Origin of the sequence: Komagataeibacter oboediens, from assembly GCF_003207815.1 — a bacterium.
Classification (GTDB): Bacteria; Pseudomonadota; Alphaproteobacteria; order Acetobacterales; family Acetobacteraceae; genus Komagataeibacter; species Komagataeibacter oboediens.
Map to the genome: position 1 here is coordinate 1 of NZ_NKTX01000006.1, position 57,671 is coordinate 57,671.

General features: G+C 63.2%; 48 protein-coding genes and 1 other RNA gene (1 of these 49 running past the window's edge). 12 read left to right on the top strand and 37 right to left on the bottom strand.

Annotated features, from left to right (window positions below):
- On the top strand, positions 1–287 hold a 287-nt coding region (locus CFR80_RS05255; protein WP_181418166.1), incomplete at its 5' end, for an ATP-binding protein.
- A 100-nt stretch (positions 288–387) separates the two neighbouring features.
- On the opposite strand, the gene CFR80_RS05260 is transcribed toward CFR80_RS05255, so the two are convergent.
- From CFR80_RS05260 to aroA, 5 genes are all read right to left on the bottom strand, one after another.
- Positions 388–2,532 (bottom strand): tetratricopeptide repeat protein, encoded by a 2,145-nt coding sequence (locus tag CFR80_RS05260; RefSeq protein ID WP_258367733.1) that lies wholly within the window; start codon positions 2,530–2,532, stop codon positions 388–390.
- A 15-nt stretch (positions 2,533–2,547) separates the two neighbouring features.
- Positions 2,548–6,993 carry a UDP-forming cellulose synthase catalytic subunit gene (gene bcsA, locus CFR80_RS05265; protein WP_258367734.1) on the bottom strand — a complete coding sequence of 1,482 codons (4,446 nt, stop codon included), beginning with the start codon at positions 6,991–6,993 and terminating at the stop codon, positions 2,548–2,550.
- 598 nt (positions 6,994–7,591) lie between these two features.
- Positions 7,592–9,307 carry a 30S ribosomal protein S1 gene (gene rpsA / locus CFR80_RS05270; RefSeq protein ID WP_010513132.1) on the bottom strand — a complete coding sequence of 572 codons (1,716 nt, stop codon included), beginning with the start codon at positions 9,305–9,307 and terminating at the stop codon, positions 7,592–7,594.
- A 275-nt stretch (positions 9,308–9,582) separates the two neighbouring features.
- Positions 9,583–10,224, bottom strand: a complete 642-nt coding sequence (gene cmk / locus CFR80_RS05275) for a (d)CMP kinase (protein ID WP_010513133.1) — start codon at positions 10,222–10,224, stop codon at positions 9,583–9,585.
- Positions 10,221–11,573: a 3-phosphoshikimate 1-carboxyvinyltransferase gene (aroA, locus tag CFR80_RS05280; RefSeq protein ID WP_010513134.1), complete on the bottom strand. Its 1,353-nt coding sequence runs from the start codon at positions 11,571–11,573 to the stop codon at positions 10,221–10,223. Before aroA ends, cmk begins: the two co-directional genes overlap by 4 nt.
- Positions 11,574–11,751: 178 nt before the next feature.
- Here aroA and CFR80_RS05285 point away from each other — a divergent pair, with 178 nt between their 5' ends.
- Positions 11,752–12,090, top strand: a complete 339-nt coding sequence (locus CFR80_RS05285; protein ID WP_029329244.1) for a TIGR02300 family protein — start codon at positions 11,752–11,754, stop codon at positions 12,088–12,090.
- A 42-nt stretch (positions 12,091–12,132) separates the two neighbouring features.
- Here CFR80_RS05285 and folB read toward each other — a convergent pair whose 3' ends face one another.
- The 9 genes from folB to CFR80_RS05330 all read right to left on the bottom strand — a co-directional run bounded on the left by folB (position 12,133) and on the right by CFR80_RS05330 (position 20,472).
- On the bottom strand, positions 12,133–12,534 hold the full coding sequence (folB, locus tag CFR80_RS05290) for a dihydroneopterin aldolase (protein ID WP_010513137.1): 402 nt from the start codon (positions 12,532–12,534) through the stop codon (positions 12,133–12,135).
- Between the two features lie 24 nt (positions 12,535–12,558).
- Complete coding sequence (locus CFR80_RS05295; RefSeq protein WP_110507142.1) at positions 12,559–13,344, bottom strand: SDR family oxidoreductase; 786 nt, start codon at positions 13,342–13,344, stop codon at positions 12,559–12,561.
- A complete protein-coding gene (gene recR / locus CFR80_RS05300) occupies positions 13,341–13,937 on the bottom strand; it encodes a recombination mediator RecR (protein WP_010513139.1) in 597 nt (198 codons plus the stop codon). Before recR ends, CFR80_RS05295 begins: the two co-directional genes overlap by 4 nt.
- Before the next feature lie 22 nt (positions 13,938–13,959).
- Entirely contained in the window at positions 13,960–14,283 is a 324-nt protein-coding gene (locus tag CFR80_RS05305; protein WP_010506817.1) for a YbaB/EbfC family nucleoid-associated protein, read from the bottom strand.
- A gap of 15 nt (positions 14,284–14,298) precedes the next feature.
- Positions 14,299–16,314, bottom strand: coding sequence for a DNA polymerase III subunit gamma/tau (locus CFR80_RS05310; RefSeq protein ID WP_010513140.1), 2,016 nt, complete (start codon positions 16,312–16,314; stop codon positions 14,299–14,301).
- A 66-nt stretch (positions 16,315–16,380) separates the two neighbouring features.
- Positions 16,381–16,475, bottom strand: an RNA gene (gene ffs / locus CFR80_RS05315) — signal recognition particle sRNA small type.
- 70 nt (positions 16,476–16,545) lie between these two features.
- On the bottom strand, positions 16,546–18,321 hold the full coding sequence (gene ggt / locus CFR80_RS05320) for a gamma-glutamyltransferase (protein WP_010513141.1): 1,776 nt from the start codon (positions 18,319–18,321) through the stop codon (positions 16,546–16,548).
- Between the two features lie 73 nt (positions 18,322–18,394).
- On the bottom strand, positions 18,395–19,201 hold the full coding sequence (map, locus tag CFR80_RS05325; protein ID WP_010513142.1) for a type I methionyl aminopeptidase: 807 nt from the start codon (positions 19,199–19,201) through the stop codon (positions 18,395–18,397).
- Between the two features lie 137 nt (positions 19,202–19,338).
- On the bottom strand, positions 19,339–20,472 hold the full coding sequence (locus CFR80_RS05330; RefSeq protein WP_010513143.1) for a D-alanyl-D-alanine carboxypeptidase family protein: 1,134 nt from the start codon (positions 20,470–20,472) through the stop codon (positions 19,339–19,341).
- Between the two features lie 312 nt (positions 20,473–20,784).
- On the opposite strand from CFR80_RS05330, the gene clpS reads away from it, so the two are divergent.
- The 3 genes from clpS to CFR80_RS05345 all read left to right on the top strand — a co-directional run bounded on the left by clpS (position 20,785) and on the right by CFR80_RS05345 (position 24,071).
- Positions 20,785–21,165, top strand: a complete 381-nt coding sequence (gene clpS, locus CFR80_RS05335; protein ID WP_026019524.1) for an ATP-dependent Clp protease adapter ClpS — start codon at positions 20,785–20,787, stop codon at positions 21,163–21,165.
- 161 nt (positions 21,166–21,326) lie between these two features.
- Positions 21,327–23,657: an ATP-dependent Clp protease ATP-binding subunit ClpA gene (gene clpA, locus CFR80_RS05340; protein ID WP_010513146.1), complete on the top strand. Its 2,331-nt coding sequence runs from the start codon at positions 21,327–21,329 to the stop codon at positions 23,655–23,657.
- Between the two features lie 90 nt (positions 23,658–23,747).
- The gene (locus CFR80_RS05345; RefSeq protein ID WP_010513147.1) at positions 23,748–24,071 is read left to right on the top strand and encodes a YnfA family protein; all 324 of its coding nucleotides are present in this window, start codon (positions 23,748–23,750) and stop codon (positions 24,069–24,071) included.
- A 94-nt stretch (positions 24,072–24,165) separates the two neighbouring features.
- Here CFR80_RS05345 and CFR80_RS05350 read toward each other — a convergent pair whose 3' ends face one another.
- The 3 genes from CFR80_RS05350 to CFR80_RS05360 are packed head-to-tail and all read right to left on the bottom strand — an operon-like array spanning position 24,166 to position 26,481.
- Positions 24,166–24,735, bottom strand: coding sequence for a DUF3465 domain-containing protein (locus CFR80_RS05350; RefSeq protein ID WP_010513148.1), 570 nt, complete (start codon positions 24,733–24,735; stop codon positions 24,166–24,168).
- Positions 24,736–24,790: 55 nt separating this feature from the next.
- Positions 24,791–25,720, bottom strand: coding sequence for a polyphosphate kinase 2 family protein (locus CFR80_RS05355; protein WP_010513149.1), 930 nt, complete (start codon positions 25,718–25,720; stop codon positions 24,791–24,793).
- 2 nt (positions 25,721–25,722) lie between these two features.
- Positions 25,723–26,481 carry an SDR family NAD(P)-dependent oxidoreductase gene (locus tag CFR80_RS05360; RefSeq protein WP_010513150.1) on the bottom strand — a complete coding sequence of 253 codons (759 nt, stop codon included), beginning with the start codon at positions 26,479–26,481 and terminating at the stop codon, positions 25,723–25,725.
- Positions 26,482–26,610: 129 nt separating this feature from the next.
- Between CFR80_RS05360 and CFR80_RS05365 the strand changes: the two genes are divergently transcribed.
- Entirely contained in the window at positions 26,611–27,195 is a 585-nt protein-coding gene (locus CFR80_RS05365; RefSeq protein ID WP_010513151.1) for a YqgE/AlgH family protein, read from the top strand.
- Between the two features lie 16 nt (positions 27,196–27,211).
- Here CFR80_RS05365 and CFR80_RS05370 read toward each other — a convergent pair whose 3' ends face one another.
- The 6 genes from CFR80_RS05370 to CFR80_RS05395 all read right to left on the bottom strand — a co-directional run bounded on the left by CFR80_RS05370 (position 27,212) and on the right by CFR80_RS05395 (position 34,322).
- Positions 27,212–28,087 carry a TIGR01459 family HAD-type hydrolase gene (locus CFR80_RS05370; protein ID WP_010513153.1) on the bottom strand — a complete coding sequence of 292 codons (876 nt, stop codon included), beginning with the start codon at positions 28,085–28,087 and terminating at the stop codon, positions 27,212–27,214.
- Positions 28,084–29,160: a quinone-dependent dihydroorotate dehydrogenase gene (locus CFR80_RS05375; RefSeq protein WP_010513154.1), complete on the bottom strand. Its 1,077-nt coding sequence runs from the start codon at positions 29,158–29,160 to the stop codon at positions 28,084–28,086. Before CFR80_RS05375 ends, CFR80_RS05370 begins: the two co-directional genes overlap by 4 nt.
- Before the next feature lie 44 nt (positions 29,161–29,204).
- Complete coding sequence (locus CFR80_RS05380; protein ID WP_010513156.1) at positions 29,205–30,413, bottom strand: L-dopachrome tautomerase-related protein; 1,209 nt, start codon at positions 30,411–30,413, stop codon at positions 29,205–29,207.
- An 86-nt stretch (positions 30,414–30,499) separates the two neighbouring features.
- Positions 30,500–31,837, bottom strand: coding sequence for a cytochrome c (locus CFR80_RS05385; RefSeq protein ID WP_010513157.1), 1,338 nt, complete (start codon positions 31,835–31,837; stop codon positions 30,500–30,502).
- A 5-nt stretch (positions 31,838–31,842) separates the two neighbouring features.
- Positions 31,843–33,630: a GMC family oxidoreductase gene (locus tag CFR80_RS05390; protein WP_010513158.1), complete on the bottom strand. Its 1,788-nt coding sequence runs from the start codon at positions 33,628–33,630 to the stop codon at positions 31,843–31,845.
- The gene (locus tag CFR80_RS05395; protein ID WP_010513159.1) at positions 33,627–34,322 is read right to left on the bottom strand and encodes a gluconate 2-dehydrogenase subunit 3 family protein; all 696 of its coding nucleotides are present in this window, start codon (positions 34,320–34,322) and stop codon (positions 33,627–33,629) included. Before CFR80_RS05395 ends, CFR80_RS05390 begins: the two co-directional genes overlap by 4 nt.
- Before the next feature lie 370 nt (positions 34,323–34,692).
- Between CFR80_RS05395 and cbiB the strand changes: the two genes are divergently transcribed.
- Positions 34,693–35,712: an adenosylcobinamide-phosphate synthase CbiB gene (gene cbiB, locus CFR80_RS05400; RefSeq protein WP_110507155.1), complete on the top strand. Its 1,020-nt coding sequence runs from the start codon at positions 34,693–34,695 to the stop codon at positions 35,710–35,712.
- Between the two features lie 94 nt (positions 35,713–35,806).
- Here the strand turns inward: cbiB and CFR80_RS05405 are convergent, their stop codons facing one another.
- The 3 genes from CFR80_RS05405 to cobU are packed head-to-tail and all read right to left on the bottom strand — an operon-like array spanning position 35,807 to position 38,504.
- The gene (locus CFR80_RS05405) at positions 35,807–37,306 is read right to left on the bottom strand and encodes a cobyric acid synthase (protein ID WP_010513161.1); all 1,500 of its coding nucleotides are present in this window, start codon (positions 37,304–37,306) and stop codon (positions 35,807–35,809) included.
- Entirely contained in the window at positions 37,306–37,914 is a 609-nt protein-coding gene (cobO, locus tag CFR80_RS05410) for a cob(I)yrinic acid a,c-diamide adenosyltransferase (protein WP_010513162.1), read from the bottom strand. Before cobO ends, CFR80_RS05405 begins: the two co-directional genes overlap by 1 nt.
- A complete protein-coding gene (gene cobU / locus CFR80_RS05415) occupies positions 37,911–38,504 on the bottom strand; it encodes a bifunctional adenosylcobinamide kinase/adenosylcobinamide-phosphate guanylyltransferase (RefSeq protein WP_010513163.1) in 594 nt (197 codons plus the stop codon). The genes cobO and cobU overlap by 4 nt, the downstream gene beginning before the upstream one ends.
- On the opposite strand from cobU, the gene cobT reads away from it, so the two are divergent.
- Together cobT and cobS are read left to right on the top strand one after the other, a co-directional pair.
- Positions 38,503–39,531: a nicotinate-nucleotide--dimethylbenzimidazole phosphoribosyltransferase gene (gene cobT, locus CFR80_RS05420; RefSeq protein ID WP_010513165.1), complete on the top strand. Its 1,029-nt coding sequence runs from the start codon at positions 38,503–38,505 to the stop codon at positions 39,529–39,531. The genes cobU and cobT overlap by 2 nt on opposite strands.
- Positions 39,528–40,280 carry an adenosylcobinamide-GDP ribazoletransferase gene (cobS, locus tag CFR80_RS05425; RefSeq protein ID WP_010513166.1) on the top strand — a complete coding sequence of 251 codons (753 nt, stop codon included), beginning with the start codon at positions 39,528–39,530 and terminating at the stop codon, positions 40,278–40,280. The genes cobT and cobS overlap by 4 nt, the downstream gene beginning before the upstream one ends.
- Here cobS and CFR80_RS05430 read toward each other — a convergent pair.
- A complete protein-coding gene (locus CFR80_RS05430; RefSeq protein ID WP_110507144.1) occupies positions 40,177–40,833 on the bottom strand; it encodes a histidine phosphatase family protein in 657 nt (218 codons plus the stop codon). The two genes, cobS and CFR80_RS05430, sit on opposite strands and share 104 nt — an antisense overlap.
- A gap of 276 nt (positions 40,834–41,109) precedes the next feature.
- Here CFR80_RS05430 and CFR80_RS05435 point away from each other — a divergent pair, with 276 nt between their 5' ends.
- Positions 41,110–42,384, top strand: coding sequence for a restriction endonuclease (locus tag CFR80_RS05435; RefSeq protein WP_110507145.1), 1,275 nt, complete (start codon positions 41,110–41,112; stop codon positions 42,382–42,384).
- 7 nt (positions 42,385–42,391) lie between these two features.
- Here CFR80_RS05435 and CFR80_RS05440 read toward each other — a convergent pair whose 3' ends face one another.
- Entirely contained in the window at positions 42,392–43,285 is an 894-nt protein-coding gene (locus CFR80_RS05440) for a hypothetical protein (RefSeq protein ID WP_010513169.1), read from the bottom strand.
- 351 nt (positions 43,286–43,636) lie between these two features.
- Between CFR80_RS05440 and CFR80_RS05445 the strand changes: the two genes are divergently transcribed.
- Together CFR80_RS05445 and CFR80_RS05450 are read left to right on the top strand one after the other, a co-directional pair.
- A complete protein-coding gene (locus CFR80_RS05445; protein WP_010513170.1) occupies positions 43,637–45,088 on the top strand; it encodes an amino acid permease in 1,452 nt (483 codons plus the stop codon).
- A 193-nt stretch (positions 45,089–45,281) separates the two neighbouring features.
- Positions 45,282–46,424 (top strand): hypothetical protein, encoded by a 1,143-nt coding sequence (locus CFR80_RS05450; RefSeq protein ID WP_029329245.1) that lies wholly within the window; start codon positions 45,282–45,284, stop codon positions 46,422–46,424.
- A gap of 122 nt (positions 46,425–46,546) precedes the next feature.
- Here CFR80_RS05450 and CFR80_RS05455 read toward each other — a convergent pair whose 3' ends face one another.
- From CFR80_RS05455 to ppdK, 9 genes are all read right to left on the bottom strand, one after another.
- Positions 46,547–47,551: an asparaginase gene (locus tag CFR80_RS05455; RefSeq protein ID WP_010513172.1), complete on the bottom strand. Its 1,005-nt coding sequence runs from the start codon at positions 47,549–47,551 to the stop codon at positions 46,547–46,549.
- A 78-nt stretch (positions 47,552–47,629) separates the two neighbouring features.
- On the bottom strand, positions 47,630–48,904 hold the full coding sequence (locus CFR80_RS05460; protein WP_010513173.1) for an acyl-CoA dehydrogenase family protein: 1,275 nt from the start codon (positions 48,902–48,904) through the stop codon (positions 47,630–47,632).
- 46 nt (positions 48,905–48,950) lie between these two features.
- Complete coding sequence (locus CFR80_RS05465) at positions 48,951–50,177, bottom strand: MFS transporter (protein ID WP_110507146.1); 1,227 nt, start codon at positions 50,175–50,177, stop codon at positions 48,951–48,953.
- A 235-nt stretch (positions 50,178–50,412) separates the two neighbouring features.
- The gene (locus CFR80_RS05470; RefSeq protein ID WP_373636461.1) at positions 50,413–50,961 is read right to left on the bottom strand and encodes a hypothetical protein; all 549 of its coding nucleotides are present in this window, start codon (positions 50,959–50,961) and stop codon (positions 50,413–50,415) included.
- 164 nt (positions 50,962–51,125) lie between these two features.
- A complete protein-coding gene (locus tag CFR80_RS19750; protein WP_010513177.1) occupies positions 51,126–51,257 on the bottom strand; it encodes a hypothetical protein in 132 nt (43 codons plus the stop codon).
- Between the two features lie 471 nt (positions 51,258–51,728).
- Positions 51,729–53,405, bottom strand: coding sequence for an alpha-keto acid decarboxylase family protein (locus CFR80_RS05475; protein ID WP_010513178.1), 1,677 nt, complete (start codon positions 53,403–53,405; stop codon positions 51,729–51,731).
- Positions 53,406–53,457: 52 nt separating this feature from the next.
- Entirely contained in the window at positions 53,458–54,798 is a 1,341-nt protein-coding gene (locus CFR80_RS05480) for a B12-binding domain-containing radical SAM protein (RefSeq protein WP_010513179.1), read from the bottom strand.
- A gap of 600 nt (positions 54,799–55,398) precedes the next feature.
- Positions 55,399–56,271 carry a pyruvate, water dikinase regulatory protein gene (locus tag CFR80_RS05485; protein WP_029329248.1) on the bottom strand — a complete coding sequence of 291 codons (873 nt, stop codon included), beginning with the start codon at positions 56,269–56,271 and terminating at the stop codon, positions 55,399–55,401.
- Positions 56,272–56,346: 75 nt separating this feature from the next.
- Positions 56,347–57,671, bottom strand: the end of a protein-coding gene (gene ppdK, locus CFR80_RS05490) for a pyruvate, phosphate dikinase (protein ID WP_110507147.1). Its footprint extends 1,351 nt past the window's final position; 1,325 of the gene's 2,676 nt are visible here — the last part of the coding sequence; its start codon lies beyond the right edge, outside the window — the gene reads right to left on this strand; it ends in the stop codon at positions 56,347–56,349.

Below are 57,671 nucleotides of genomic sequence, written 5' to 3' on the forward strand. Positions count from 1 at the left end.
CAAGGGCGGGTCGGCTGGCCGAACAACTCGGCCGACTGGACTTTGTCATCCTCGACGAACTGGGATACCTGCCCTTTGCCCAGTCTGGCGGACAGTTGCTGTTCCATATGATCAGCCGCCTTTATGAACAGACCTCGGTCATTGTCACCACGAACCTGTCCTTCGGTGAATGGGCCAGTGTATTCGCCGACGCCAAGATGACCACGGCACTGCTCGACCGTCTGACCCATCACTGCGACATCATCGAGACAGGGAACGAAAGCTGGCGGTTCAGGAACCGTAACTGAACCTCTCTCCAGATCCATACCTGCCCCGGCCTGTCTCCTTACGCCTACGGCTTCAGGAGACAGGCCGGGCCTTCAACAGGGGGTTAATATTGCATGCCGATCAGGGGTTATTTTTGAGTGCCGATTGACAGACAATGCTTTCTCGTATCTGCTTGCGGGCGTCACGCTGCTGCGGTGTCAGATCCAGACCTTCTGCATCCAGTCGGTCCATGACACGCTGCGCGGCAGAAGGATCACCCAGTTGCACGAACGTTCCGCCATACGCCAGCGCCTGATCCACCTCCAGCGTACCGCCCGCCTGCGTCATGGCCCGGTCCAGCACAGCAATGGCCTGGGCATTCGACGCATGGCGGCGCAGCATGGCATCCACGACCATCTGTCCACGCATGCCGTCGGGATCGGGGGCGACCGGCATGTCCTGCAGCATCGCCACGGCCTGTGCATCACTGGCAGGCAGCGCCTGAAGCCGTTTCCACAATGTCACCAGCGCCACGCCACGCGCCATATCGGGGGTTATGGCGGCTGGTGGCATATGCGCCAGCAGCGCTGCGGCCCCGGACATGTCATGTGTCTGCATGGCGAACGCGAAACAGGCCTGAAGCGCATCCGTGCGTCGAGACGCAGTATCACAGAAATGCTGCATCAATGTCTGGGCGCGATCCGTCTGGCCCAGCGCCACCAGCGCCTGGGCCAGATGCAGGTGATCCCAGCCGTTATCCGGCAACTGCCGCAACGCCTGTTCCAGCAGGGCCGCGCGCAGGCGCGGGTCGGTTGTCGCCTGTGCGCGGGCCTGCAGCAGCAGTCCCTCCAGCACGGGCAGGCCCGCGTAATGCACGGCGCGCAGCCTGTTGATCTGCCGTGCCGCTTCCCCCAGCCTGCCTTCACGGATCAGGATGCCCGCAAGCCCGGCTTCGGCCGAAGGGTTGCCCGGCGAGAGGCGCAACAGGTCCGTCCAGGCCACTTTTGCGGCCGGCCAGTCGTGCCGCGCTTCCAGTATGATGGCGCGGACCTGAACGGTATCGGCAATCCGGCCGTGCCTTTTTTCAATTTCTTGCAACAGGGCCCATGCACGGTCGTATTCACGGTGCGACACCAGTTGCCACATCTGCGGCAGCGCCGGGTCATTTTCCGGGGCGTCAAGGGCCACAAGCGCACTGTGGATTTCGACATTGGCCGGATCCAGCGCCACGGCCTGCGTCAGCAGCGCCCGGGCCTTTGTCATGTCTCCACGCCGTTGCGCGACAAGGCCCAGCCCCTCGGTCGCGGCAGCGCGGACGGATGGCTCATCCACACAGTCCTGAAACGCGGCTTCCGCCTGGTCCAGATCGTTATGCGCCAGCGCCGTAAACCCCGTATTGACCCGCTGCATGCGCTCAATCTGCTGCATGCGCTGGCTGATCACCGTGTCATCGGGGTGAATGTCCAGCCATGCCCGGTAATAGGGCGCGGCCTGCGGGTCCACCCCCATCCAGTCCAGCGTCCTGCGCCATACCTGAACCGCTTCATCACGGATCCTGGACGACGTATCGGGCGATGTCGCAAGCGCACGCATGTCGGCAAGTGCTTCAGGGCGGGAAACGGGCCGGTATCCCAGCGACTGATCCAGGGCGATGCGGGCTTCCATGTCGTGTGGCCCGATTGACAGCAGGGTTCTCAGCCGCCGAACGGCATCGTCATATCCCAGTGGCGCCCCCGACAGGACGCGGTCATATTCCACCTCCAGCGCGGGGGGCAGCAAAGGCTGAGGAAACAGGGCACGATACTGGAACATCGCCTGCGTAGCGTGCCCGGCGTCCGCCGTGGCGCGCGCATGCGCAAGGGCTGCCCTGTCGACCGGTGGCTGCGCGATCCACTGCCGCAGGGCCGCGATCTGTTCGGTGGACCCATGCGCGTTTTCAAGCCTGAGCAGGGTCTGGCGCGCGGCTGCGGGGTCGCCCTGATGCGCCTGTACCGCACCCAGCATCAGCAGGGCCTCGATATTGTCCGACTGGATCTGCAACGCACGCTGCAGGGCATGCAGGGCGTGCGTGTCCTCGTCATGGTTGATCCAGAAATACCCTTCCTCGATCTGCTGGTTGACGATCCCCTCGGCATAGCTGACTGACGGAGGCACAGCGGCCCGTGCCGCCCCCACCGTCCCCAGCATGCCAATCGCGCCCGCCAGCATGATGCGCCTGCACGCCGCCACAAGGCTGGTGCCAGAAGAAAGAAACTGCCGGTACGGCACGGATGGGTCAGGGTGCATTGATCGATTTTTCTGTTACAGATTGCCGGTCAGGTCATCATTGAGAACCCGCCTACGGCTGCGCGCGCGCAGCACGGACATGGCGCAGGACGTACCCGCGACGCTGCCGATGACACCCAGCAGGTACAAAAGGAACGGATGTCCACCCAGATACCAGTCGGGCCACATCCACGCCGGCATGTACCCCTCCGTATAGGCGCTGGAGGTGCGGTAATTATCCAGCCGCGCCCCGTGCCGCACCACCATGTCCCCCTGGAAACGTTCGCCCTGGGCCGGGTCGCGCAGGTCCCTCGCCATGGCCGACAGCGCATCGGGTGTCGCACCCAGCAGCGCCACGACCGAGTGGTGCGGCGCGAATGGCGACTGCGCTGCGACCAGCGCCCCTTCATCCAGACTGCCCGGCGGATTGGCCGCCCCCATCCCGACCAGATGGCGCACCCATTGCCCTGTCTTCACGCTCCATGTCCCGCCGGTACGGTAACCGGCCCGCGCCAGCGCCTGCGCCGCCGCGCCAAGCTGGTCAAAGGGCGAGATGACCAGCAGGTCCCCGGCCTGTTTTCCCCCTGCGTGCATGTCCGTCGTATCGACATGCAGGCCGGTGACCGGATACTGGTCCACAGCCCCAAGGAAGCCCATGAGGTCCAGAAAGGCACCCTGCGTTGCGGGTGCCGGGTCCGGCGGCAGCAGGACGGTCGTCTGCGACAGATCCGCCATGCGCGAAAACGGAAAGCCCGACATGGCGAACAGCTTCACACTGGGCAGGACCGCCAGATGCCGCGATGCCGACAGGTCGATTGTCGAGGACGGATCAAGCCCGACCTCACTGACGGCAGGCCCCTCTCCCCCGCCGTTCCGGGCGCGGACATTAAAATAGACCGACAGGACATTCTGTTCCTTCAGCACCCATGACGGCAGTTCCACATCATGTTCAACCAGCCCGTCATGCCTGCCGAACGGATTGAGCGACCATGAAACCAGCGGATAGGAATGGAGGAACATGCCATTGAGCATGACATCCACCTCGGAATGGTGACGATCCACCAGCGCGCCGGGCGGCGCCCTGACCCGCAGGCGCGCGATAAAAGGCTTCGAACGCCATGTATGCAGGTCGGGCGGCACGGCAAACGGAATATCGACCACCATGGGCTCAAACCCGGCCCGGTGCAGCTGCGTATCAGGCAGCAGGTCACCAAGGCGCACCGGATGATCCGTCGGCAGAAGGCCCGGGGCGTCATACGGCCTGCGCGCAGGGGGCGTCACGTCGGGCGCTGTAGCCTGCGTGCCATCAACCTGAAGCTGTGGCGCGCCCATAACCAGCGCGCGCGCCGCCGTGGCCACATCCGTATCCGTGCGTCCGCTGACCACCAGCACGGTGCCGAACACGTCATGCGGATTGGGGATTTCAGCCACGACCGGTCCCGCAGGCATGTTCCCCCACGGCCCCGGCAGTCCGACCCCGACCGCAATGGCATTGCCCGGCCCGGACAGTGCGGGCGCAACCGCGAAGTGGATACGCCGGTCATGCAGCTTCATGCCCAGCCATGAAGCAACCATACCGGCCGCCGCCTGCACCTGCGTGCTGGTGGTGGGCTTCAGCACGAAGGTCACGGGAGCTGTTCCCGCCATGCCACGATCCACCAGCGGATATGGCAGGGCGGACAGCAGCCGGTGCGGCATCAGCTGGACCGTTGTAAATGACAGCGTGGACTCCGGATCAATGACGACCTCCAACCCCGTCGCCTTCATGGGCAGGCCCACATCCGCAGGCGGCTGCGCATCAGGGCCACATGCGCTGGCCGGGAAGGTGGCGCCCGCCCCCTGTCGCGCGACAAGGCGGAAATTGAAGCGGTTGCGCGTATCGAACAGCAGCGGACTGACCGGCAGGTCCACAGGCCCGAACCGGCCATTACCCGGCGTGCAGACAACACCCACAGGCTGGTCATTCAGCATGACGGCAATCGCCGCCTGCCCTGTCGTCGGGGGCAGACTGACGCTGCCGGACAGGCTGAGCCGTGCGCTGCGGATGATCTTGTCCCGGCCTACATCCGCGTCCATCCCGTATATCGGGGCCATGGCGCGCAGCAGCATCGGCTGGAACTGGCCCAACTGGGTAAAGGTTCGGCTGACCGTTACCGGTGTCCGGGACACATGCGCCGCGTCGGCCTGTGTCATGTGTTCATCATCAAACACCGCAACGGCATTATCCGCGTCCCTGTCCGCAACAGGGGTGTCCACGTCAGTTGCCACGGCGGAGGGGGCCGCCGGAACCTGCGCCCATGCCGTCATGCCCGTTGCCAGTACCAGGCACATCGCCATGACACCGGTTGCCGCCCCGCGCGGGCGGCGGGTCGGCTGTATGACAAGGCGTTCCTTGGGCAGGACGGCTTCCTTTTCCCTGCCCGTCACGCCCGGGGTGGATGCCGGGGGCTTTTTCGTTTCCCCATCCCGGGGGGATGGCAGGAACAGCGCAAGGATGCTGAGCAGGACGGTATAAAAACTCCGTACCGGGTTGTCGGGCGGGAAATCGGACCATTGCGCCCAGGCATCGTCCCGGCCGAAAACCAGTTCCACGACCTGTTCTTCCTGTGCCAGCCCGTCTATCGCCCATTTCAGGTGCACGGTGCTGTCCGTCCGCGCGATGACAACCGCGCGCACGGCCGCGGAACAACCAGCCAGCGTCCAGCTGACGGTCACGCCATGCCCGACCGGAAACCGGTCCGCCGCATGCAGGCTGACACAGCATCCCCCCATGGACACGTCACGGGTATGACAGGCGAACTGCTGGTGATCATCGGTAGCCAGATGCACGGGCAGCTTCGCCTGCACGCGATGACAGGTGCGCCGCTGCCGGGTTTCCCGTGCCACTGCGATCGAGCCCATGACAATGGTCAGGCTGAACAGGATCCACAGGCTGTTCATGGCCATGGCGCGGAACACCAGCGTTTCGTGATAATGCACGCACGCCGACCACACCCCCATGGCCAGCCCCGTCATCAGCGCCATGGCGATGATGATGTTGGGATAGACCGCACGCCAGTCGAAATACCCGTGTTCCAGCAGACCGCCCTTGTCGGTGACGTTGAACTTGCCCTTGTGCGGCGCGATCAGGGTAATGAAGGTCATGCGCACCAGAAAGGGCGCCAGCACGGTTTCGTACAGCTCGCTCCAGAATGAATACCGCCACCGCCCCTGCAGGCGGGACATGGTCATGGTCGTATGGAACAGATGCGGCAGGGCATAGACCGCAAGTTCATACGGTGACGCCGCGATCATGGTCACGCCCAGAAACAGGTACCCCAGCGGCGCCAGCAGGAACAAAAGGCGCGATACCGAAAACAGGTAATGCGTGGCGGCCGCGAAATAGCATATCCGCTGTGTCAGCTTCAGCCCCGGCCCGGTCAGGGGATTGTCGATACGCAGCATCTGGAACATGCCACGCGCCCAGCGCATGCGCTGCCCGATCTGCATGCCCAGGGTTTCCGTCTCCAGCCCCGCCGCCATCGGTTCACGCAGATAGGCCGATCCCCACCCCTGGCGCTGCATGCGCAGGGCGGTGTGGGCGTCCTCGGTCACCGTTTCGGTAGCGAACCCGTTGATCGACATGATGGCCTTGCGCCGCAGCACCGCGCACGACCCGCAGAAAAATGTCGCGTTCCAGTAATCGTTCCCGTCCTGCAGAAGCCCGTAGAACAGGTTCGTCTCGGGCGGGATTTCGCGCCCACGGCTCATGTTGCGCTGGAACGGATCGGGCGAATAGAAATGATGGGGCGTCTGCAGCAGCGCAAGGTTGGGGTCCGCCACCATCCACCCGATCGTCTTTTTCAGAAAGCTGCGGACCGGCACGTGATCACAGTCGAAAATGGCGATCAGGTCGCCCGTCGTGATCTCCAGCGCATGGTTCAGGTTGCCGGCCTTCGCATGGTTGTTGTGCATGCGGGTGATGTAGCCGGCACCGGACTGGTGCGCGAAATCCCTGAACGCGGCACGCCTGCCGTCATCAAGGATATAGACATTCAGCTTGTCCGCCGGCCAGTCCAGCGCAAGGCAGCCCAGCACCGTGGTGCGGACAATGGACAGGTCCTCGTTATAGGTCGGGACATAGACATCGATCACCGGCCAGTGCGACGTGTCCTCCGGCAGGGGATGGACCGTCCGCCGCAGCGGCCACGCAAGCTGGAAATAGGTCAGGCCGACGCGGATGGTCGTATAGATTTCCCCCAGCGCAAGCGCCAGGACCATGATGGTCTGCAACACACCGGAAAAATCGAGCGTCGAGGTAAAACGCCACACCAGATACCGGGTGGAGACAAAAATGGACAGGAACATGAGGAAACAGCGCGACCAGCGTTCATGATGCCGCCGCACGAGGAAAAACAGCACGACACCCCCAATCGCGACGAATAACTGCCGGTCGGTTGGCAGATACGTCAGACTGGAGACAAGCAGCAAAACAACAAACACAAGCGCCAGAAGGCCTGTGTATACTGATTTTTTATTAACCATTACCGATCATTCACTAATAAAATCAGATTTATTAATTTTATTATTGATTTTTATTTTTTTCATTCCAGCGGGGGGCATCTGAAATCTGTCCTGTCCGTTTAATTGACCTCACTGTTTTGTCAATATCTTTAAAAAAAACAGACAATATTGATGCCACAATTGTAGAATCTACCCATTATGGAGGATAATATTCCTAATATATTCCGTTTTATCCTCTTTCCTCTGGCATCAGGATGCATCTTATACATATCCCTGATGCATACGCATGCCATCGTACGACCGGGCAGTCGCCCCGCATCGATAACCTGGCTGAATATGTTCAGATACAATCAGGGGTAGAAAAGTATTTTCTTGATTACAACCGCTTGCCATTCCGGCGCATGAAATAAATATAAATCTGTATTATCCCCATATGGAACAGGCCGGCAGGGCGCTACAGCCGACCGATCCCGTCAGTTTCGAACTGACATAAAAAAAGGGGAGATGCATTGCTGCACCTCCCCCTTTCCGGCATGGCGTCCGGCCTGCATCAACAGGCCAGACAGTCCATCTGGTATCAGTTCTCGGCGTTACGACGACGGATCGCGGCACCCAGAATGTCACCCAGCGAAGCCCCGCTATCGGACGAACCGTAGTCGGAGATGGCCTGCTTGTCTTCCTCGACCTCACGGCCACGGATGGTCAGGGCCAGCTTGCGGGCTGCGCGGTCAACCGACACGACCTTCGCATCGACGCGTTCACCAACGGCGAAACGCTCCGGACGCTGGTCGGCCTTGTCACGGGCCAGTTCTGCACGGCGGATGAAGCCGGTCAGCACATCATCAACCTTCACCTCGATGCCGTTCGACTGAACAGCGGTGACGATGCAGGTCACGATCGCGCCCTTCTGCACCTTGCTCAGCGTGTCAGCAGCGGGGTCTTCCTGCAGCTGCTTGATGCCCAGCGAGATACGTTCCTTCTCCACGTCCACATCCAGAACCTTGGCCTTCACGACCTGGCCCTTTTCGTAGTGGCTCATGGCGACTTCGCCCGGCTCGTCCCAGGACAGGTCGGACATGTGAACCATGCCGTCGATGTCTGCGGACAGGCCAATGAACAGGCCGAATTCGGTGATGTTGCGGATTTCGCCTTCCACCACGGAACCAACCTTGTGTTCCTCGGCGAACTGCTCCCACGGGTTGCGCTGCACCTGCTTCAGGCCCAGCGAGATGCGGCGCTTCGCGCTGTCCACATCCAGAACCATCACGTCGACTTCCTGCGAAGTGGCGACGATCTTGCCCGGATGGACGTTCTTCTTCGTCCAGGACATTTCGGACACGTGCACCAGACCTTCGACGCCCGGCTCCAGTTCCACGAATGCACCGTAGTCGGTGATGTTCGTGACGCGGCCGGTGTAGCGGGCACCCGGCGGGTACTTGATCGCCACGTTTTCCCACGGGTCAGCTTCAAGCTGCTTCATGCCCAGCGAGATACGCTGCGTGTCGGGGTTGAAGCGGATGACCTGTACGCGGACCGGCTGGCCGATCTGCAGGGCTTCGGACGGGTGGTTGATGCGCTTCCATGCGATATCCGTCACATGCAGCAGGCCATCGACGCCGCCGAGGTCCACGAACGCACCGTAATCGGTGATGTTCTTGACCACGCCATCGAGGATCATGCCTTCCTTCAGGCCCTGGATCAGTTCGCTGCGCTGTTCCGCACGGGTTTCTTCCAGAACCGCACGACGCGACACGACGATGTTGCCACGCGCACGATCCATCTTCAGGATCTGGAACGGCTGGGGCACACCCATCAGCGGGGTCACGTCGCGCACGGGGCGGATGTCCACCTGGCTGCCGGGCAGGAACGCCATCGCGCCGCCCAGGTCAACGGTGAAGCCACCCTTGACGCGGCCATAGATGGTGCCGTTGACGCGCTGGTTGTTCTCGAACGCCTTTTCAAGGTTCGACCAGGCTTCCTCGCGGCGGGCCTTTTCGCGCGACAGGACGATGGACCCGTCACGGTCTTCGTACCGCTCGACAAACAGTTCGATAACGTCACCCGGCTTGACATCGGGGGTTACACCCGGCGGGCCGAATTCCTTCAGGGCGACGCGCCCTTCGCTTTTCAGGCCGACATCGACGATCGCGTATTCATCCGTCAGGCGGACGACGCGACCGGTGACAACGGAACCGTCAAACGCGGAGTCGCGACCAAGGGTTTCCTCAAGAAGGGCGGCAAAGTCCTCGCCACCCTTATGGTCGGCGACGGGCTGTGTTGTGGCTGAAGCCATGAGCTACTCGTAAATCCTGTAACCCTGTGCCACGCATGGGTGGACAGGGACAATCCTGCGCCCCCGCGTGCCCGCGCATGCGGGACATATGGGAACGGCTTGCCCGGCGGATATGCCACGACACGGTCGCGGCGCGCCTGACGGCCAACATTGAAACGCCATACCCCGCGCCACACGGGCGCGTGGGGCATATACCGTTGAGCACAGACACCCTATGGGCGGCGCATGTCAATAAAAACCCGCGATATGGGACCGGGTTCCCGCATAAAATCGTCCTAGCGCGTCATGCGCGCCACGATCCGCAGGGCTTCGGCCAGCACGTCATCCGCGCTCAGGCCATCAGTCTCGATGCGCACGGCGTCCTCGGCCGCGCGCAGGGGGGCGACGGCACGTTCTGAATCGGCCTGGTCCCGCGCCGCGATTTCGTGCTCGACACGGGTAATCTGTTCCTCGCGGTCGGGCGCGGCGGGATCGGTCGCAAGCTGTTCCCACCGCCGCGTGGCCCGCGTGCGCGGGGAAGCCGTGATGAACAGCTTGACCGAGGCATCAGGGAAAATGACGGTCCCGATATCGCGTCCATCCAGCACCGCACCATGTTCGCCTGCAAAACGCCGTTGCACGTCAACCAGCACGCGACGCACGGCGGGTTGTGCCGCGACAAGGCTGGCGGCGCGATCGACCTCGGGCACGCGCAGGTCGGTCCGGCTGAGGTCCTCCAGCCCGACACTGGCGGCAAATTCCTCCGCTGCCCCCTGTGCGGGGTCATGGCCCGCATCAATCATCCGTCGCCCCGTCGCGCGATACAGCAGCCCCGTATCGAGATATGGCAGGTCGAGTGCCTGCGCCAGCCGCTTCGCAAGGGTGCCCTTGCCTGCCGCCGCAGGGCCGTCAACCGCTATGACCAGCCGCCGGGTCATGCCGCAAGCCCGGCGCCGATGCTGTTCATGAGCGTGATGAAACCGGGGAAGCTGGTATCGATGAACGCGGTATCATCAACGGAAACCGGCTTGCCCGCCGCAAGGCCCATGACGATGGCACTCATGGCCAGGCGATGATCCATGCGCGTCTGGACCAGTCCGCCACCGGGGATCGCGCCCCCCGTACCATGCACGATCATGTCATCGCCCACAACCTCGACCTTCACGCCATTGGCCTCCAGCAGGGCGACCGTGGCGGCAAGGCGGTCGCTTTCCTTCACCCGCAGTTCCTCCAGCCCGCGAAAGCGCGACTGCCCCGTGGCATGGGCCGCGACCACCGCAAGGACAGGGTATTCGTCAATCATGGACGGCGCACGGGTGGCGGGCACGTCCACGCCATGCAGCGCGCCTGCGGTGGCGGTGATGTCGCCCACGGGCTCGCCCCCTTCCACGCGTTCGTTGCTGATGACCAGATCGGCGCCCATTTCCTTCAGCGAGGTGAACAGTCCGGTGCGTAGCGGGTTCAGCCCCACGCCGCGCACGCTGACTGCCGACCCCGGCACCAGCAGGGCCGCCGCCAGCACAAAAGCCGCCGATGACGGATCGCCCGGCACCACGATATCACGCGCGACCAGTTCGGGCCTGCCCTGCAGGGTTATGACCCGGCCACCCGCCCCCATGGGTTCGACATGCACGCTCGCACCGAAATGACGCAGCATGTTTTCGGTATGGTCACGGGTTGCCACGGGTTCTTCCACCCGGGTCTCGCCCTGTGCATTCAGCCCCGCCAGCAGCACGGCCGACTTCACCTGCGCTGACGCCACCGGCAGGCGGTAGGACAGCGGCGGCGGGTTGGCGTTTCCCTGTATGGCCAGTGGCAGACGCCCGCCCTGACGCGACAGGAACACGGCACCCGTCGCCGCCAGGGGGTCCATCACCCGCTTCATCGGGCGGCCACGCAGGCTGCCGTCGCCCGTCATGACCGAGGTGAAGCCGTGGCTGGCCAGAATGCCCGACAGCAGCCGCGCCGCCGTGCCCGAATTGCCCATGTCCAGCACGTCCGCCGGTTCATGCAGCCCGTCCAGACCGCAGCCCCGAACCGTCCATGTTCCCGCGCCCGTGCGGGTGATGTCCGCCCCCAGCGCGCGCATGGCGTCCGCGGTGCGCAGCACGTCCTCGCCTTCCAGCAGGCCGGTGATGTGGGTCGTGCCACGCGCAAGGGCCGCGAACATCAGCGAACGGTGGCTGATTGATTTGTCACCCGGAACCTGGACCGAACCGGAAAGGGGCGCGCGCGGGGCATGGACCGTCAGCGCGCGGACGGAAGATTGGACATGATCGGTTTTCATACGCCATCCAATTCCGTATTCCGGGTGGCAAAGTCAATCGCAGATCGGCATGATCGTCCTACCGGCGCATGCCCCGGTGTTTGACATTCCGCCTACAAACTGGCATGGGGCTGCGCCTTTTGCCACTTCCGGATATCGTGGCTTCATTCATAATCAAAACAGGATCGACAGGTTCAAGATGGCTCAGTCCAACCTCGGCACCAAACGTGTCTGTGTCTCCTGCAGCGCCCGTTTCTACGATCTGAACAAGAATCCGGCCGTCTGCCCCAAATGCGGCGCTGAACAGCCCGTGGAACTGCCCCGCGTCCGTCGCCCGGTGGAAGCTGCCCCCGAATCCAAGCCCAAGACGGCTGATAACGCGCTTGAGAACGACGTCGATGTCGATCTGGACACCGACGCCGATGATGATGATGACACCGTCCTGCCCGACGATGCGGGCCTTGATGACGACGATGACGACGACATCAGCAGCGCCGACATCGACGTGAAGACCGACAAGGACGACCACGACAACTGACCTGATCCGGCCCGGAGCACACCGCCCCGGGCCGTTTTTGCATCAGGCGTCGGGATTGCGGCGTTCGATCTCGACCCCGACCGATTCGGCATCGTCGAAAATATCGAGCTTTTCCACGCAGACGCGCGTGATGCGGACACGCCTGTCCGCCAGCACCCCCGCTGCGATTCGTTCGGCCAGTGTTTCCACCAGCGCGACATGGCCCTGCGCCACCAGTTCGCGCACCAGCAGCACCACACGTTCATATGATACCGTGCGCCCCAGGTCATCCGGGCCCACCTCCAGCGTCGTACTGTCCGGCACGCCAAAGGCCACGTTGACCCGGATACGCTGGGTCACCCCCTGTTCATGTTCAAACACGCCGATATGGGCATCCAGCACCATATTGCGCACAAACAGGCAGCGCAGGGGCTGCGACCCGTTCCATGACGGCAGCACGGACATGATGTTTCCTGTCGGTTGGGGTGTTCAGGCGGGACGCGACGCCGGGGACCACTGCATATGCTGCCCCCCGTCCAGGGCGAGCATCTGCCCCGTCACGGATGGCAGGCATAGCAGCGAAAGCGCCGCGCGCGCGATTTCATCCGGCGTCGCCCCATACCCCAGCGGGACGGAGGCGCATTGCCGGGCGAACTGTTCCGCCGTCTGTCTGGGCGTGGGCAGCACCGGACCGGGACCAATGGCGTTGACCCGGATCCGGCGCGGCGCCAGCGCCAGCGCCATGGTCTGGGTCAGTGTCCATAACGCGGTCTTGGACATGGTATAGCTGACAAAATGCGGGGTCAGCGACCACACGCGTTCATCCAGCATGTTCAGCACCATACCCTCTGCCCCCTGCGGCAGCAGGCGGGCGAATTCCTGGATCAGGACAAAGGGCGCGCGGGTGTTGGGTTCCATATGGGCATCCCAGCCCGCCCGCGTGGCGTCATCCCATTCATCGCGGCGGAAGGTGCTGGCATTGTTCACCAGCACGCCCACCGGCCCCAACGCCTGCGTGACAGCAGGCAGCAGGGGATGGACCGTTTCCTCCCGCGACAGGTCGGCCTGAACGACATGGGTCCTGCGGCCCAGCGCCCGGATGTCCGATGCCGTCCTGTCGGCGGCACTGGCGGATTCGTTGTAATGGATGGCAATGTCAAAACCCGCGCGCGCCAGTTCCAGCGCAATGGCGCGGCCCAGGCGGGCAGCGCCCCCCGTTACCAGCGCCACGCGCGGGATGGCGGGCGACACCGGCCATGGGAACGGCCCGGTCATGCCGGCCTGCGCGCCATGATGGCAGCGGCAAGCGTGCCGTCATCCAGCACGTCCAACGCACCGCCCACCGGCACGCCCTGCCCCACGCGGCTGACCTGCACATCAAAGCGGGCGAGGCGTTCATGCAGCCAGTGCATGGTGGTCGCCCCCTCCACCGTGGTGCCCAGCGCAAGGATCACCTCGCGCACCCCGCCTGCAGCGATACGGTCGAACAGGGGCTGCACATTCAGGTCATCCGGTCCCATGCCTGACAAGGCGGACAGCGTGCCGCCCAGCACCTGGTACACGCCCCGATGCACGCCCGCACGTTCCAGCGCCCACAGGTCGCCCACGTTTTCCACCACGCAGACCAGCCCGTCATCACGCGCCGGGTCCGCACAGATGCCGCACGGGTCGGTGGTATCAAGGTTGCCGCAGGTCGAACAGGTCCGCACGGCGCGGGCCGCCTGCTCCATTGCCTCGGCAAGGGGCAGCATCCGTGCATGGGGCTGACGCAGCAGGGCAAGGGCCGCGCGCCGGGCGGACCGCGGCCCCAGTCCCGGCAGGCGACCCAACAGGGTCACCAGCCGGTCAATTTCGCCCCTGCCGCTCATTCATATCCCCCGGTGTTACGGATCAGAACGGGAATTTCATCCCGCCCGGCAGGCTCAGGCCGCCCGTGACCTTCTTCATTTCCTCGCTGGCGGTGGCGTCCAGCTTCTTGCGGGCATCAGCGCTGGCCGCAAGGATCAGGTCCTGCAGCATTTCCATCTCGGCCGGGTCCGCCAGCTTGGGGTCGATACGGATCGCCTTCATGTCGCCCTTGCCGTTCATGGTAATGGTCACCATGCCTGCGCCCGCACTGCCTTCAATCGTCATGTCTTCCAGCTTGGCCTGCATTTCTTCCATGCGGGCCTGCATCTGCGTGGCCTGTTTCATCAGGCCGGCAAGATTTTTCATATTCAGTTCCTCTCTTCAGGCAAAATCATCTGCATCCAGATCGTCCTCTTCTACCAGATCGGCATCAAGAGGCGCGAATTCGAGATCCGGAGCCAAATTCTGGACCGCCATTTCTTCCGGGGGCAGGCCGTAATCATCAAGCGCATGGTCCGTGACCTCACCAAGGCGGGCCGTGGGGAAAACCTGCATCGCGGCCTGCACCAGCGGGTGGGCCTGTGCCGCCGCGCGGTGAAGCTGGATGATCTCCGCCCCCTGTTCGGCCAGGGTTGCCTCCCCTTCTGCCTCCGACAGGCGGACCTGCCATGCGGGATCGCCTGTGCCTTCGCGCAGTATGGTTTCCAGACGCCGGGCCAGACCCGGCAGGCTGTTGCGCTCGACACGGATCTCGATCAGGGGCGGAGCAAAGGACACCAGATGCGTCGCATGCCGCAGGTGACCATGCAGCATGGCGTCACGGCCAGAAACGAATGCCACGGTCTCGCGCCATGTCCGCGGCGGGGCGAGCGGTTCCGGCGCGGGAGCGGTTTCCTCGACCCTGCCGGTCCGGGGTGCTGCGGGACGTGGCGTGCCCTCAACCTGCATGCCGCCATTGGCCACCATGCGGATCGCGCCACCATCGCCCCCGACGGGCGGGCCACCGGCTACGGTTGGCGCGGAAACCGCCGGGCCGGACGCGCTGTTGTCCCCACCCGCAGGCTCCGGCACGTGCAGGGGGGCCGTCTCCGCATCCTGCCCCAGCATCTTGCGCACAAGATCACCCGGCGGCGGCAGGTCGGCCACGTAACACAGGCGGATCAGCACCATTTCGGCGGCCTGCCTGCGATCAGGGGCCTGTTCCACTTCTGACAGGCCCTTGAGCAGCATCTGCCATGTCCGCCCCAGCACCGGCACGGGCACACGTTCAGCCAGGGCAGCACCCCGCTGGCGTTCGGCTTCGGGCAGTTCGGGGTTGTCGCGCAGCGCCGGAATCGCCTTGATGCGCGACACCGTGTGGACCAGTTCCAGCACATCCCCCAGCATCACGCCCAGGTCACCGCCGCGCACATAGACATCCGCCGTAATGGCCAGCGCCCGGTCGGGTTTTCCCTCCAGCACCGCATCCAGCAGGTCAAACACCAGTCCGCGATCCGCCAGCCCCAGCATGCCTGCAACAAGATCTACGCCAATGGGGGCTGCATCCGTGCCGCCTTCCCCATCCAGCGTGCCCTGGGCAATGGCCTGATCCAGCAGCGACAGCCCGTCACGCACCGACCCGTCCGCAGCCCGCGCGATGAGTGACAGGGCATCGGAAGAAAAGCGGACATGTTCGGCCTGCGCCACGCGGTCGAAATGTGCGGCCAGTTCCACCTGCGGCACACGGCGCAGGGCAAAGGTCTGGCAGCGTGACAGGACGGTGACCGGCACCTTGCGCAGTTCGGTGGTCGCGAAAATGAAGGTGACCTGTGCGGGCGGTTCCTCCAGCGTCTTGAGCAATGCATTGAACGCATTGCGCGAAAGCATGTGCACTTCATCGATGATGAACACCTTCATGCGTCCCTGCATGGGACGGAATCGGGTGGCTTCGATGATCTCGCGCACGTCATCGACACCGGTGCGCGACGCGGCATCCATTTCCAGCACATCGGGGTGCCGGTCCGCCAGGATGGCGACACAGTTGGGGCAGACGCCGCACGGGTCGGCCGTGGGGCCGCCCCTGCCATCCGGCCCGGTGCAGTTCAGGGCACGCGCGATGATCCGCGCCGTGGTGGTCTTGCCCACGCCGCGCACGCCCGTCAGCATGAACGCATGCGCGACACGCCCCAGCGCAAAGGCGTTGCGCAGGATTCGGACGGTGGTTTCCTGTCCGATCAGGTCATCAAAGGTGGTGGGGCGATATTTCCGGGCCAGTACCCGGTAGGGCGCGGCAGGGGCGACATCCTGCATGGCCGGTGCGGGCGGCTGCGGTGCGTCACCAAAAAGTCCGGGGCCGTCTGCGGGCGGCGCAGGCAGCCCGGCCTCCTCGGAACGATCCTGATCCGACGGGACGGTCATTGATGCATCCGGGCTGGAGAAGTGGCGATCGCGCGTAAAGCGCCATGGCGACACGGAAACTTTCGGGTGGAAGACCGGCCATAACCCGGACGAAACTCACTACGGCTGCTTCCTTCCGGACCTGACCAGGTTAGCAAGGTATCCGTCTACAACCGATCTCCCGAGCGGGTTCTAACACATACACCCGCCCCATGCACAAGGGGGCGATGGAAAAAATCGCGCCCCTTCCCCTTATTCCCCGACAGCGGCACCGGACTGGTGGCGCATGTCCGCCCCGCCATAATAACGGGCCTGTCCGGCCCTGCCGATCCGTGGGCCACCCGAAAGAATGCTTTCGGCCAGCCCCCACGGGGCATGTTCCTCGATATGGTAGCCTTCACGCGTCAGGGTACGCACCACGGCGGGCGACAGCGCGCCATGTTCCACCTGCACCACATCGGGCTGCCACTGTTCATGGATACGCGGCAGGTCAACCGCCTGCTGCACATCCAGCCCGTAATCGATCATACCCGTCAGCACCGACAGGATGATGGTGGGAATGCGCGACCCGCCCGGGCTACCCACCACCATGACCGGCTGCCCCCCACGGGAAACAATGGTGGGGGCCATGGATGAAAGCGGCGTCTTGCCCGGGGCGATGGCATTGGCGGCACTGCCAACAATGCCGAACATGTTCGGCGCGCCCGGACGGCTGGAGAAGTCATCCATTTCATCATTCATCACGATGCCGGTGCGCCCCGCGACGACCCCCGCCCCGAACCAGCCATTCAGCGTATAGGTCACGGCCACCGCCGTGCCGTCCTGATCCGCGATGGAATAATGGGTGGTTTCTTCCTTCTCGGGCTCCGCAACACCCGGGTGCAGGCTGGCGGATGACACGGCATGGTTCAGCGGCAGGGCCTGACGGACCTGCTGCGCATAGGCCGGGTCGATCAGGTGCGCGACCGGGTTGTTCACGAAGGCCGGGTCGCCCAGATCCTGCCGGTCGGCATAGGCGTGGCGCATGGCCTCGACCTCACGCTGCACGCCCGCCGCCGTATGCAGCCCCAGGGCGTGCAGGTCATAACCGGACAGGATGTTCAGCATTTCGCATAATGCGACGCCCCCCCCGCTGGGCGGCGGCGCGGTATCGATGTGGTAGCCACGGTATTCACATGACAGCGGCGCCATCATGCGCGTGTGGTAACTGGTAAAATCCTTGCGCGACAGGATCCCGCCGCCCTTGCGGCTGCTTTTGACGATTTCCTTCGCAACCGGGCCGTCATAGAACGCCCGCGCGCCATCGCGCGCGATCCGTTCCAGTGTGCGGGCCAGATCAGCCTGCACCAGCCGTTCGCCCGCAGCCAGCGGCGTGCCATCGGGATGCAGGAAAATCGCGCGTGCGTAGGGGTCTTTGGCAAACGCTGCCGTCGCGGTGTGCAGCAGGTCGACATCGCTCTGCTTCAGGATGAAACCGTCACGCGCAAGGGCGATGGCCGGGGCCATGACATCGGCGCGCGACAGCCTGCCCCAGCGGCCGTGCACCTCCTCCATCCCCGCCACGGTACCCGGCACGGCCACCGACCGCCAGCCCGCGGTGGATGCCCCGGCAATGACCTGACCCGATGCATCCTGGTACATGGTGGGCGTCGCCGCGCCCGGCGCATGTTCGCGGAAATCAATAAAAGTGACATGCCCATCCGGCGTGCGCAGGGTCATGAACCCCCCGCCACCGATATTACCCGCTGCGGGATAGACCACGGCCAGCGCGTAACCCACGGCGACGGCCGCATCCACCGCATTCCCCCCGCGCGCCATGATGTCGGCACCGACGCGGGATGCGAGATCCTGCGCGCTGACCACCATCGCATGCTGTCCCGGCGTGGGGGCCAGCCCGACAGCCTGCCCGGTGCGTGTCGTCTCAAAGGCCAGCGGGTCGCTTACCGCGGCCTGTCCCGCATCCGGCACGGCCGCCACAAGGCACGCAAAAAGGGCGGCGCTGTACCGCAGGCTACGGGAAAAGGACATGTTGGCTCCGTTATTGATAATCCGTTCCGGCGCTGCCTTCCCCCGAACCACCCGTTGCAGGGGAAGCCAGCCCCTATGCGACCGGGTAAGGCGGGCAGGTATAGCCCGCAGGCGAAAGGGTGAAGACCTCACACCCGTCTTCCGTCACACCCAGCATGTGTTCGAACTGGGCCGACAGGGAACGGTCGCGGGTGACGGCAGTCCAGCCATCCTCAAGGATCTTCACATCGGGACGGCCGGTATTGAGCATCGGTTCGATGGTGAAGAACATGCCCGGACGCAGGACCAGCCCCTCACCGGGGCGGCCGTAATGCAGCACGTTGGGGGGCGCATGGAAGGTGCGTCCGATCCCATGACCGCAGAAATCCTGCACCACGGAAAAACGGCGCGCCTCGGCATAGGTCTGGATGATGTGCCCGATATCCCCCAGCGTCGCCCCCGGCCGCACGGCATCGATGGACAGCATGAGGGATTCGTACGTCGCCTCGATCAGCTTCTGCGCCTTTATGGGCACCTTGCCGACGGTGTACATACGGCTGGTATCGCCATACCAGCCATCAAGGATAACGGTCACATCGATATTCAGGATGTCGCCGTCCTTCAGTTCCCGCTCACCCGGTATGCCGTGGCAGACAACGTGGTTGATCGAGATGCAGCTGGATGCGGGATACCCCCGGTAACCCAGCGTCGCGGGCACCGAGCCATTGGCGATCATGAAATCGTGGATCAGCCTGTCCAGCGCGCCCGTGGTGACCCCGGCGCGCACATGCGGCGTGATCATGTCCAGCGTCCGTGCGGCAAGCTGGCCTGCGGCACGCATCCCGGCAAAATCCTCCGGGGAGTGGATCTGCACCCCACCGCCGCGCATATCGCCTTCCATGGCGTTATCCTTTCCTGTGTTCGACACATGACCACCCGCCCGCAGTCATGAAGGGGACAACAGGAACACGTCTGACACGCCTGCCAGCCGCACCGGATGGATGTTGATGCCTTCTATACAGCGCCCACATCGCGCTGTCAGCTTCGCGCCTTCGCATGGGTATGCGTGGCATGGGCGACATGTCCCATTCCCACCAGATGCACATGGGCGCGCACCGGTGCGGGGTGGATATGCGCGACCGTGCCATGTCCGCGCCGGATGCGGGCGTAGCCTGCAGGAATCGCGGGAGCTTCAGCCACCTCGTCAGGCTGCACGGGGTTCAGCCGCGCGCTGGCAAGGCGTACGTTGTGCGTGCTGCCATGCCGCGCCACCACGGCACCGCCACCCGCACGCGCCAGCAGCAGCGGACGCATGGCGGGATGGGCGACAGGCGCGACACCTTCCGCCTGGAAGCTGCTGTCGAGCAGTGCGGTCATGGTCGCGTTGCGGCGGCTGTTGGATTTCGCCCCCATCACCACGCCGATCAGGCGTACGTTGTCACGCACGGCAGATGTCACGAGGTTATGCCCCGCTTCACCGGTATAGCCGGTCTTCAGCCCGTCCGCGCCGGGATACGCGCCCAGCATCGGGTCATGGTTGGGCACTTCATGCCCATGGAAATAGAATCCGGGCACCGCGAAATAATGATAGTACTCGCCATAATCCACGATCAGGTGCCGCGCCAGCACCGCAAGGTCGCGGGCGGATGTCATCTGTTCCGGATTCGGCAGGCCCGACGCATTACGGAACACGGTGTCATACATGCCAAGGCGACCGGCCTCGCGTGTCATCATCGCGGCGAAGCGGGTTTCATCGCCACCGCCCAGGAATTCACCCAGCGCGCAGGCGGCGTCATTGGCGGATTTGGTGACCAGCGCCAGCACGGCCTGTTCCACCGTAAGCGTGCTGCCGGGCCGCAGGCCCAGCTTGGACGGTTCCATGGATGCCGCGTGCACCGATACCGGCATCTCCTGATCCAGCGTGACCTGCCCTGTCCGCACGGCCTTGAAAGTCAGGTACAGCGTCATAAGCTTTGTCAGGCTGGCAGGGTAACGCCGCAGGTCTGGATCCTGCTGTGACAGGACGGCGCCGGTACGGGCGTCAAGCACGATCGTGCTGACCTGACCGACATACTGGGCACGGGCGGCATGCATACCGCCCAGGCCGACACACAGGCCGATGGTCGCGGTGACCTTCAGGCGGGACAGGCGGGACAGGGGCATACGGCTCATGGAATGGTGAAACCTGCGCGTGCAATGACATTCATACAGCTTCCGAGCGCACGGTAGTTATCCGGCACCCCTCCATCCATTCATGGGTTGCTTGGCTGCAACCATTCTAAAAGAAAGGTTTTCTATTCGTCCAGAGCGTATTTCCATCCCCGTCCCATGCGGGGACCGGATGGCACGGGGCGCGGATTGCAAAAAAAATCCTTGCCACCCTGCTGCGCCACCCCTTTCAACCGACGGCAAAGTTCCAATATGGTACCTGTCATGTCTGCTATTGCTCGCGCTTCCCTTCCCCGCCCCGTGTCGTCGCCCGAAATGGGCGGCACGTATCCGCACGGACATGGCGGCAACACGCCGCCACGCCGCAACGGCGGGCAGGATTCCCCCCCCGGCAATGATGACGGCATGATCGACGTGGTCATCCGCACCCGCCCACAGACCCGCAAACCGGCGATGTACAAAGTGCTGATGCTGAACGACGATTACACACCCATGGAATTCGTGGTGCATGTGCTGGAGCGTTTTTTCCAGAAAAACCGCGAGGAAGCGACCGACATCATGCTGCATGTTCACAAACGTGGCGTCGGCGTGTGCGGGGTCTTTACGTATGAGGTTGCCGAAACCAAAGTAACACAGGTGATGGACTTGGCGCGCCAGAACCAGCACCCGCTGCAATGCACCATCGAAAAGGACTGACCCCACGGACAAGCGCATCTTACCGCCCCCACCGCGATCCGATCGCGTTCCATGGCATTTTGTGCTGGCATTTCCGCCACAACGGGGCAAGGATTGTCCAGACTTACCGGTTATGATCTCCGGGGCCCGGATGGCCCCTCTTGAAAAAGGAGCGTCTCGGCATGTTGTCACGTAATCTTGAACAGACGCTTCACCGTGCGCTGACACTGGCCGGCGACCGCCGGCACGAATACGCAACGCTTGAACACCTCCTGCTCGCCCTGATCGATGACCCGGATGCCGTGACGGTATTCCGCGCCTGCGGGGTGGACCTGACCAAGCTGCGCACCGACCTGACCGACTTCCTTGACAAGGACCTCGCGGGACTCGCCGCAGACCGTACCGTTGACCCCAAGCCCACCGCCGCCTTCCAGCGCGTGATCCAGCGCGCTGCGATCCACGTGCAGTCCACCGGGCGGGACGAGGTGACGGGTGCCAACGTGCTGGTCGCCCTGTTCGCCGAACGCGAAAGCCACGCCGTCTATTTCCTGCAGTTGCAGGACATGACGCGGCTGGATGCGGTCAACTTCATTTCCCACGGGATTGCCAAGGCGCCTGACCGCTCCACGCGCCGGCCTGTCGCGGGCAGCGCCCCGGAAGGGAACGAAAACGAGGAACGCGGCAAGACCGGGCAGAAAAGTCAGGATGCACTGTCCACCTACTGCACCAACCTCAACGAGAAGGCGCAGGAGGGCAAGGTTGACCCGCTGATCGGCCGCGACTCCGAAATCGAGCGCACGATCCAGATCCTGTGCCGCCGCACCAAGAACAACCCGCTGTACGTGGGCGACCCCGGCGTGGGCAAGACCGCCATTGCCGAAGGGCTGGCCAAGCGCATTGTCGAAGGTGACGTGCCCGAAGTGCTGCTCAACGCCACGATCTATTCGCTGGACATGGGCGCGCTGCTGGCGGGCACCCGCTACCGTGGCGATTTCGAGGAACGGCTGAAGGCGGTCGTGACCGAACTCGACAACAATCCCGGCTCCATCCTGTTCATTGACGAAATCCATACCGTCATTGGGGCGGGGGCGACGTCGGGCGGGGCCATGGATGCGTCCAACCTGCTCAAGCCCGCGCTGGCCGCCGGCACGCTGCGCTGCATGGGTTCGACCACCTACAAGGAATACCGTCAGCATTTTGAAAAGGACCGCGCACTGGTGCGCCGGTTCCAGAAGATTGATGTTGCGGAGCCGACAGTCGATGATGCGGTGCAGATCCTGCGCGGCCTGAAGGTCAATTACGAAAAGCATCACAAGGTGCGCTACACCGATGATGCGATCCGTGGCGCGGTGGAACTGTCCGCCAAGTACATCCACGACCGCAAGCTGCCGGACAAGGCCATCGACGTCATTGACGAAGTTGGCGCGTCACGCATGCTGGTGCCTGAAAACCGCCGTCGCAAGACGGTCACGCTGAAGGACGTGGAGGATATCGTCGCCAAGATCGCGCGCATTCCGCCCAAGAGCGTGTCGTCCGATGACAAGGAGACGCTGCGTTCGCTGGAGCGTGACCTCAAGGGCATGGTCTACGGGCAGGACAAGGCGATCGAGGCCCTGACGGCTGCGATCAAGCTGTCACGCGCCGGCCTGCGTGATCCGGAAAAGCCTATTGGCAACTATCTGTTCTCCGGCCCCACGGGTGTCGGCAAGACGGAAGTGGCCAAGCAGCTTGCCAGTACGCTGGGGATCGAGCTGATCCGCTTCGACATGTCGGAATACATGGAACGGCATTCGATCTCGCGCCTGATCGGCGCGCCGCCGGGCTATGTCGGCTTTGACCAGGGAGGCCTGCTGACCGACGCCATCGACCAGCACCCGCACGCGGTCCTGCTGCTGGATGAAATCGAGAAGGCGCATCAGGACCTGTATAATGTCCTGCTGCAGGTGATGGACCACGGAAGGCTAACCGACCACAATGGAAAGACGGTCGATTTCCGCAACGTGGTCCTGATCATGACCACCAATGCGGGCGCTGCCGACCTGAGCAAGGAGGCGATCGGCTTCGGCCGCACCAGTCGCGAAGGCGAGGACGAGGATGCGATCAAGCGCCTGTTCACGCCGGAATTCCGTAACCGGCTGGATGCGATCATTCCGTTTGCCAACCTGTCGCCGCATGTGGTGGACCGGGTGGTGGAGAAGTTCATCTTCCAACTTGAAGCCCAGCTGGCGGACCGCAACGTGATGATCGAAATCTCGTCCGCTGCGCGCGAATGGCTGGCGGAACGGGGATATGACCGCCTGTATGGCGCCCGCCCACTGGGCCGCGTCATTCAGGAACACATCAAGAAGCCGCTGGCGGAAGAACTGCTGTTCGGCAGGCTGACCAAAGGGGGCGTGGCCAAGATCACGCTCAAGGACGGGAAGCTGGACTTCGAATACATCTCGCAGGCGGACAATTCCTCCGCTGAAGGGGATGAAGGCGACAGCACGCGTGAAGCGGAAGCTGCCGACTGATACAGGCCCCTTGCGGGCATTGACTGAAAATGACAGGGACCAGAAATGGTCCCTGTTTTTTTGTACCCCTGCCCCCCGGAAAGGAACCGCATGCTGACGGCCGCCATTTATATTCCCGCTGCATTTGCCGAAATTGGCGGGTGCTTCTGTTTCTGGGCATGGATGCGCCTTGGCCGATCGGCGCTGGTACTGGTGCCGGGCTGCCTATCGCTGATCGTGTTCGCATGGCTGCTGACATTCAGCCCGGCCGATAATGCGGGCCGGGCCTATGCCATTTATGGTGGGGTCTATATCGTCGCCAGCCTGATCTGGTCATGGCTGATGGAAGGACTGCCGCCCGACCGCTGGGACATCGGGGGCGCTACGATCTGCCTTGTCGGGGCCGCCATCATCCTGCTGGCCTCGCGTGGCTGAAGACAGCACCCGCCAAAAATAATACGAAGTTTCAGGAGACGCCGCCTAAAACAGGCGGCACCCGAAATATGCCTGAAGACCCGGAACAGTTCCGTTACTGATAACGGGTGCCGTTGACCGTCACATATCCCTCCACGGGCCAGCTGCGGCCGGTGCCATGATGGGTCCAGTCGATGCCCTGGCTCCGGGCGTTATCATAATAATACCGGCCCAGCACATCAGCCTGATCCCCCTTGGCCACCCATGGCCATGCGGGGGCCGACATACGGTCCAGATCGGATACGATGCGAATGGACACGCCGTTGCCGACATCAACATAGAAATAACCATGCAGCCCGCTGCGGGTCCGTTTGGATGCGGACACGGCGATCACACGGCCACAGACATGCTCGACCCGGTCAGGCTGATCCGCCTGCGAGGCTTCCGCCGCTTCGACATCCGCAAGAAATTTGCGGTCATCACAGGACTGCGGCACGGGGCTGGCGATGGCCTGGGTCTGCGCCCTGTCCTTCTCGCTGCCAGACTGCTGGTAGTCTTCCCCGGCCTGCTCGCGTTTGTGATGATGGTGACGACGTGCTTCCGCCGGCGCCAGCAACACCCCCTGCACCGCAAGGACCGCCGCAAGCCCCATCACCCCACGTATATGCCAGCGCGTTGCCGCCATGACTGTTCTCCATTCACACAAGATCACAATCTTTTGCGGGGTGTGGGCGCGCCCGTCAATGAACGGCGTGATGGGCGTCCTTCGGCGCTTCGGCTTCCAGCTGCCGACGGGCCTTTTCCATTTCCGCCGCCATGGCGGGATCGGATGCCGGCATCTTCAGGTGCAGCTTCTCCAGCGCGTCGATGATGGCCTCGATCACCACCAGCCGTTCAAACCATTTCTGGTCCGCCGGCACGACAAACCACGGCGCATCCGGGTGGGCGGTGCGCCGGATCGCCTCTTCATACGCGCTCTGATAATCGTCCCAGTACTGCCGTTCATGAATGTCGGAAGGCGAGAACTTCCAGTTCTTGGCCGGATGATCGATCCGGCGCAGGAAGCGCTTGCGCTGCTCCTCTTTCGACAGGTGCAGGAAGAACTTCAGCACGACCGTGCCCTGACGCGCCATATACTGCTCAAAATGGCTGATATCCTGATAGCGGTCCTGCCAGAATGTGGATTTCTTACGCAGGGGCGCGGGCAGGCATTCATGATCCAGCAGTTCGGGATGCACGCGGGTAACCAGCACTTCTTCATAATGGCTGCGGTTGAAAATGCCGATGCGCCCGGCCGCAGGCGCTGCCAGATGCTCGCGCCACAGATAGCCATGCGACAGTTCAACCGGACCGGGCTGCTTGAACGATGTCACGCTGACGCCCTGCGGGTTGATGCCGGACATGACGTGCTTGATCACGCCATCCTTGCCCCCCGCATCCAGCGCCTGCAGCACGACCAGAACGGACCATGTGCCATTGGCGTACAGAACGGACTGCAGCTGCGACAGGCGGCCGATGCGTTCCTTCAGCAGCCGCTTTCCGGTCTTCTTGTCCAGTCCGCAGGCCTCCGCCGCGCGCGTGGGGCAGGCCGCAAGGGAAAAACCATGTCCGTTGCGCACACTGAACTGGCGCGCCAGCCTGTTACTCGTCTCCTTGGTCTTGCGGGTCATGATCAGTCCTTCATGCCCCGTGCCACTGCAAGGCCGCCCGCCGCCTGACAGACGGGCATCATCTCGATCTCATTGATATTGACGTGCCGCGGCAGCGACAGGACCCAGGCCACCGTCTCGGCAATGTCCGTCGGCAGCAGCGGCTTCGTGCCTTCATACACCGCCTCCGCCTTCGCATTATCACGCAGGCGCACCTGGCTGAACTCACTCCCCCCGCACAGGCCGGGTTCAAGATTCGTCACGCGCACATTATGCCCCAGCAGGTCGCAGCGCAGGTTGCGTGTGAACTGCCTGACAAACGCCTTGGTCGCACCATACACATTGCCCCCGGTATACGGGTAGGTGCCAGCCGTGCTGCCAAGTGTGATGACATGCCCGCGTTCCCGCGCCACCATGCCGGGCAGCATGACGCGGGTCAGTTCAACCATACCGGTCACATTGGTGGAAATCATGGTCTGCCAGTTGGCGATATCAGCCTCCTGCGCCTTTTCCATACCCAGCGCCAGACCGGCATTGCTGACCAGAATATCCACGTCGCGCCATTCCTGCGGCAGGCTGCCGGGCAGGGCCGCGATGGCGGCCGCGTCGTCCATGTCCAGCCTGAAGGGCAACAGGTCCGGCCCCAGTTCTGCCGCCAGCGCATCCAGACGTTCCTGCCGGCGGCCGGTCGCTATGACGCGGTATCCATCATGCACAAGGCGCTGGGCAATCGCCCTGCCGAATCCGGCGGTCGCACCGGTTACCATTGCGATCTGCTTCATGGTCTGTCTCCTTCCTGCATGTTACGGCAGCCTTGCATATCGGGCGGCGTCCGTCATTGAGAACAATCAGCCTGCGGGTAACGTCTGAAATAGTTGCAAAGGAAGGCAAATCCGGTTCTATGGTTGTGTATGGCTTCCTTCACGACAACTCCGGGCTGCAGCCTGACCGGCCACCTGCTGGTGGCTACCCCTGCCCTGACGGATCCCGCCTTTGCGCGCAGTGTCGTCTATCTGTGCGCCCATTCCCCCGAGGATGGGGCCATGGGCCTTGTTGTCAACCGGCGCCTGTCCCAGCCCGTCCTTGATGATGTGCTCGAACAGCTTGGCATTGCCCCCGTGCCGCCACGTCGCCGCATCAACCTGTGCGCAGGCGGGCCGATGGATAACGGGCGCGGATTCGTGCTGCATACATCGGACTGGAGCGGCGACGGCAGCCTGCCGGTGGACCGCGCCACCACCCTGACCGCCAGCCTGGACGTGCTGCGTGACATTGCCGATGGCAATGGTCCGGCCCATGCATTGCTGGCCATGGGCCATGCCAGTTGGGAAGCAGGGCGGCTGGAAGAAGAGATGCTGCGCCATGATGCGTGGATCGCGGCACCGGCCACCGAAAACATCGTATTCGGGCCGGACCACAACGCCAAATGGCGGCAGGCGCTGGCCAGCGTGCATATCGATCCGGCATGGTACAGCACCGCCCCCGGTCACGCCTGACCAAGGGCAGCCGTCCCTACCAGCGCAGGGACGGCACGCAGGCGACCGGCGCAAGCCCGGCGGCGGAGGCTTCTTCCACCGCAAGGTCGTAATCCGGGTTGCGCCCCTGTTCCCAGTTCCCGCCAAGCATTTCCTGGTGGATACCACCCAGCACCCAGCAGCCATCAATACCTGCGGTAGCCGCCCCGCGCATGTCGGTCGCCAGCGCATCGCCCAGCGCCAGAACCCGGTCGCGCGGCACATCCAGCAATGACAGCGCCAGCCCGTATACCTCCGTATAGGGCTTGCCGATCCAGCGCACGTCGCGGCCATGTTCCGCATACCAGCTGGCCATGGCCCCCGCGCAGATCAGACGCTGCGTGCCACGGATCACCTGCTGGTCAGGATTGGCGCAGATCATGGGCAGGCCATGGGCGGCACAGCGTTCAAGCAGCGGCAGGTAGGGGGCGATGTCTTCTTCCCCCAGTTCGGCATCCGGTCCGGTATTCAGCACGAAATCGGCATTGGCCGGATCGGTGACCACATCAAGGTCCAGCCCGGCATAGACATCAACGTCCTTTTCCGGGCCCAGATGGATCATGCGCCGCCCCAGTGCGGCGAACCACGGGTCATCCCGGCTGGCCAGCATGCGGTGTGTGCATTCGCCACTGGTCATGATGGCATCATACAGGTCGGCGCTGATGCCCATGCGACGCAGGTTTGGCTCCACCGTTGCAGTCCGGCGCGGCGCATTGGACAGCAGCACGACACGCCTGCCTGCCTCGCGCAGGCGCTGCAGACATTCCAGAACACCGGGATAGGGCTGCACGCCATTGTGCACCACACCCCACAGGTCAAGGATGTATCCGTCATAATCGCCGTTCAGCGTGGACAGCCCGTCATGCCATTTCATTTGAGCGCGCTACCCTTTGCGTCCGCCAGTGTCTCGAAGCCATGCGCACGCAATGCACGCAGGGTTTCGGCCTTCAGCCGCGCGATGATGCCCGGCCCTTCGTAAACATAGGATGTGTAGATCTGCACAAGGTCGGCACCCGCACGCACCCGGTCCACGATGTCCGCACCGGTCTCTATCCCGCCACAGGCCACCAGTGCGACGCGGCCAGCCGCCACGGTCGCCACGCGGGTCAGCATATCCTGCGCCAGCGCGCGCAGCGGGCGACCGGACAGGCCACCGGCTTCGCCCGCATCCGGGCTGCGCAGTCCCGCCGGGCGTGAAAGGGTGGTGTTGGACACGATCAGCCCCTGCGCGCCACCGGCAATCGCGGCTTCGACCACCGCGCTCACGTCATCATGCGCGATATCGGGCGAGATCTTGACCAGCAGCGGCGGCCGTTCGGGGTGGGCGGCGCTGATGGCATCCAGAATGCCCTTCAGGCGCGTTGCTTCCTGCAGGTCGCGCAGGCCCGGCGTATTGGGCGATGACAGGTTGATGACGATATAGTCGGCATAATGCTTCACGCGCCCGACCAGCATGGGGTAATCGCGCTCGGGGTCCGCACCGGTCTTGTTGATGCCAAGGTTCGCACCCACCGGCACCTGCGCACCGGGCGTACGGCGCGGCGACGACACGCGGTGCAGCCGCGCCATGCGCACGGCAAAACGGTCGATGCCCTGATTGTTGAACCCCATACGGTTGATGATGGCGCGGTCTTCCGTCAGCCGGAACAGGCGTGGCTGCGGGTTGCCGGGCTGCGGGCGGGGGGTTACGGTCCCGGCTTCGACAAAGCCGAAGCCCGAACGTGCCAGCGGACGCACGACCAGCGCATTCTTATCAAACCCGGCCGCCATGCCGATGGGGTTGGGAAAACGCAGGCCCATGGCCCGTACCGACAACGCCGGGTCATCATTGCCCGGGCAGGATACCCCGCCCAGACCAAGCTGCAGGGCATCAAGGGCGATACGATGGGCGGCCTCGGGTTCCAGACACCGCATGAGCGGCAGGATCATACGCGACATAATATTCATGGCAGAAAGTGTTGCCGCAATTCAGCGCCGGGGGAAAGGGGCAACTAACCATGCGCGGGCTTTGTCGCGTCAACAGCCGCCGGTGCATCGGTGGGAAAGCGGATCAGGTAATAGGGCGGCGCCCGCAGGTCATGCCCGCCATTCAGCCCACCCAGCCGATTCCATTGCCCCAGCGTGCAGTACACCGTATCGCCATCAACGAATATCCCGTCGGGGGACAGGATTCGCGGGTCATGCACCATGGTGTCGAACGTCCCGTCCACATTGCGGCGAAAGATGGCGTCGTGTTCGAAATTGGTGGTGTAGATGCGTCCCTTCGCATCATTCGCCAGACCATCGGCCACGCCCTTTTCCCCCAGGTCGCGTATCCCGGCGGCAAGCTGCGCATCGGTTCTGGAAAAATCGGCCAGAAGGCTGGTGGGAATGCTGTACAGCCGCCTGCTGGTCAGTGGGCTGTAGTACAGCGTGCTGCTGTCAGGCGACAGGGTAATGCCGTCCACCCCACCCCAGACAAAGCCGGGTGGGTGCAGCGGGGGATCGAACACCAGTGGCCGTCCCTCCACCACCGCCATGAAGGGGCGCTGCGCCTGGATGGAGGGATGATCCGCCAGCACCCGGCGCTGCCGGCCTGTTGCAATATCCACCACCACAAGGGCGGGCGACAGGCCGAAGGAGGAATCGGTCACGTACACCGTACCCTGCGCCCCATGCGTCAGGTCCACCCGCAGGTCGTTCATGTGACTATCCGGCAGCAGGGTCGGCGCACGCAGGATGATGCTGGCGAAAATCCGGTCCGTTTCGGGGTCGATGCCGATCACCTTCGCCGCCCCCGGCACTAGTGGCTGTCCCGCCAGCTTGCCGTCATCAATGGCCCATAACCGTCCCCGCGCATCCGTGGTCATGCCATGTACCGACATGAGGCGGGTGGCCGGCGGCTGGTCGGACGGCATGCTGTGCGCCGCATCGGGATAGGGATACAGCCGGCCGCCCTTCAGTTCCGCAAGGGTCGCCCCGCGGTGATTGACCGCATGCCGGGGAAACCCGACAAATATGCGCCCATGGGTCACGGCGATGCCCGACGGGCCGGGCCCGTCAAACCGGGCAACGATTTCAAACGGACCGGACGACGCCACGCCATGGTCGCGGTTGGTGGCCTCATGCGCCGGTTCTGCCGCACGGGCGACGTCGCCGATGCCAATGGTCAGTGGCAGGATGGCACGAAACAGGTCACGCCTGTGCATGGACATGGTCATCGTCTCCCCTGACGCTGGCTATTCCGCCATTCATGCAAGTCCGGGTGGCAAGGGCAATCGGCCCCGCCCTGACCCGGACTTCACAATCAGTTCATGGGCAGGGATATGGGTGGGTGTTCGGGCGACAGCGTGCGCCGTATCCGTCCCACATCCGCAGTCGTTACGGCGGGTGCGTCATTTCCCCATGCCGCGCGGATGAAGGTGACGGTATCCGCCACGGCCGCGTCATCCATGCTTGCCGCGAAACCGGGCATGACAAAGGCCGAAGGCGCCTGACGCGTTGCGCGCAGGACATTCCCCTCCAGCACGATACGGATCAGGGAATCCGGCCTGGGGTCCATGACCACCGGGTTGCCCGCCAGTGGTGGGAAAGTGGTGGGATAGCCATGGCCATCGGTACGGTGACAGGCGGCGCAGCGATCGACATAGGACCGCGCGCCACGGGCGGACACGTTCCCGGCGCGCAGGGCATCGGTTGCCGTGGGATCATAGGTCCAGCCCTGCGCAACCTGGGTTGCCGTGGGGGACAGGGTTTTGAGGTAACGCGCGATCGCCAGCCGGTCCTCATCCGTCATGTGCTGCGTGCCATGGCCGATGGCATCCGTCATGCCGCCAAAGGCCGCGCCCAGCGGCATGCGCCCGGTGGCCAGGAAACGCACGATGTCATGTTCGTTCCACCGCCCCAGCCCGGTGCGGTTTTCGCCACGCAGGCTGACCGGACGCCAGCCATCCACCGCATCCCCGCCCGACAGGTACAATGGCCCGTCCGCCGCCGTCAGGGCCTTTTCCTGCATGGTCAGGGCGCGGGGCGTGTGACAGGCACCGCAATGACCCGGCCCTTCGACCAGATAGCTGCCACGGGCCACCAGCGGGTCGGCAAAGGTGCGGCGGTCCATGTCGCGCCGCACGTCCTTCGGGTCGGGGGCATACAGGGTGCGCCAGATGGCAAGCGGCCAGCGCATGGACATCGGCCATGACATGCCATCCTGCACCACCCTGTGGGCAACGGGCTTCACGCCATCCATGAAATAGACATACAGCGCATGCACGTCCTCATCCGTCAGGCGCGCATAGGATGGATAGGGCATGGCCGGATACAGCGTCGCCCCGTCACGGCGGATGCCCTGGCGCAGGGCCCGACGGAACTCGGCTTCGGAATACTGGCCGATGCCGGTCTGCCGGTCGGGGGTGATGTTGGGGGCATACAGCGTGCCGGTCGGCAGGTTGAAGGCCAGCCCGCCGGCAAACGGCGCGCCGCCGGATGCCGTATGGCAGGCGGCACAATCGGAAGCGACGGCCATGTAGGCGCCGCGCGCCACCACCGCATCGTGCTGCGCATCATCCTGCGCCCGTGCGGACCCAGCCCCCATTGTCGCCACCGCCAGCACGACTGCCAGCAGGGCACGCCACGTTCCCTTCGTCATGCCCCTCATCCCGCCAGCGGCCCAGGACTGGCAAGATAGGTCGTGCGGATGTGGTGGGCCGCCCAGTACGCCAGTGCGGCGACCATGCCGGTCGGGTTGTATCCCGTTCCCTGCGGGAAGGCATTGGCCCCGATAACGAATACATTATGCACGTCCCACGACTGCAGGTAACGGTTGAGCGCACTGGTACCGGGATCACTACCCATGACCGCGCCACCACCCAGATGGGTGGTCTGGTACTGCCGGGTATCGAACGGCCTGCCGAATTCGCGCTTTGTCAGGTTGACGCGGCGCGCACCCATGGCCTTTGCTACATCGCCAATCCTGTCCACCACGTAGCGGTTCATGCGGATGTCGTTGTCTTTCCAGTCAAACGTCATGCGCAGCAGCGGCTGTCCGTACGCGTCCTTCCATGTCGGGTCCAGGTCGAGATACACATCGCGGTACGCCATGTTCGACCCATGGGCGTCAATGCGCAGGGAATGGCGGTATGTATCGATCATGCCCGCCTTCCACGCACTGCCCCAACGCGGCGTGCCCGGCGGTCCGCCGGAATGGGCGGCGGCAATGGCGCGCACCCCCGCCTGGTTCACCCATACCGGCGATCCGCCCACGAACCCCAGCGGGCCGTGGTCGAAGTTTTCGCTATTGAAATCATCAAACGCGACGCCGCCGCCACCTGCACCGATATACTGGTTCGTCTCGACACCCCGGTCGAGCCAGACAGTGCTGGTCGTCACGTTCTGGTAAACGAAATTACGGCCCACCACCCCTTCGTTGCGCACGGGGTCATACGGTCTGCCAATGCCCGACAGCAGCATGAGCCTGACATTATGGAACTGGAACGCGGTCAGGATGACCATTTCGGCAGGCTGGGTCACCACTTTCCCGTCGGGGTCGGTATAGGTCACCCCGGTCGCGCGCCTGCCATCCGCATCCAGTTCGACCTTCAGCACATGGCAGCCTGCGCGCAGGTCAAACAGCGGGTGCTGCCGCAGCACCGGCAGGATGTTCACGTTGGGGGATGCCTTGGAATACATGTAACAGGCATATCCGCTGCAATACCCGCAGAAATTACATGGTCCCATCTGCGCGCCATAGGGATTGACGTACTGGCGCGACGCATTGGCCGCCGGAAGGGAATAGGGGTGGAATCCCGCTTCTTCCGCCGCCTTGCGGAACAGATGGGCGGTATAGACATCCTTCAGCGCGGGCAGCGGGAAATGGTCGGAACGCGAGGGAGAGAACACATTCCCCTTCCCCACCACCTTCCCGTTTATCATATAGGGTTCGCCCGACGTGCCGAATACCTTTTCGGCCTTGTCGAAAAAGGGTTCCAGTTCCTCATACGTGACGCCGTAATCCTGAAGGTTCATGCCTTCGGGGATGAAGCCGGCGCCATATTTCTCGATCACGCGCGAACGCATCCGCAGGTCATCGGGCGGGATGCGGAAATGCACGCCCGACCAGTGCAGGCCCGCGCCGCCCACGCCCTCACCGGGCAGGAAGGCCGCCATGCGACGATAGGGCAGCGCCGTCTGCTGGCTGTTATTGCGGATGGTGACGGTGTTCTTCGACAGGTCCTGGAACAGTTTATAGCGGAAATTGGCCTCCAGCTCGTCAATCGACGCGGGATAGGCCCCCTCCGACGCGGTGCTGCGGTCGGGGCCACGCTCCAGCATGACAACCGAGCGTCCGGCTTCCGTCATTTCCTTGGCCATGATCGACCCGGCCCAGCCGCCGCCGACGATCACCACGTCAACCGGCTTCAGCCTGCGTGCATCGTCGCTCATGCTGTTTCCCCCGATATGGACACACTGCCCAGCGGGTAATGCGCGCCGTAACGGTCCACCCAGTCCATGAAATCCGCCCGCGCACCGGGAAAACCCAGCATGGTCCAGCCACCAAGGCCGGTATTGCCGCCATGCACGGGGTCCGAAAACGCCCCTTCCATTACATTGGCCAGCAACTGGTCAAAAAACACACTGGATGGAATATCGCCAAAAACCAGCCTGTTGTTCTCGGCCCCACGCAGCAGGTCGTCCTGCAACGCGGGCGCAAGGTCGGCAAACGGCCTGCCGTGACGGGTGGCGGCGTGTGCATTCATGCCTGCGATACCGCGCCGGTACAGATCACGCGGGGCATAGGGCAGCTGGTAGCCAAGGTTATCCGGCCCCTGCACGAACGGGGCCAGCATGTACCATTGCGCCCCGAAGGCGTAGGGGGTGTCCATCTGCATGTCGATGAAGCGGGGCACGTCCAGCGCCCGCGCGCCGGGACCGTTTTCATCGGCCGGGATCAGGCGGTCACACGCGGCGATCAGGAACGCCCATTCGGCGGACGTGAAAAAACGCGGGACATAGGGCGCAGGCGGACGCGATCGCGCCGGGTGGGATGCAAGGGATGTACCACATGCGGCAATTCCCGCCAGTCCCCGCATGAACTGCCGCCGCGACGAAATGAACCGTAAACCACCAATACCCAAAAATGCCTACCCGCTATGCCATGTCATTCCTGATCCGAACGCTCACTATATCCGTGAGGTCCGGATAAATGCCTAGACCATTTTTTCGACATTTTTATTAATGCAAGAAAATATGATCATGAAAAAACGGCCTATAGATAAACTTTTCCAGAGCCAGCCCCTTTTTCGACAGATCGTTTCAACATGTTGCGGATAATGGACAGGTTTCTGGTTTGGCCTGTTTCTCAAGGCGTCCGGAAACGCCACCATGCTGGCAACCAAGGGGCCACCCGGAAACTTCCGCCCTGTTTATTCAGAAGGTTATTCTGGAACATGCCCCCATCGCGGTCGCACCCTTGACCGGTCACGGGACGCACCCTATCCCCCCGGCATGCGCATTCGCCTTTTCATCCCCGGAAGCCTTGGCACCGCCTGCATCGCATCGGTTACGGACATGGCCGTGGGCTACCCGCAGGCTCTTGTGCGCCGGATCGGGCATCCGGTCATGTGGATCGGGGGGCTGATCGGCACGCTGGACAGGCGGCTCAATACTAAAGATGCCACCCCGGCACGGCGCAGGGCCAATGGCTGTCTGGCAGCCATGGTGATTGTCTCGGTGCCGACGGCAGCAGCAGTGCTGGTAAATCGCACCATCCGCCGTATCCTGCCCCGATGGCTGGCGCTGCCACTGACGGCGGTGCTGGCCAGTTCCCTTGTCGCCCAGCGTTCCCTGCACGACCATGTCAAGGCCGTGGCGGTCGCCTCACAGGACAGCCTACCCGCCGCCCGGCGTGCGGTCTCCCATATTGTCGGTCGTGATCCAGAACTGTTGGATGAAGCCGCCGTGCTGAGGGCCGCGACCGAGACACTGGCCGAAAATTTTTCCGATGGCATTGTCGCCCCGCTGCTGTGGATGGCGGCAGGTGGCCTGCCGGGGGCCGTTTTCTATAAATCGGTCAACACGGCAGACAGCATGATCGGCCATCGCACGCCCCGGCATGAAGCCTTTGGCTATGTCGCGGCAAAACTGGATGATCTGGTCAATCTGCCTGCGTCCCGCCTGTCCGCGCTATGGATTATCCTTGCCGCCCTGACCATGCGGGGCATGGGCGCGCGTGCCGCCCTGCGCATCGTGCTGCGCGACGCCCGCCAGCACCGATCCCCCAACGCGGGCTGGCCCGAGGCCGCCATGGCGGGTGCGCTGGGCATACGTCTGTCCGGCCCACGATCCTATGATGGCGTCAGCGTGGCGGAACCGTGGGTGGGCGATGGCCGGTCCGACCTGCGACCTGAAGACCTGTATCGCGCCCTGGCGCTGTACCGTCGCGCCTGTCTGATCCAGACGCTGGCGGGATGCCTGGCCGCTGGCATGCTGACCCGCAAGCTACGGACTGTTCACAGGACACCCTGAAAACAGAAGAACGTTTCTGGTGAAGCTTTTTTCAGGACGCTTCGGGAAAATGCCGGCCGCCTGCCGGAAGGCGACATCCGGACACTTTCTTATTCTAGCGGGACAACGTCGCATCGATCTCGCGCTGCCTGCTGACGGGACGGGCCAGTTCCAGCAGGCTGTCGATATCCAGATGCGTTTCCAGATGATCGGCCAGCGCATCGAGCGCTGCATCCACCGTCGCGTCATGGTCATGCCCGTGTGAGCGTGCCCCAAGCCGCGCCAGCACTGCCGCCCGCGTCCCGCCATCAGCCAGCAGCCCGTGGACATAGGTGCCCCACACCCGGCCCGACGGGCTGACCGCGCCATCATACCGCCCGCCCAGATCAGTCAGGGGGCGGGCGTCATTATCGGGACCGGCAGTCCGGCCGATATGCATTTCGTATCCGCGCAGGCCCACGCCTTCGGGCAGCAGACGACCCGTTACCTCTTCCAGCCGCTTGCTGCCTTCCAGCACGGTGGCAACATCCAGCAGGCCAAGGCCGTCCACCGTGCAGGCCGCCCCCTCGATCCCCATCGGGTCGGCAATGCTGCGTCCCAGCATCTGATAGCCGCCGCATATGCCCATGACATGGCCACCACGACGGACATGGGCATGGATGTCGATATCCCACCCCTCGTCACGCAGCACCGCAAGATCGGCGATGGTCGCCTTCGCACCGGGCAGGATCACAAGGTCGCATGGCGGCAGGACCTGCCCGCGCGGCACCATGGTCAGGCAGACCCCGTCTTCCGATGCAAGCGGGTCCAGATCATCAAAATTGGCGATCATGGGCAGGCAGGGCACCGCAATGCGCAGCCCCTGTGTCCCGCCCCGGCCGCCGGGATGCAGGTCGGCGGCATCTTCCGCCGGCAGGTCACGCACGCGGTCAAGGAAGGGCACCAGCCCCACGGGCCGCCAGCCGGTCATACGCGCGATTGCCGCCATGCCCGCATCAAACAGGGACGGATCGCCCCGCATGCGGTTGACGATAAATCCCTTTATGCGCCGCGCGTCCGCATCCACCACCACCGCCTGCGTGCCCACAAGGCTGGCGATCACGCCGCCACGATCGATATCGCCCACCAGCACGACATTGACATCCGCTGCCTGCGCAAACCCCATGTTGGCAATATCATCGGCCCGCAGATTGACCTCGGACGCTGACCCGGCACCTTCGACCAGCACGATGTCCGCCTGATCGGCAAGGGCGTGGAAACTGTCCAGCACCTCGGGCATCAGGCCGCGCTTGAAGGACTGGAAATCCTTTGCCCGCACCTGCCCGCGCATGCGCCCACGCACCACCAGCTGCGATCCGGTCATGCCCTGTGGCTTGAGCAGCACGGGGTTCATGTCCACCGATAGCGCCGCCCCGCAGGCACGGGCCTGCAGCGCCTGCGCGCGCCCGATTTCGCCACCATCCGCCGTTACCGCCGCGTTGTTGGACATGTTCTGCGGCTTGAACGGGCGTACGCGCAGGCCACGGCGCGTCAGGGCGCGGGCGATTCCTGCCACCAGCACCGACTTGCCCACGCTGGACCCCGTGCCCTGGAACATGAGCGCGCGGGCCGCCATCAGAATTCGATCCCCGCCTGCGCCTTCACGCCCTTTTTGAAATGATGGGCGACCTGCGTCATCTCGGTCACGAGATCGGCGGCCTCGATCATGGCGGGACGGGCGTTGCGTCCCGTCACGACGACATGCTGCATGGCGGGACGGGCCGCGATATCGGCCAGCACATCATCAACCGGCAGGTAGTCGTAGCGCAGCGCGATATTGAGTTCGTCCAGGATCACCATCGCCACGTCCACGCGCTTCAGCGCGGCACGCGCCTGATCCCATGCCGCGCGGCAGTTGGCGATGTCACGGGTGCGGTCCTGTGTATTCCATGTAAAGCCTTCGCCCAGCGCATGCCATTCCACCTGATCGCCAAAGCGTTCCAGCGCCTTGCGTTCCCCCGTGTTCCACGCCCCCTTGATAAACTGGATCACCACGATGCGCCCGCCATGGGCCAGCGTGCGCAGCGCCATGCCAAAGGCAGCGGTGGACTTGCCCTTGCCCGCGCCAGTATGGACCGCCAGCAGGCCCTTCTCGATGGATTTGCTGCTGACTTCCCTGTCCTGCACCTGCTTGCGTTTGGCCATTTTTTCACGGTGGCGGATTTCTTCGGGGGTAAGGGTCATTTCATCTCCATCGGCAGGCCAGCCACCACAAAAACAACACGCGCGACATCCCGCGCCACGGACTGGTGCAGCCAGCCTGCCTCATCACGGAAGCGGCGCGCCAGTGCATTATCGGGCACGATCCCCTGCCCGACCTCGTTCGACACCAGCACGGTCGGGCCCGCGCGGCGGCCAAGGGCTGCCAGCAGCGCCTGCGTGGCGCCCGCAATATCGTGTTCGCCCAGCATGAGGTTGGTCAGCCACAGCGTCAGGCAGTCCACCAGGACGGGCGATGTCCCCGCCCCGTCAAGGGCGGCCGGCAGGTCCAGCGGTTCTTCCACCGTATGCCATCCCGCCCCCCGCCGGGCACGGTGATGGGCCACGCGCTGCGCCATTTCCCCGTCATGGGGCCGACAGGTGGCAAGATAGGTCCATGGCGCGGGCCATTGGGGGAACAGGCCTTCGGCAAAGCGGCTCTTGCCCGACCGCGCGCCCCCCAGCACGAAAATGCAGCCCTGCATGCCGGACATCGTATCCTGTTGGCCCGCCGCCTTCATTTTATCCTCCGCCATCTTGCATCCGGGCGCATAAGACCACACAACGCTGCGCATGCCATCCCGTCTTTCCTTCCCACGCGACATGGCCGCGCTACGCCAGTTGTGCCGTGATCTTCCCCCGCCCGACATGACGGCGGATGCCGCCATTGCCGACCATGACAGCCAGCTGACCAAACCACCCGGCAGTCTGGGGCGGCTGGAGGAACTGGCCCGCTGGGCCGGACGGTGGCAGCATACCGACCGCCCCCGCGCCGAACGGGTGGATATCATTGTTTTTGCGGGCAATCACGGCGTCACCGCGCAGGGTGTGACACCATGGCCCGTCGATGTCACGCGCCAGATGGTCGAGAATTTCCGCAATGGCGGCGCGGCCATAAACCAGATCGCCCGCGTCAGCGCCGCACGCCTGCATGTGGTGGACGTCGAAGCCCTGCGCCCCACCGCCGACATGACCCGTACCCCGGCCATGGATGAGCCGACATTCCTGCGCGCGCTGACCACCGGCATGCAGGCCGTGCGGACGGATACGGACCTGCTGTGCCTTGGTGAGATGGGGATTGGCAATTCAACCGCCGCCTCTGCCGTGTGTGCCGCCCTGTTCGGGGGCGGCGGCGCGAAATGGGCCGGGCGTGGCACCGGACTGGATGATGCGGGGGTACGGCACAAGGCCGCAGTGATCGACCGCGCGCTTGCCTGCCACGACGGCCACCTGTCCGATCCACTGGCCATACTGCGCCATCTTGGCGGACATGAACTGGCGGCGATCATGGGGGCGGTCATCGCCGCGCGGTACAGGAACATTCCCGTGCTGCTGGACGGGTTCATCTGCACGGCAGCGGCGGCCCCGCTGGCGCTGCTGCACCCCAGCGGGCTGGCGCATACCCGACTGTCCCACTGTTCGGCCGAAGGTGGGCATGCCCATCTGGCAGTGGCGCTGGGGCTGTCGCCACTGCTGGACCTTGGGCTGCGGCTGGGTGAAGGGTCCGGCGCGGGGCTGGCCATTCCCCTTGTCCGCTCCGCCATTGCCTGCCTGTGCGGCATGGCGACCTTCGCGCAGGCCCGGGTCAGCGAAAAGGAATGAGCACCATGGGCCGTCTGCGTGCCGACCTTGTCTGCGGGCTGGGGCTGCTGACCCGCCTGCCGGTAGGGTGGCTGGCGCGTGACGGCCTGCCTTACTCCATGACGCGCAGCATATGGTGCTGGCCCCTGATCGGCGGTGGCCTGGGAGCTGGTGCCGGACTGCTTTATGCCGGGCTGCGGTGGCTTGGCATCGCCGCACTGCCGGCTGCGGGATGGAGTACCGGCATGTTGCTGCTGGCCTGCGGCGGGCTGCATGAAGACGGGCTGGCGGACATGGCCGATGGCTGCGGAGGGGGACGGGACAAGGCCCGCAAACTGGAGATCATGCGCGACAGCCGTGTGGGCAGTTATGGCGTCATGGCGGTGGTGATCGCGCTGCTGGTACGGGTGACGGCGCTGGCGGCCATGCAGGGGCATATGGCCTTGACCGTCATGCCCGTGGCGGGTGCGCTGGCGCGTGCGGCCATGACGGTGGTGCTGTGGCGCCTGCCGCCCGCGCGCACCGACGGGCTGGCCAGTTCCATGACGCGCCTGCCGGGTTACGCGCTGGCGGCCTGCATGGCCCTGGCGGCCGGAAGCGCCGTCGTGCTGCTGCCCCTGCCGCGTGCGGCCCTTGCCTGTGGCGTGTCGGTCATGGCAGCGGCCGTCATGTGCCGGTTCGCGCGACAGCAGATTGGCGGCCAAACCGGAGACGTTCTTGGTGCAACGGCAGTTGTGACGGAATGTGCTGTTCTGGCTGCCCTGACCTGAATCCGGGCTGCCCCTGTTCGATCACGCGCACCGACCCCATGGGCGGCGACGGCGCCAGCAGGCTGCCGGGCATGCCGTGGACCATCCCGTGCATGAGGCGGAGCGGGCCGCCATGTGTCACGACGGCGCAGGACTGGCCATACTGCTGCATTTCGGTCCAGAAATGCCGGACACGGGCACGCAGGTCGCTGCCGCTTTCGCCACCGGGCGGGGCAAAGCCCGCCACGTCGGCCGCCCATGCATCCAGTGCCGCGCGCGAAATGTGACTCCACGGTCGGCCTTCCCACTCCCCGAAACTGATTTCACGCAGACGTGAATCCACCTTCAGGTCCAGGTTCATGAACCGCGCCACCCGTTCCGCCACCATCTGGCACCGACGGGCGGGAGAAGAGAACAGAATCCGGCACCCCACCCCCTGCATGACGGTGCGCAGGCCATCGGCCATGCGTTCCCACCCATCCGCCAGAGCAACGTCCCGTTGGCCGTAACACAGGCCTTCCGCCCCCATAACGGCGGGATGGCGCGCCAGCACAATTGCAAAACGGTCTGTCATCCGGTCCAGCCTTCCAATCTGTCCTACTGAACATCTGCGAAGTTCATGAACATCGCCATAAGTTGGATAAGGGGGCAGCCCCCCGATAAGGACATGCCACTTTTTTGCCCCATGATGTCGGGGCGCCATCAATACCGACAAACAGGACCAAATAAAGCCTGTTTACAAAAAGGCATGTATTCTGCATATCGACAATTGTACATTTACACATTCCAATTTGCTGACACCCCGGGTCTGTACATTCCCGTTCCCCAGACCGGAAGGATAACGAGCATCATGCGGATATGGGCAAGCGCCTGCCTGCTTCTGTGCCTGCCAGCAAGCGCGAGCGCCGCAGGCCTGTTCAGTGCTGTCCATCCCACGCTGGCGTGTGGGGATGATGCCATTTTGCGTACCCTGTCCGACCGGACCATTTCCACGCAGCAGTCACCCGCATGGCGCAGGACACTGATGCGGCAGGGCGACTGTCACAACGTCACGCCGGACATCCGTTGGGAAAAAATAGCCAACCGCAACGGGCTGCCACTGATGCGGCGCGTGCCGCCGGTGCCGGGCCTGCCGCCGCTATATTTCATGACGGGTGAAATCGCCCCGATCGCGCCCGGTCCCACCGTCGCAGTAGCATCCGAGGACCGCACGCCACCCCGCACCCCGATCGCGCCACCCGCGCCCGTGGCCCCCATGGCCGATCCCCCCACCGGCCCGCAGCACACCGAAGCGGAAGACAATCCGCCAGCCACGCCGCCGGTGATCGTGCAGCCCGCGGAAACCCCGCGACCGACCGACATCTTTTTCATGACGCGCGGCTTCCAGAAGCTGGGGTCGCTTATCCTGACCCTCATGCTGGTCTGCGGAACGGGATGGGTCATGGTGCTGGTCCTGCGCGCGACGTGGCGCATGGCGCGACGGCGCAAGGCGATCAACATCTGCGTGGAGCTGGCGCAGCGGCATTCCCCCATGCTGGGCCGGTGGTACCAGAACGCGCACGACACCCGCCCCGGTTCTGCGTCCCATACCTCGTGGGGGACGTATCTGGACCGCTTTGCCCACGGCACCATCCTGCCCACGCTGACGCGCCATGGATATAACACCCTGTGGCCCGACATCCACAAAACCGTGTACGGGCATATCACCGCCATGGCCGCCCGCATGGCAAGCAAGCCGCCAGCCACCGCCATCCCGCCCAGCACGTATCATCAGGACATGAATCAGGCGGAATACGCCGCCTTCTGTTCACAATGGATTGAAAAGGCCGGGTGGGAAATCCACCCTCCCGTCGCCACGGGCCTTGGCTCCGTCATCCAGTGCAACCGCAACAACCTGAAAATGCTGGTCCATTGCTGGATGGACCGCAAACCGGTTCATGATGACGTGATCTTGCAGGGCATAAAGGAAAAAACCGATTGCAAGGCCAGCGTGGGCGCGATCGTATCCAATGCGCCCTACACGCAGGAAGCCCTGATGCTGGGCAAGAAGCACCGGATATTCCTGCTGCACCATGAAGACATTTTCAAATTCGTATCAGGCATAGAAGTGCCCGACGTGGCATGACGCGCCCCTAGTCACGCGCCTGATGGGCAGCAAGTGCGTTGAAACACAGGGCCACGCCCTGCGCCTGGGCCGGGTTGCCATCAAGGAAACGGGTATCGTCCTCACGCTTCTGCCCGGTAATGCGCTGGCTGCAGTAATCGAACAGCGCCCGACTGTCGCGCACGCGCGTGCAATTCAGCAGCCCGACAAAACTGACATATCCCGCATGGTCATGCAGGCCCGTTACATACGCCGCGCACTGTTTCAGAACCGGCGGCGCGATCCGGCGGCCCATGATGGTGGCGTACGCGGCCTCTTCCCGCGTGGTACAGGCATTCACACCCGCGCTGTCGTGATGCACGGCACAGTACTGCGCTACCGCCCCATGCAGATACCCTCCTTCGGTCGCGCTATGTGCCCATAATGCGTCCGCCGCACGGCGGTAACTGAACACCGCGGCGGCACGATCGGGCGATATCACACGGAACGGCACCGAACGCGACCCGCAATACAGTGTCATGCGATAACCGTCCGCCCCATCCTGCTGGCTGGCGAAATCAAGGTAGATCGGATTGAGCGGGGGCGGACACAGCCGCCGCCCCGACGGCAGGACCGGGTTCTGCCCGGGTTCCACCCTGTATATCAGGTGGCTGTCGCTGCCTTGTTCCAGCGAGACCTCAAGCAGTTCGCCATTGGTGAAATCGATCCCGCTTTCCGACAGGCGCAGTTCCCCCAGCGTACTGGCGGTCTGGCTGTCCTGCGGGCGCAGTACGAAATACTGCGGTGCGTCCCGGGTCAGGTCACTGCCTTCAAAACGCTCGTTGTCAGCATGGGCGGGTGCTGTTGCCAAACAGGCAACCACACAGGCCGCACTGATGACAGGAAGGCATAACCCGGACCGTGCAGATTCCTTTTTAGGCATATGAGACGCCCCCTTAACTGAACAAGTATTGTGCATTTACTGCTGAAGTTTTAGAAAATATGTTTAATTTTTAATCATAATGCTTTTATTGAGGCATCCGTACTTGTCAGTGGTTATTTCGTCTGACAATGTTCGCTCCAGAACAACCAGTTGATGCTGAATGATATTTCTTTCTGTTTCTGCGCCGTTCCATGCTTTTCCCGGAAGGGAGGCCGTATTTCCACCAGTTACGGCATGTCCGGGGACAACAGAAATCAGGACTGCATATTTTTTGTACAACTTTTTCACCCGTGCGTGGACAGCGCCCTTCTCCCTCCTTCCTCCCGCGCCCGCCGTGGCGGAGACCAGAGTATGATCAGACCGGATCCCGCGCTGGAAGACAGCACCCCCATCCTGCCCGAAGATGATGACGGCTATCACAAGGGACTGGGCGCACGCCAGATCCAGATGATTGCCGTGGGCGGCGCGATCGGAACGGGTCTTTTCCTTGGCGCTGGGTCACGCCTTCAGGCGGCAGGTCCATCGCTTGCGCTGGTCTACCTGGTGTGCGGCATCTTTTCGTTCCTGATCATGCGCGCACTGGGCGAACTGGTGATGCACCGCCCCACCTGCGGCAGCTTTGTCTCGTACGCGCGGGAATTCCTTGGGGAAAAGGCGGCCTTCATCGCAGGGTGGCTGTCCTTCATGAACTGGGCCATGACCGGAATTGTCGATATCACGGCCGTGGCGATGTACATGCATTTCTGGGGCACGTTCGCGGCCGTGCCACAATGGGCCTTCGCCCTTATGGCGCTGTGCATCGTCACCACGCTGAACATGGTGGGCGTCCGGTGGTTCGGGGAGATCGAGTTCTGGTTCTCCCTGATCAAGATCGTGGCGCTGTGCCTGTTCCTGATCATCGGCAGTATCATTCTGGGCGTGCGCATGCCGGTGGACGGCCACGCGACGGGGCTTCACCTGATCGCCGATAATGGCGGCATATTCCCCCATGGGCTGGTCGCCAGCCTGCTGCTGGTGCAGGGGGTGGTATTCGCCTATTCCGGCATTGAACTGATCGGGACGGCGGCGGGCGAATGCGCGGATGTGCGCACGGTGCTGCCACGCAGCATCAACAGCGTCATCTGGCGCATCGGCCTGTTCTATGTCCTGTCGGTCATACTGCTGGTCAACCTGCTGCCCTGGACCGCCTATCATGGGGGCACAAGTCCGTTCGTGACGTTTTTCGAGGCACTGGGCGTACCCGGTGTCGATACGATCATGAACATCGTGGTACTGACCGCTGCACTGTCCAGCCTGAATTCCGGCCTGTATTCCACCGGCCGCGTGCTCCGCGCCATGGCAATGGGCGGTGCGGCGCCGCAGTCCCTTGCCCGCCTGAATGCAAGTTCGGTGCCCGCCAACGGCATCTGGCTTACGGTCGCGGTCTATCTGGTGGGGGTCGTGCTGAACTATATCGTCCCGTCCCAGGTCTTTGAAATCGTGCTGAACATGGCGGCAATCGGCATTATCAGCACATGGGCCTTCATCGTGCTGAGCCAGATGAAACTGCGTCAGGCCGTGCGCAGCGGGCGGATTGCATCCGCCGGTTTCGAAATGCCCGGCGCGCCCTTCACGTCATGGCTGACGCTTGGCTATCTCGGCAGTGTACTGGTGCTCATGCTGTTTGACTATCCCAACGGCACCTGCACGCTGGCCACCATGCCAGTGGTCGCTATCATCCTGATGCTGGGCTGGAAATACATGAACACCACCCGCAGCACGCCGGATACCACAGCGGAGCGCCCGCAATGTCCCACACCCTGAATGAAAAACTGGCGGGGGAACTGCCATTCCCCCGCCAGATCAACCGGCCTGTCGGCTAAGGAGCGCTGTATTGATGTCCTGATACCCCCATACCTGCTGCTGCAGTGCATGTAGCAGACATCCCATACCTGCCCCCGATACCATAAGACCCGACACGCACTGCCATGCGTGCAGGGACGCCCCCGATCAGGAAATAGCCACAGCCATGGTTTCCTTCACCTATGCCCGCGCGACCACACGCGCGGGCACTGCACCCCGCCGCAATGCAACCGCATTACCACGTGATGCCGGTCGTCCCAGCGAACGAGCATCATACATTCCGAAACCGGAATCAATATTATTCGTTGCGATATCGCTTTCATTGTTCCTGTCCGGCCTGTCCTGCGCCCATGCGGCGGGTACGGGCAATGGCACGGCGGCCGGGTCGCAGGGGCTGCATGAAGATTACAGCCAGTGGTACACCGGATCGCTGGTCTCACCATCCGGTGCGCTGACGAAAAAGGGCGTGTTCGCATGGGAACCCTATTTCGCCTATAGCCAGCCTGTCGGCTACCTGGACAGCACGGGACAGGGCATGTCGCTGAAGGACAAGGCCCACAGCGTGTCGAATTTCACGCTTTACAAGTATTCCATCACCAATTCGATCAGCCTGCAGATGACGCCGGACATAAGCTATGGCTGGCGCAGGGGCGGACATGGCGGCACGACCAGCGGGCTGAAAATGGGCGACCTGCCGGTGGATGTGATGTGGCGCTATCTTGATGCCGACCCGAAGCGGTACATCCCCGCCCTCAGCCTGTTCGTGGGCGTTGCCTTCCCGTCGGGTGATTACACGAAGCTTGGACGTGACGAGGACGGGGTGGGCACCGGCACCTATACCTTCCGTCTGGCGCTTACGGAACAGTCCACCTACACCCTGCCCGGCCACCATGAACTGCGGCTGCGCATGTGGGGCACGTTCCGCCGCGCGCTGACGCAGGCCCATATTGCCGATGTCAGCAGTTATGGCACCTCCGCCGGGTTCCGCGGGCTGGCACATCCGGGCATGTATGGGGAAAGCGGCTTTTCACTGGAATATGGCGTCAACCAGAAATGGGTGATCGCCATGGATCTGGCCCGCGACTGGGCCAACGGGTCCGTGGTGCGGGGGTATAACGCACAGGGGAAATACCAGAACATTCTGGGGCAGGCATCAGGTGACTGGGTCATAGCACCCGCGATCGAATATAACTGGTCTCCCCGCTTTGGCGTCATTGCCGGTGTCACCGCAATGTTCGCGGGGCACAATACCGGACAGGTCATTTCACCGCAGGTTGCCTTCAACAGCGTGTTCTGATGCCGCAGGGCGAGGTTCATGATAACAGACGTTCCGGGTACTGCCTTTTTCCAGATCGCGACATTCCCTGACGCCTTGCGGACAAAGCGTCATCCGAACCGTCCTGCTTCCGGAACAGTGCGTCAGGGCATGTCGTACAATGCCTGTATGGCATCCACGTTCTTCCCGGTCATCAGCGCAAGGATCAGCAGGATACGGGCCTGCCGTGGCCGCATGTGACCGGATGCCAGAATACCGCGCTGGCGTAATTCGTGTCGGCGCACCACGCCGCCGCAATATCCGCTACTCCCCTGCACCACCACGACACCGCGCGCCACGGCCTCATCCAGCGCCACATTTTCCGCAGGCGTGCACATACCGGGCAACATGCCCGCCGAAATGAGGCCACGTGCCCCCGCTGCCACAAACGCACGAATGCCCACGCCATCCGCGCCCGCATGGCTGTAAGCGATATCCACGCGCGGCATGCCGTCATCCCGAACGTCATCTTCCCCCGGCCAGCCCACATGGCGGCGATACCCCGTGGCACGACCGAAAAACACGCGATTGGCCTCGATCATGCCCAGCGGGCCGAAATCGGGGGAACGGAAGGTTTCCAGCTGGTAGGTCGAGGCCTTGGTCACCTCCTGTGCCGCATGGATTTCGTTATTGGCCACCACCAGCACGCCGCGACCGGCTGCCCCGGGGCATGACGCAACTTCCAGCGCGGCGTACAGATTGGCCGGGCCATCGGCGCTGATGGCGCTGGCGGGACGCTGCGCGCCCACCACCACCACGGGACAGGGCACATCCAGCACAAGGTCAAGGAAACAGGCCGCTTCCTCCAGCGAGGACGTACCGTGCGTGATGACAACCCCATCCAGATCCGGCCGGGTCGTGATGGTGTCGTTGATGCAACGGGCCAGCTGCAGCCAGCGGGCAGGCGTCATCTTCACGCTGTCGCAGCTGGAAAAGGGAATGTCATACACCTCGAAACGCGCGCGCACGGGGGCGGGCAGCGCGGTCAGCAGGTCACGGCCACCGATGCTTGCACCGATTTCCGCGTAATCGACCGTATCACGTGGGTCCGTGGACTGCCGGGCAATGGTACCCCCGGTCGAGATAATGGCAATGACGGGTCGCTTCATCTGACTTTTCCCCTGATCGCATCCTGCCCGCGATCAATCACGCAGGCATGAACCTGTCAAACACGACCCTGGACCGGACTACTGATACAGACCCGGTTCCGGTGCCCAGCCCGTCAGCAGATGGCGCCCGATTTCAGCGTTTTTCCAGTCTACCGGATCGTGCAGCGACAGCGTCCGGGCATCACGCCAGTACCGGTCCAGCCCATTGACCGCAGCCGTACCCCGTGCACCTGCCGCGGCCGGTGCATCCGCCGCCGCCCGCAGGGCCGCGCGCGTGGCAACCGACCGGGCCGCACTGGCCGCCATTGCGGCTGCATTGCGTGATGCCTGTCCGCCTTCATACCGGTCCAGCATCATGCCTGCCTGCATCACACTGCAATAGGCGGCGAACAGGTCCGCCCCGATTTCACCCAGCAGGCGACGCACATATGGGTCCTGATCCGCACTGTCCACGCCTGCCGCCCCCCATGGCCGGGCACGTTCGGGCACGAAAGCACAGACCGCACGCAACGCCGCGATGCCGATACCGGTCAGGATGGCGCTGAAACCGGCCTGAAACCGCAGGGCCACATGCTGGGGCAGCACGGCGTCGGGGTCCAGCGCGTTCCAGTGGTCTTCCACCTTCACGTCCTCCAGCGTCACGGTGCCGGAATCGGTCGCGCGCTGGCCCATGCGGTCCCAGTCATGATGAAAGACAAGGCCGGGGGCATCATGCGGCACAAGGTCCATGCGCACGCCCGCGCGGATGGACCCCGCCTGCTGCGCCCGCACGGGATCGAACGACGACACCGCCACCAGATCCGCGCCGGATGCGCCGGTGGCATAGATCTTGCACCCGGACAGGGCATGCGTACCATCGGGACAGGGGCGCGCCAGCGTCTGCAGGAACCCATCCGCCGTGCGCCCGTTTTCCGCCACCGCCATGCCAAGAATGGCATGATCCTGCACGATCCGATGCGCCAGACGCCGGCGCAGGTCAGACGGCGCATAGGCAAATATCTCGCGCACCAGATCGTCATGCACCTTGTAGATCTGGGCGACCGCCGGATCAGCCACGGCAATCCGCAGCATGAGTTCCAGCGACAGGTCCTGCGTCATGCCCAGCCCGCCCCAGTTACATGGCACGGCCAGCGCAAGGATGCCGGTCAACTTCAGCGCCGCCACGGCCTGATGGGGATAGCCCCCCGCGCGGTCACGATCTGCAGCCCCCGGGGCGATTTCGGTATCAAGCACGTGCTGCACCCGCAGCATGACCTTTCCCACCACCCCGTCAACCTGCCGCGCGGGAAACAGGTCACGCAGCAGGGGGGGCAGCACGCTGCCCTGCACTGGTACATCCGTCATGGGAAACATAATTAGGCGTGATGGGACAGGGCATCAACCACCCTGCCCCACCGGATCAGCCCCCGGCCTGCCTGCGGGCGGCGGCGCGTATATCGCTCAGCGTCAGCAGCCAGATCACGAACCCACCCATGGCCAGGCAGCTCCCGACCCAGCCCACGGATTCCCAGCCCAGCCCCGCGCTGATCGCCATGCCACCCAGCATGGGACCAATCGCGTTGGCCATGTTGAATGCGCTCTGGTTCATCGCTGCCGCCAGTGCCTGCGCGTCAACGGCCACACTCAGCAGGCGCGACTGGATCACGGTGCCAAGTCCGCCGCCACAGCCGATCATGAACACGATCGGCATCATGCCCCACACGGAATGCACCGAACCGGGGAAACCGGCCAGGGCTGCCGCATTGACCAGCAGCGTGCCACCGATGGTCGGCATCATCTTGCGGTCCGCCGCCCATGCGCACGCCATGGTGCCCACCGTCATGCCCACGCCGAACACCGCCAGCATGACCGGCGTCATGTAGGCCGGGGCACGGGTGACTTCCTGCAGGATGGAGGCAAGGTAGGTATAGACACAGAAAATGCCCCCGAACCCCACGACGCCAATCCCCAGTGTCAGCCAGACCTGCCGGTTGCGCAGGGCGCGGATCTCGGTCATCGCACTGGCATGGGGGCGCGGTGGGTCGGTCGGCACAAAGCGCATGATCAGCAGCAGGGTGCACAGCGCAAGCGCCGCGATCAGCACGAAGGCCCAGCGCCACCCCACCAGCAGGCCAATCCCGTTGGCCATGGGCACACCGCCAATGGTAGCGATGGTCAGGCCCAGCACGACCCTTGCCACCGCCTGCGTGCGCCGGTTTTCCGGCACCAGAGAGGATGCGACAATACCCGCCGTGCCGAAATACGCGCCATGCGGCAGGCCGCTTATGAACCGACACAGCAGCAGGCACAGATAATTGGGGGCCACGGCGGTCAGGCCATTGCCGATCACATACAGGGCCAGCATGCCGATCAGCAGGTGTTTGCGGCTGCATTTCGCCCCCAGCATGGCGATCAGCGGTGCGCCGACGCATACACCGGCGGCGTAGGCCTCGATCGCATGGCCAGCTTCGGGCACGGTCACATGCATGCCTGCCGAAATCATGGGCACAAGACTCATGGCCGCGAATTCGGCCGTGCCGATGGCAAATCCCCCCATCGCCAGAATGAAAAAGATCATGCTGGGGTGCCCGGACGGCTGCACGGACGCACGTACGCCTTCACGCGCGATGGTGATTGTATCAGTCATGCATATGCTCTGGACAAAAATAAAAAAGCGCGCTGCTGCACGCTGTTACTTTTGTGGCCGATACACCCATGCCGGACTGGCTACAAGCCTGCCGGGGCGTGTCCTTTCCTGCCCATTCCCGGATGAATGGCCATAAAAGGCGAAAAACGTTTCCTGTTCCCGGCCTGTGTCATATTTTGTCAAAAAAAGGTGCGGAGATCCGTACCCGTGCCGCACCGATCCCACCTGCCCCGCTTCATCGTACCGGATGTTCGGCCTGTTTCCTTATGGCGGCCAGCATGCGCCGCCGGATCAGGCCACTGACGGGACGGATCAGGTACCAGTACGGCGCGAAACGCTGCCGCATGGCGGGTGTAGGGCAGAAGACCCGTGTCTCGGTCACCAGCAGGGAGTGGCCTGCATAAGCGGGCTCCACCGCGAAACTCATGACCAGCCTGCAGACATCCCTGCGCTGGCAGGCCATGAAATCCGAACGCGATGCAATATCAAGCAGACCGTAATCCAGACGCCAGAACGCGCCGATCAGGCCCATGGCCACCTCCCTGTCACCCACGCGGCCAAGGGGCGTGAAACCATCCAGATCCAGCGCCCTGCGCTGCGACAGCCCCAGCAGACGCGCGGGCTTTTCCCGCATGGCGATGGCACGGCGGACCAAGGGATCGTGCCGGGCACGATAACGGCTGACACACTGCACGATTACGCCACCCGGGGCACGAATGCGCAGGGCATGGCGTTCCCGAAACGTAAAAACAGGTAGCAGGTCATCAATCAGGGCCATCATCATGCCTTCATGAAAAAAGGAAGGGATCCGGCCCCATCCTACAGGCATAAAAAAAGACGCCGAAGCGCCTGACCCATTTTATTCATTATCGCCTGCTGGCCGCCGGCCATTCCCACACTGGCGTGGGAATTCCGGCTGCAGGGGTATCAGGACAGAAACCCCCGGGCTCAGGCAGCGCGATCAGACACGATGGTTGCGATCATCAGGGCAGCGATCATGGGCAGGAATGCAACCATGGTCAGGGAAGACATGGCGTTCACGGAGTGGGCAATCATGGTGTTGATGTTTTCAATAAACATTTCTCGGTTCCTCTGGTGTTGAGTTGGTGAACCGGAAGGAACACCAGAACCGAAATACTCGCAATGGAAATAATATACCGACGAAGCGCGTTTTACAGGTCATTACATGATGTAAATATTATAAGTGTCCAACAATTACCCAAACGGAGCGGAACACCATTCATCTGTTCCGGACACTTTTGGAAATATGCCACAAAAAATGGCAGAGCCTTTTCAGGGTCTGCCATCGGGTCAATAAGGTCGGTTAAAATTTATGCAAATGCCTAAAATTTAACCGAACCACTTCACGTTTTCGTGAGGTCAGTTTGCTGCATTCCGCCATCTACCATACAGGCCGGGAGGCAACCGGACGCCCCGCAAAAGAGTAGTCCGGAAAAACAGTCGTATTTTCAATAACCTGCATCATCCCTCCCGTCCAGCCTAAAAACAGGTCATTCTTCATTAATCTGAAAATAACCTGTCTGCTGTCCGTCAGGGCAATTCAGGGGTTTCGAGTCCATAATCGTAGCGCCGTACCGCCTGCCCCATCACCGCCAGTCCAGCGGGTGCATCCATGGGGGCAAAACCGACCTCGATAAAGGCGAGTCCTTCATGCTGTTCCGCCTGCGCCAGCGCCTTATCCAGCGTGGATACGTCATTGGCCTTCAACGACAGCACGGCGGCCATGTCGCCCCCCATCGCCGCAGGCAGGTCGGCATAATTCCAGTTGGCGACATCGTTATAGACCGCCTGCGGGCCAAGGATCATCCGTTCAATGGTATAGCCACCGTTATTGACCAGAAAGATCGTGATATTGCAGCGGTGCCGCAGCAGGGTGGACAGTTCCTGTGCCGTCATCTGGAACGATCCATCGCCAATAAACAGCACATGCCGCCGGTCCGGCATGGCCAGACAGGCCCCAAGACTTGCGGGTAGTGAATAGCCGATCGCCGCCCAGACCGGCTGCACCAGCAGGCTGCACCCGGCGGGCAGGCGGGCATGCAGCATTGCCACCATGGACGACCCGTTATCAGCGCCCACGATATCTCCCGGGCGCAGGAAGGCTTCTGCCCGCTGCCAGAAGACCGCCTGCCCCCAGGGCCGCGCATCAGGCGACGCCGGCACGGCATGATCAGGCTGGACCGGACGCGCCGGGTGCGCGGGCGGCGTGTCCTTCAGGGCCTGTTCCGCCGCGTCGAGCAGGTCGGCCGCGGTAATGCCCTGCATGTTCCTGCCATCACAGTTCAGGCTGAACGGCTGGATATCAACCAGCGCACCGGGCTGCAGGTTCTGTGAGAAATAACCGGAGGTGGAATCGACAAACCTGACGCCCAGCCCGATGACGCAGTCCGCCCCACTCACATAATCCGCCACACCGGGGGCGGAGGCCTGCCCCCCATACTGACCCAGCCACAATGGCCCCGTTTCCGGCAGCAACGTACGGGCGGTAGACAGGGCCGCATAAGGAATGCCGTGCTGCGTGCACAGTCGCACGACACGATCATGCAGTCCGTACTGGCGTACCATGGCATCCACCAGCACAACGGGCTGGCGCGCCTGCGCAAGGCGCTGCACGATCCATTGCGCCGCCTGCGCCAGCAGTCCGGGATCCGACGTGACAGACACCGGGGACGGGGGCGGCACATCGACATCAACGTAGCAGATGTCAGAGGGAAACTGGATATAGACCGGGCGCTGCAGCGTCTGCACGGCATGCAGCAGCCGATCGGTTTCCACCACGGCCGTCGCAGGCTGCAACCGGGTGCTGGCTGCGGTGAACTGCCGGTAGCAGGCCATGACGTTATCATAGTCGCCATCGGCCAGGGTGTGATGCACTAGCGCGCGCGAGTGGACGGCATGCAGGGGCGGCATGCCCGAAATCACCACCACCGGCACGCCTTCTGCGGCAGCGCCCGCCACGGCGGACAGCGCGGACAGATCCCCCACGCCATAGGTCACCAGCACGGCCCCGATACCAGTCATGCGGGCATCGCCATCCGCGGCATAGGCTGCATTGAGTTCATTGCAGGTGCCAATGAACTCAATGCCGGCCGTGCGTTCGATCAGTTCAAGGAATTCAAGATTGTAATCGCCGGGAACACCATAAATGCGCGAAACACCGATATGCCGGAGCCGGTCCAGCAGCATACTTCCGATTGATCCGCGCATGCCGTCTTTCCCCTAACCTGTTGCCGCCCGGCCTGAATTGGCCGGACCGGAGTCAATAGATATCAAAATCATTGTTTCCGGTGGATGAAAAGGCCATGCGGCGTTCGGTCAGGTTCAGGATCCACGATGACATGTCCGACCGCGTGCGGGGGAACGGCAGGCGGTGCACCATGGAGCGCATGCTGTAGAATTTGCGGTACATGGTCTGGATGCGCTGTTCCATCTGGCCGGGCGTGCAGTTCTTGGGCCAGATATGGCAGACCTGTCCGGGCCAGCGGTCGATATCCTCAGGGTCGATGATCCGGCCCGCCTTTTTCATCCGTTCAAACAGCGCCGTCCCCTTGGTGGGGGTCAGGATATTGAAATAGGCCGCCGGAACCTTGTGCGCCTCAAGAAAGGACAGGGTCGCGTTATAGACGTCTGGGTGTTCATCATCGTACCCGAAGATGAAGTTGAGCGAGTAACTGATGTCGCGCCTGCGCAGGTTGTCAAACATCTCGCCATAGCGGCTGGCCTTGTTCCAGCCCTTTTTCATGCCCTGCAGCATTTCTTCATCAATGCTTTCGATACCGATATTCACATGCATCACGCCGCTGCGCTGCGCCAGGTCAAGGAAATCGGTATCAAGGCACAGATTGGACGACCACAGCGTGGACCACCGGATCTTCAGCGACACCAGACCTTCCATCAGTTCCATCGCACGGCTTTTCTTGCCGCCGAAATTACTTTCACCGAAGAAGAAGTGGCTGCCCTTGTTCTTGATCCGCTCCAGTTCGGCCACCATCTGGTCCACCGGCCGCCAGCGGTAGCGCCCGCCAAGATAGAAGCGTTCCGAACAGAAATCGCACACGAACGGACACCCGCGTGAGGACTGCACCGCAAATGTGCGGAAAGGACCGAATTTCTTCAGGTCCAGCAGGTCGTACCGCGGCGGCGGCAGGTCGTTGAGTTCCTTCAGCGGGGCGGCGCGATAGATCTTCTGCAGGCGGTCGGCGGCAGCGTCCTCCAGCATTGTCTTCCAGATCGGCTCGGCTTCGCCCACGCCTACGGCGTCGCAGTGTTCGGCGGCTTCGTCGGCATAGAAGAAGGCATGCGGCCCCCCCATGATGACCTTGACCCCACGGCGACGGAATTCAGCCGCGATGTCATAGGCGCGGGGGGAATGCAGCGTCCAGGCCGACAGGGCGACCACGTCCACCGGCACGTCGAAGTCGATATCTTCTAACTGTTCATCAAGCAGGGTGACGGTCCATTCCCGTGGCGTCAGCGCCGCAAGATATGGCAGCGCAAGCGGTACCATCTGCCGTCGCTTGGTCTTGAAAATGGTCCGGTCGGTCTTGGACCGGTAATGCGACGGCTGGATAATCAGCAGCTTGAGATCTGTCTTGGACATGCTTCAGCTCTTATGGACCCGGATGTGGTAAGGAATATCCTGATAAATAACTCTTTCTCATATCGTACGTTTTTTGTCCCACATGTCCACTGCACGAAATAAACAGCACCTAATCATTCATGTTTGTATAGAATGCGCACATGTCACATATCAAAAAATTGCATGATTATTTATTTGAGTTTTACTTTTATTACTTTATTATTATTTTTACAATTTGTAACTATTATTTTCCGCTTCACAACAACTGAAAAGATACACATATCTGATTTCAGCCTGCTGCATGTCTGGCACGGTCTGAGGGGAAATGACAGCGGGCCTGCATACACTCGTACGATAGGGAACAGCCCCCCCGCACCAGCTCCTACAGCCACAACCGCGCAGGCACGCTGCCGGCATGATCCCGTCAGTTTTGAGGTATCGGGGGATTACAGGTGCTACGGCCCCCGGCACGGCGCGACCCATTGCCGCGACAGGCGTGCTGGCTGACACGTTCTGCGCACCAGCCAGCCAAAGCGGCTGCTTCTGAAGCGTTTCAAAACAGCTTCACCACAACCTGCCTTGAATTCGCGGGACGAGTCACAGGCCGAGTGCCGGAAGCGCCTATTCCGGCAGGTCGGTATTCGCCTGGCCACCGGTCACGCCATCATGCTCCAGCATGTCGATAATGGCGGCGGCCGTTTCTTCTACCGAGCGGTGGGTCACGTTGATGACAGGCCATTTATGGCGCGTGCACAACCGCCGTGCCCATTGCAGTTCTTCCTGCACATTCTGCGGATCAATATAAGGTTTGACGGAGGAGACGGACATACCCGGTGCCGCCATAGACCGGCCCGGCAACATCATCCCCACGCGCGAACGCCGGATTTCCAGCAGCGTATAGGGATCAATCGTCAACCCGACCACAAGACCCGGGAAATCCTGCAGCCCGACGGGCAGGGGTGCATGGGGCACCAGCGGGATATTGGCCGCCCGGATGCCACGATTGGCCAGATAGAAGCATGTCGGGGTCTTGGATGTGCGCGAGACACCGACAAGGACCACATCCGCCTTCGTCAGGTCTGTCGTCTTCTGCCCGTCATCATGGGAGATGACGTACTGCATCGCCTCGATCCGTCGGCGGTAGGTATCATCCATCACATACTGGCCGCCGGGATGGCGTTCCGCCACAATCCCGGTCTGCTGTTCCAGGAAATGGATGGTTCCATCAAGGATATTCTTGACCTGTACTCCCATGCGCGCGCACCCCATGCGCAGCATGTTCTGCAGGTCCGGGGATGTAAGCGAGGACAGCACCGGACCCGGCTCATCCCCGATTCCGGACAGCACGCGCGCCACCTGCACGCGTGTGCGGATCAGGTTCCAGTTACGTGGGGAAAAAGCCGCGGACTGGAACTGCGCGCTGCAGGCCCGCATGACTGCTTCCAGCGCCTGCCCCGTCGCTTCGGATACAAGATGCAGGATAATTTCGCCCATGGCCCTGCCTGACATGGCGCCCCGCCTTCAGGCAGGGCGCCATTTCCGTATGTTGAAACCGACGGAAGACCTGTCTCAGGCCGTCTGCCCCGCTTTCTGTCGCGTGGCCAGCGCGGCCTGGGCTGCCGCAAGGCGGGCAACCGGCACGCGGAAGGGCGAGCACGAGACATAGTCCAGCCCGACTTCATCAAAGAACGCGATGGAATCCGGGTCGCCACCATGTTCGCCACAGATGCCCAGCTTCAGGTCCGGGCTTGTCTGCCGCCCGCGTTCCACCCCGAGGCGGACCAGCGCGCCCACGCCATCGCGGTCAATGGACACGAACGGGTCGCGCGGCAGCAGACCGTGATCGACATAGTAAGGCAGGAACGATCCTGCATCATCACGGGACAGGCCGAATGTCGTCTGCGTCAGGTCGTTTGTCCCGAACGAGAAGAAATCGGCATATTCCGCGATCCTGTCCGCCTGCAGCGCCGCGCGGGGCAGTTCGATCATCGTGCCGATATAGTAGTTGAGGTTGGTTCCCTCTTCCTTCAGCACGCGTGCGATCTCATCTTCCGCAGCACGACGGGTGGTGGCCAGTTCCGCCTGTGTCGCGACCAGCGGGATCATGATTTCAGGACGGATCGGCTTGCCCAGTTCCTTTTCCACCATAACCGCCGCCTGGATCAGCGCGCGGACCTGCATGGCGTAGATTTCCGGGCTGGTCAGACCAAGGCGGCAGCCACGGTGGCCCAGCATCGGGTTGGTTTCAGCCAGCGCGGCACAGCGCGCGCGCACGTCGTCAACACTTTTACCCAGCGCATTCGCCACTTCGGCCATCTCGGCTTCGGCATGCGGCAGGAATTCATGCAGTGGCGGATCCAGCAGGCGTACCGTGACCGGCAGGCCCGCCATGATGCGGAACAGACTGGCGAAATCATCACGCTGGAACGGCAGCAGGGCGGCAATGGCCTTCTGGCGCACGCTTTCATCATCGGCAATGATCATCTGCCGCACGAAGCCGATGCGGTCAGGGCCGAAGAACATGTGTTCCGTACGCGCAAGGCCAATCCCTTCCGCGCCAAAACGGCGTGCGGTGCGCGCGTCGTCCGGCGTTTCGGCATTGGCGCGCACGCCCAGGCGGCGCACTGCATCCGCCCAGCCCATAAGCGTGTTGAAATCATCCGACAGCGCGGGCTCGATGGTCGGCACGCGGCCAAGATAGACCGCCCCCGTCCCGCCATCGAGCGTGATCCATTCCCCCTGCGCCACGGTGTGCGTGCCGACCGTCATGGTCCCGGCCGCGTAATCGACATGGATGCTGCCCGCCCCCGCCACGCATACACGCCCCATGCCACGCGCCACGACGGCGGCATGCGACGTCATGCCGCCACGGGTGGTCAGGACGCCACGGGCGG

Coding starts and splice junctions, on each gene's coding strand:
- CFR80_RS05305 (WP_010506817.1), bottom strand. CDS start 14,283: ATGAAAAATCTTGCCGGCCTGATGAAACAGGCCACGCAGATGCAGGCC.
- CFR80_RS05455 (WP_010513172.1), bottom strand. CDS start 47,551: ATGAAGCGACCCGTCATTGCCATTATCTCGACCGGGGGTACCATTGCC.
- CFR80_RS05345 (WP_010513147.1), top strand. CDS start 23,748: ATGCTGACGGCCGCCATTTATATTCCCGCTGCATTTGCCGAAATTGGC.
- CFR80_RS05470 (WP_373636461.1), bottom strand. CDS start 50,961: ATGATGATGGCCCTGATTGATGACCTGCTACCTGTTTTTACGTTTCGG.
- CFR80_RS05260 (WP_258367733.1), bottom strand. CDS start 2,532: ATGCACCCTGACCCATCCGTGCCGTACCGGCAGTTTCTTTCTTCTGGC.
- CFR80_RS05360 (WP_010513150.1), bottom strand. CDS start 26,481: ATGAAGCAGATCGCAATGGTAACCGGTGCGACCGCCGGATTCGGCAGG.
- cobS (WP_010513166.1), top strand. CDS start 39,528: ATGAGCACCATGGGCCGTCTGCGTGCCGACCTTGTCTGCGGGCTGGGG.
- folB (WP_010513137.1), bottom strand. CDS start 12,534: ATGTCCGTGCTGCCGTCATGGAACGGGTCGCAGCCCCTGCGCTGCCTG.
- CFR80_RS05380 (WP_010513156.1), bottom strand. CDS start 30,413: ATGACCATGTCCATGCACAGGCGTGACCTGTTTCGTGCCATCCTGCCA.
- rpsA (WP_010513132.1), bottom strand. CDS start 9,307: ATGGCTTCAGCCACAACACAGCCCGTCGCCGACCATAAGGGTGGCGAG.
- CFR80_RS19750 (WP_010513177.1), bottom strand. CDS start 51,257: ATGTTTATTGAAAACATCAACACCATGATTGCCCACTCCGTGAACGCC.
- CFR80_RS05430 (WP_110507144.1), bottom strand. CDS start 40,833: ATGACAGACCGTTTTGCAATTGTGCTGGCGCGCCATCCCGCCGTTATG.
- ggt (WP_010513141.1), bottom strand. CDS start 18,321: ATGTCCTTTTCCCGTAGCCTGCGGTACAGCGCCGCCCTTTTTGCGTGC.
- CFR80_RS05385 (WP_010513157.1), bottom strand. CDS start 31,837: ATGACGAAGGGAACGTGGCGTGCCCTGCTGGCAGTCGTGCTGGCGGTG.
- cmk (WP_010513133.1), bottom strand. CDS start 10,224: ATGACCCGGCGGCTGGTCATAGCGGTTGACGGCCCTGCGGCGGCAGGC.
- CFR80_RS05465 (WP_110507146.1), bottom strand. CDS start 50,177: ATGACTGATACAATCACCATCGCGCGTGAAGGCGTACGTGCGTCCGTG.
- CFR80_RS05295 (WP_110507142.1), bottom strand. CDS start 13,344: ATGACCGGGCCGTTCCCATGGCCGGTGTCGCCCGCCATCCCGCGCGTG.
- CFR80_RS05330 (WP_010513143.1), bottom strand. CDS start 20,472: ATGAGCCGTATGCCCCTGTCCCGCCTGTCCCGCCTGAAGGTCACCGCG.
- CFR80_RS05475 (WP_010513178.1), bottom strand. CDS start 53,405: ATGCGCGGATCAATCGGAAGTATGCTGCTGGACCGGCTCCGGCATATC.
- CFR80_RS05405 (WP_010513161.1), bottom strand. CDS start 37,306: ATGGCGGCCCGCGCGCTCATGTTCCAGGGCACGGGGTCCAGCGTGGGC.
- CFR80_RS05350 (WP_010513148.1), bottom strand. CDS start 24,735: ATGGCGGCAACGCGCTGGCATATACGTGGGGTGATGGGGCTTGCGGCG.
- CFR80_RS05370 (WP_010513153.1), bottom strand. CDS start 28,087: ATGAAATGGCATGACGGGCTGTCCACGCTGAACGGCGATTATGACGGA.
- map (WP_010513142.1), bottom strand. CDS start 19,201: ATGGAAGGCGATATGCGCGGCGGTGGGGTGCAGATCCACTCCCCGGAG.
- CFR80_RS05390 (WP_010513158.1), bottom strand. CDS start 33,630: ATGAGCGACGATGCACGCAGGCTGAAGCCGGTTGACGTGGTGATCGTC.
- cobU (WP_010513163.1), bottom strand. CDS start 38,504: ATGCGCAGCGTTGTGTGGTCTTATGCGCCCGGATGCAAGATGGCGGAG.
- CFR80_RS05375 (WP_010513154.1), bottom strand. CDS start 29,160: ATGAATATTATGTCGCGTATGATCCTGCCGCTCATGCGGTGTCTGGAA.
- CFR80_RS05445 (WP_010513170.1), top strand. CDS start 43,637: ATGATCAGACCGGATCCCGCGCTGGAAGACAGCACCCCCATCCTGCCC.
- CFR80_RS05435 (WP_110507145.1), top strand. CDS start 41,110: ATGCGGATATGGGCAAGCGCCTGCCTGCTTCTGTGCCTGCCAGCAAGC.
- CFR80_RS05285 (WP_029329244.1), top strand. CDS start 11,752: ATGGCTCAGTCCAACCTCGGCACCAAACGTGTCTGTGTCTCCTGCAGC.
- CFR80_RS05480 (WP_010513179.1), bottom strand. CDS start 54,798: ATGTCCAAGACAGATCTCAAGCTGCTGATTATCCAGCCGTCGCATTAC.
- CFR80_RS05460 (WP_010513173.1), bottom strand. CDS start 48,904: ATGTTTCCCATGACGGATGTACCAGTGCAGGGCAGCGTGCTGCCCCCC.
- cbiB (WP_110507155.1), top strand. CDS start 34,693: ATGCGCATTCGCCTTTTCATCCCCGGAAGCCTTGGCACCGCCTGCATC.
- clpA (WP_010513146.1), top strand. CDS start 21,327: ATGTTGTCACGTAATCTTGAACAGACGCTTCACCGTGCGCTGACACTG.
- CFR80_RS05485 (WP_029329248.1), bottom strand. CDS start 56,271: ATGGGCGAAATTATCCTGCATCTTGTATCCGAAGCGACGGGGCAGGCG.
- recR (WP_010513139.1), bottom strand. CDS start 13,937: ATGAGCGGCAGGGGCGAAATTGACCGGCTGGTGACCCTGTTGGGTCGC.
- CFR80_RS05355 (WP_010513149.1), bottom strand. CDS start 25,720: ATGACCCGCAAGACCAAGGAGACGAGTAACAGGCTGGCGCGCCAGTTC.
- CFR80_RS05310 (WP_010513140.1), bottom strand. CDS start 16,314: ATGACCGTCCCGTCGGATCAGGATCGTTCCGAGGAGGCCGGGCTGCCT.
- cobT (WP_010513165.1), top strand. CDS start 38,503: ATGCCATCCCGTCTTTCCTTCCCACGCGACATGGCCGCGCTACGCCAG.
- CFR80_RS05440 (WP_010513169.1), bottom strand. CDS start 43,285: ATGCCTAAAAAGGAATCTGCACGGTCCGGGTTATGCCTTCCTGTCATC.
- CFR80_RS05365 (WP_010513151.1), top strand. CDS start 26,611: ATGGCTTCCTTCACGACAACTCCGGGCTGCAGCCTGACCGGCCACCTG.
- clpS (WP_026019524.1), top strand. CDS start 20,785: ATGGGCGGCACGTATCCGCACGGACATGGCGGCAACACGCCGCCACGC.
- cobO (WP_010513162.1), bottom strand. CDS start 37,914: ATGACCCTTACCCCCGAAGAAATCCGCCACCGTGAAAAAATGGCCAAA.
- aroA (WP_010513134.1), bottom strand. CDS start 11,573: ATGAAAACCGATCATGTCCAATCTTCCGTCCGCGCGCTGACGGTCCAT.